Source organism: Micromonospora sp. FIMYZ51, from assembly GCF_038246755.1.
Classification (GTDB): domain Bacteria; phylum Actinomycetota; class Actinomycetes; order Mycobacteriales; family Micromonosporaceae; genus Micromonospora.
On the sequence record NZ_CP134706.1, the window covers coordinates 1,713,962 to 1,771,177 of the forward strand.

The 57,216-nt window shown below is 71.6% G+C and carries 49 protein-coding genes and 5 pseudogenes (2 of these 54 only partly in view); 34 read left to right on the forward strand and 20 right to left on the reverse strand.

Annotation, left to right across the window (positions count from 1 at the left end):
• From QQG74_RS08005 to QQG74_RS08035, 7 genes are all read left to right on the forward strand, one after another.
• A protein-coding gene (locus tag QQG74_RS08005; RefSeq protein ID WP_341719649.1) for a Na+/H+ antiporter subunit E crosses the window boundary here: on the forward strand, positions 1-175 show its end. Its footprint begins 443 nt before the window's first position; 175 of the gene's 618 nt are visible here — the last part of the coding sequence; its start codon lies off the left edge, out of view; the stop codon is at positions 173-175.
• Complete coding sequence (locus QQG74_RS08010; protein ID WP_341719650.1) at positions 172-435, forward strand: monovalent cation/H+ antiporter complex subunit F; 264 nt, start codon at positions 172-174, stop codon at positions 433-435. Before QQG74_RS08005 ends, QQG74_RS08010 begins: the two co-directional genes overlap by 4 nt.
• Before the next feature lie 32 nt (positions 436-467).
• A complete protein-coding gene (gene mnhG, locus QQG74_RS08015) occupies positions 468-806 on the forward strand; it encodes a monovalent cation/H(+) antiporter subunit G (protein WP_341721171.1) in 339 nt (112 codons plus the stop codon).
• A 253-nt stretch (positions 807-1,059) separates the two neighbouring features.
• Positions 1,060-2,643 (forward strand): M20/M25/M40 family metallo-hydrolase, encoded by a 1,584-nt coding sequence (locus QQG74_RS08020; protein ID WP_341719651.1) that lies wholly within the window; start codon positions 1,060-1,062, stop codon positions 2,641-2,643.
• Between the two features lie 282 nt (positions 2,644-2,925).
• A complete protein-coding gene (locus QQG74_RS08025) occupies positions 2,926-4,278 on the forward strand; it encodes a hemolysin family protein (RefSeq protein WP_341719652.1) in 1,353 nt (450 codons plus the stop codon).
• On the forward strand, positions 4,275-5,342 hold the full coding sequence (locus QQG74_RS08030) for a hemolysin family protein (protein WP_341719653.1): 1,068 nt from the start codon (positions 4,275-4,277) through the stop codon (positions 5,340-5,342). Before QQG74_RS08025 ends, QQG74_RS08030 begins: the two co-directional genes overlap by 4 nt.
• Positions 5,343-5,353: 11 nt before the next feature.
• Complete coding sequence (locus QQG74_RS08035; protein ID WP_341719654.1) at positions 5,354-6,274, forward strand: sporulation protein; 921 nt, start codon at positions 5,354-5,356, stop codon at positions 6,272-6,274.
• 54 nt (positions 6,275-6,328) lie between these two features.
• On the opposite strand, the gene leuE is transcribed toward QQG74_RS08035, so the two are convergent.
• Both leuE and QQG74_RS08045 read right to left on the reverse strand, forming a co-directional pair.
• Entirely contained in the window at positions 6,329-6,991 is a 663-nt protein-coding gene (gene leuE / locus QQG74_RS08040; protein ID WP_341719655.1) for a leucine efflux protein LeuE, read from the reverse strand.
• On the reverse strand, positions 6,988-8,232 hold the full coding sequence (locus QQG74_RS08045; protein WP_341719656.1) for a bifunctional pyridoxamine 5'-phosphate oxidase family protein/GNAT family N-acetyltransferase: 1,245 nt from the start codon (positions 8,230-8,232) through the stop codon (positions 6,988-6,990). The genes leuE and QQG74_RS08045 overlap by 4 nt, the downstream gene beginning before the upstream one ends.
• A 34-nt stretch (positions 8,233-8,266) precedes the next feature.
• On the opposite strand from QQG74_RS08045, the gene QQG74_RS08050 reads away from it, so the two are divergent.
• The 10 genes from QQG74_RS08050 (at position 8,267) to rny (ending at position 18,467) form a co-directional block, all read left to right on the forward strand.
• Positions 8,267-9,607, forward strand: a complete 1,341-nt coding sequence (locus QQG74_RS08050; protein ID WP_341719657.1) for an aminotransferase class I/II-fold pyridoxal phosphate-dependent enzyme — start codon at positions 8,267-8,269, stop codon at positions 9,605-9,607.
• Between the two features lie 196 nt (positions 9,608-9,803).
• A complete protein-coding gene (locus QQG74_RS08055; protein ID WP_341719658.1) occupies positions 9,804-10,505 on the forward strand; it encodes a UdgX family uracil-DNA binding protein in 702 nt (233 codons plus the stop codon).
• 81 nt (positions 10,506-10,586) lie between these two features.
• A complete protein-coding gene (locus QQG74_RS08060) occupies positions 10,587-11,726 on the forward strand; it encodes an acyl-CoA dehydrogenase family protein (protein ID WP_341719659.1) in 1,140 nt (379 codons plus the stop codon).
• A 115-nt stretch (positions 11,727-11,841) separates the two neighbouring features.
• Entirely contained in the window at positions 11,842-13,215 is a 1,374-nt protein-coding gene (locus tag QQG74_RS08065) for an MFS transporter (RefSeq protein ID WP_341719660.1), read from the forward strand.
• A 5-nt stretch (positions 13,216-13,220) separates the two neighbouring features.
• Positions 13,221-13,421 carry a DUF3046 domain-containing protein gene (locus tag QQG74_RS08070; protein ID WP_341719661.1) on the forward strand — a complete coding sequence of 67 codons (201 nt, stop codon included), beginning with the start codon at positions 13,221-13,223 and terminating at the stop codon, positions 13,419-13,421.
• Between the two features lie 185 nt (positions 13,422-13,606).
• Positions 13,607-14,653, forward strand: coding sequence for a recombinase RecA (gene recA / locus QQG74_RS08075; protein WP_341719662.1), 1,047 nt, complete (start codon positions 13,607-13,609; stop codon positions 14,651-14,653).
• 10 nt (positions 14,654-14,663) lie between these two features.
• Positions 14,664-15,380 (forward strand): regulatory protein RecX, encoded by a 717-nt coding sequence (locus QQG74_RS08080; protein WP_341719663.1) that lies wholly within the window; start codon positions 14,664-14,666, stop codon positions 15,378-15,380.
• 25 nt (positions 15,381-15,405) lie between these two features.
• Positions 15,406-16,110, forward strand: a complete 705-nt coding sequence (locus QQG74_RS08085) for a 3-keto-5-aminohexanoate cleavage protein (RefSeq protein WP_341719664.1) — start codon at positions 15,406-15,408, stop codon at positions 16,108-16,110.
• Between the two features lie 468 nt (positions 16,111-16,578).
• A complete protein-coding gene (locus tag QQG74_RS08090) occupies positions 16,579-16,704 on the forward strand; it encodes a hypothetical protein (RefSeq protein ID WP_341719665.1) in 126 nt (41 codons plus the stop codon).
• Positions 16,701-18,467: a ribonuclease Y gene (rny, locus tag QQG74_RS08095; protein ID WP_341719666.1), complete on the forward strand. Its 1,767-nt coding sequence runs from the start codon at positions 16,701-16,703 to the stop codon at positions 18,465-18,467. The genes QQG74_RS08090 and rny overlap by 4 nt, the downstream gene beginning before the upstream one ends.
• Positions 18,468-18,768: 301 nt before the next feature.
• Here rny and QQG74_RS08100 read toward each other — a convergent pair whose 3' ends face one another.
• The 4 genes from QQG74_RS08100 to QQG74_RS08115 all read right to left on the reverse strand — a co-directional run bounded on the left by QQG74_RS08100 (position 18,769) and on the right by QQG74_RS08115 (position 22,103).
• Entirely contained in the window at positions 18,769-19,665 is an 897-nt protein-coding gene (locus QQG74_RS08100; protein WP_341719667.1) for an amino acid ABC transporter permease, read from the reverse strand.
• A complete protein-coding gene (locus QQG74_RS08105) occupies positions 19,665-20,339 on the reverse strand; it encodes an amino acid ABC transporter permease (RefSeq protein ID WP_341719668.1) in 675 nt (224 codons plus the stop codon). The genes QQG74_RS08100 and QQG74_RS08105 overlap by 1 nt, the downstream gene beginning before the upstream one ends.
• Positions 20,340-20,420: 81 nt before the next feature.
• Entirely contained in the window at positions 20,421-21,287 is an 867-nt protein-coding gene (locus QQG74_RS08110; RefSeq protein WP_341719669.1) for a glutamate ABC transporter substrate-binding protein, read from the reverse strand.
• A gap of 60 nt (positions 21,288-21,347) precedes the next feature.
• Complete coding sequence (locus QQG74_RS08115; protein WP_341719670.1) at positions 21,348-22,103, reverse strand: amino acid ABC transporter ATP-binding protein; 756 nt, start codon at positions 22,101-22,103, stop codon at positions 21,348-21,350.
• Positions 22,104-22,286: 183 nt separating this feature from the next.
• Here QQG74_RS08115 and selD point away from each other — a divergent pair, with 183 nt between their 5' ends.
• Entirely contained in the window at positions 22,287-23,276 is a 990-nt protein-coding gene (gene selD / locus QQG74_RS08120) for a selenide, water dikinase SelD (RefSeq protein WP_341719671.1), read from the forward strand.
• 282 nt (positions 23,277-23,558) lie between these two features.
• Positions 23,559-24,038, forward strand: a complete 480-nt coding sequence (locus QQG74_RS08125) for a hypothetical protein (RefSeq protein WP_341719672.1) — start codon at positions 23,559-23,561, stop codon at positions 24,036-24,038.
• Between the two features lie 140 nt (positions 24,039-24,178).
• Here the strand turns inward: QQG74_RS08125 and QQG74_RS08130 are convergent, their stop codons facing one another.
• Positions 24,179-24,388 (reverse strand): DUF2277 family protein, encoded by a 210-nt coding sequence (locus QQG74_RS08130; protein WP_341719673.1) that lies wholly within the window; start codon positions 24,386-24,388, stop codon positions 24,179-24,181.
• A gap of 52 nt (positions 24,389-24,440) precedes the next feature.
• Between QQG74_RS08130 and miaB the strand changes: the two genes are divergently transcribed.
• Positions 24,441-25,979, forward strand: coding sequence for a tRNA (N6-isopentenyl adenosine(37)-C2)-methylthiotransferase MiaB (gene miaB, locus QQG74_RS08135; protein WP_341719674.1), 1,539 nt, complete (start codon positions 24,441-24,443; stop codon positions 25,977-25,979).
• Between the two features lie 45 nt (positions 25,980-26,024).
• Here the strand turns inward: miaB and QQG74_RS08140 are convergent, their stop codons facing one another.
• Both QQG74_RS08140 and QQG74_RS08145 read right to left on the reverse strand, forming a co-directional pair.
• Entirely contained in the window at positions 26,025-27,464 is a 1,440-nt protein-coding gene (locus QQG74_RS08140) for an RICIN domain-containing protein (protein ID WP_341719675.1), read from the reverse strand.
• Between the two features lie 423 nt (positions 27,465-27,887).
• Complete coding sequence (locus QQG74_RS08145) at positions 27,888-29,096, reverse strand: DUF349 domain-containing protein (protein ID WP_341719676.1); 1,209 nt, start codon at positions 29,094-29,096, stop codon at positions 27,888-27,890.
• Between the two features lie 299 nt (positions 29,097-29,395).
• On the opposite strand from QQG74_RS08145, the gene QQG74_RS08150 reads away from it, so the two are divergent.
• From QQG74_RS08150 to dapF, 3 genes are read left to right on the forward strand one after another with little or no spacing between them, the layout of a single operon-like run.
• Positions 29,396-30,226 carry a class III extradiol dioxygenase subunit B-like domain-containing protein gene (locus tag QQG74_RS08150; protein WP_341719677.1) on the forward strand — a complete coding sequence of 277 codons (831 nt, stop codon included), beginning with the start codon at positions 29,396-29,398 and terminating at the stop codon, positions 30,224-30,226.
• Positions 30,223-31,140 (forward strand): tRNA (adenosine(37)-N6)-dimethylallyltransferase MiaA, encoded by a 918-nt coding sequence (gene miaA / locus QQG74_RS08155; RefSeq protein ID WP_341719678.1) that lies wholly within the window; start codon positions 30,223-30,225, stop codon positions 31,138-31,140. Before QQG74_RS08150 ends, miaA begins: the two co-directional genes overlap by 4 nt.
• A 7-nt stretch (positions 31,141-31,147) precedes the next feature.
• A complete protein-coding gene (gene dapF, locus QQG74_RS08160) occupies positions 31,148-31,981 on the forward strand; it encodes a diaminopimelate epimerase (RefSeq protein ID WP_341719679.1) in 834 nt (277 codons plus the stop codon).
• Between the two features lie 177 nt (positions 31,982-32,158).
• Here the strand turns inward: dapF and QQG74_RS08165 are convergent.
• Together QQG74_RS08165 and QQG74_RS08170 are read right to left on the reverse strand one after the other, a co-directional pair.
• Positions 32,159-33,357: pseudogene (locus QQG74_RS08165) on the reverse strand (IS110 family transposase).
• A 249-nt stretch (positions 33,358-33,606) separates the two neighbouring features.
• The gene (locus QQG74_RS08170) at positions 33,607-35,079 is read right to left on the reverse strand and encodes an NAD-dependent malic enzyme (RefSeq protein WP_341719680.1); all 1,473 of its coding nucleotides are present in this window, start codon (positions 35,077-35,079) and stop codon (positions 33,607-33,609) included.
• A gap of 175 nt (positions 35,080-35,254) precedes the next feature.
• Between QQG74_RS08170 and hflX the strand changes: the two genes are divergently transcribed.
• The gene (hflX, locus tag QQG74_RS08175) at positions 35,255-36,703 is read left to right on the forward strand and encodes a GTPase HflX (protein WP_341719681.1); all 1,449 of its coding nucleotides are present in this window, start codon (positions 35,255-35,257) and stop codon (positions 36,701-36,703) included.
• 52 nt (positions 36,704-36,755) lie between these two features.
• Positions 36,756-38,527, forward strand: a pseudogene (locus QQG74_RS08180) (hypothetical protein).
• Positions 38,528-38,718: 191 nt separating this feature from the next.
• Here QQG74_RS08180 and lexA read toward each other — a convergent pair.
• A complete protein-coding gene (lexA, locus tag QQG74_RS08185) occupies positions 38,719-39,501 on the reverse strand; it encodes a transcriptional repressor LexA (protein WP_341719682.1) in 783 nt (260 codons plus the stop codon).
• A gap of 564 nt (positions 39,502-40,065) precedes the next feature.
• Here lexA and nrdR point away from each other — a divergent pair.
• From nrdR to QQG74_RS08205, 4 genes and pseudogenes are all read left to right on the forward strand, one after another.
• Positions 40,066-40,554 carry a transcriptional regulator NrdR gene (gene nrdR / locus QQG74_RS08190; RefSeq protein ID WP_341719683.1) on the forward strand — a complete coding sequence of 163 codons (489 nt, stop codon included), beginning with the start codon at positions 40,066-40,068 and terminating at the stop codon, positions 40,552-40,554.
• Positions 40,555-40,618: 64 nt separating this feature from the next.
• Positions 40,619-42,262: pseudogene (locus tag QQG74_RS08195) on the forward strand (vitamin B12-dependent ribonucleotide reductase); the annotation flags it as partial.
• 435 nt (positions 42,263-42,697) lie between these two features.
• A pseudogene (locus QQG74_RS08200) lies at positions 42,698-43,546 on the forward strand (LAGLIDADG family homing endonuclease); the annotation flags it as partial.
• A gap of 3 nt (positions 43,547-43,549) precedes the next feature.
• Positions 43,550-44,794, forward strand: a pseudogene (locus tag QQG74_RS08205) (vitamin B12-dependent ribonucleotide reductase); the annotation flags it as partial.
• A 68-nt stretch (positions 44,795-44,862) separates the two neighbouring features.
• Here QQG74_RS08205 and QQG74_RS08210 read toward each other — a convergent pair.
• The 3 genes from QQG74_RS08210 to QQG74_RS08220 form a co-directional block, all read right to left on the reverse strand.
• Positions 44,863-45,309, reverse strand: coding sequence for a DUF6010 family protein (locus QQG74_RS08210; RefSeq protein ID WP_341721172.1), 447 nt, complete (start codon positions 45,307-45,309; stop codon positions 44,863-44,865).
• A gap of 478 nt (positions 45,310-45,787) precedes the next feature.
• Positions 45,788-47,002, reverse strand: a complete 1,215-nt coding sequence (locus tag QQG74_RS08215; RefSeq protein WP_341721173.1) for a DUF6596 domain-containing protein — start codon at positions 47,000-47,002, stop codon at positions 45,788-45,790.
• A gap of 107 nt (positions 47,003-47,109) precedes the next feature.
• On the reverse strand, positions 47,110-47,451 hold the full coding sequence (locus tag QQG74_RS08220; protein ID WP_341719684.1) for a YciI family protein: 342 nt from the start codon (positions 47,449-47,451) through the stop codon (positions 47,110-47,112).
• A gap of 351 nt (positions 47,452-47,802) precedes the next feature.
• On the opposite strand from QQG74_RS08220, the gene QQG74_RS08225 reads away from it, so the two are divergent.
• Positions 47,803-48,042, forward strand: a complete 240-nt coding sequence (locus tag QQG74_RS08225) for a DUF5522 domain-containing protein (protein ID WP_341719685.1) — start codon at positions 47,803-47,805, stop codon at positions 48,040-48,042.
• A gap of 60 nt (positions 48,043-48,102) precedes the next feature.
• Here QQG74_RS08225 and QQG74_RS08230 read toward each other — a convergent pair whose 3' ends face one another.
• A complete protein-coding gene (locus QQG74_RS08230; protein ID WP_341719686.1) occupies positions 48,103-48,792 on the reverse strand; it encodes a metal-dependent transcriptional regulator in 690 nt (229 codons plus the stop codon).
• Between the two features lie 171 nt (positions 48,793-48,963).
• On the opposite strand from QQG74_RS08230, the gene QQG74_RS08235 reads away from it, so the two are divergent.
• The 3 genes from QQG74_RS08235 (at position 48,964) to QQG74_RS08245 (ending at position 53,652) form a co-directional block, all read left to right on the forward strand.
• Entirely contained in the window at positions 48,964-49,806 is an 843-nt protein-coding gene (locus tag QQG74_RS08235) for a sulfurtransferase (RefSeq protein WP_341719687.1), read from the forward strand.
• Between the two features lie 83 nt (positions 49,807-49,889).
• Complete coding sequence (locus QQG74_RS08240; protein ID WP_341719688.1) at positions 49,890-51,071, forward strand: acetoin utilization protein AcuC; 1,182 nt, start codon at positions 49,890-49,892, stop codon at positions 51,069-51,071.
• Between the two features lie 25 nt (positions 51,072-51,096).
• Positions 51,097-53,652 carry a GNAT family N-acetyltransferase gene (locus tag QQG74_RS08245; protein ID WP_341719689.1) on the forward strand — a complete coding sequence of 852 codons (2,556 nt, stop codon included), beginning with the start codon at positions 51,097-51,099 and terminating at the stop codon, positions 53,650-53,652.
• A 146-nt stretch (positions 53,653-53,798) separates the two neighbouring features.
• On the opposite strand, the gene QQG74_RS08250 is transcribed toward QQG74_RS08245, so the two are convergent.
• From QQG74_RS08250 to sigB, 4 genes are all read right to left on the reverse strand, one after another.
• Positions 53,799-54,206 carry a VOC family protein gene (locus QQG74_RS08250; RefSeq protein ID WP_341719690.1) on the reverse strand — a complete coding sequence of 136 codons (408 nt, stop codon included), beginning with the start codon at positions 54,204-54,206 and terminating at the stop codon, positions 53,799-53,801.
• Positions 54,203-54,634: an SRPBCC family protein gene (locus QQG74_RS08255; protein WP_341721174.1), complete on the reverse strand. Its 432-nt coding sequence runs from the start codon at positions 54,632-54,634 to the stop codon at positions 54,203-54,205. The genes QQG74_RS08250 and QQG74_RS08255 overlap by 4 nt, the downstream gene beginning before the upstream one ends.
• 56 nt (positions 54,635-54,690) lie before the next feature.
• Positions 54,691-55,044, reverse strand: coding sequence for a metalloregulator ArsR/SmtB family transcription factor (locus QQG74_RS08260; RefSeq protein WP_341719691.1), 354 nt, complete (start codon positions 55,042-55,044; stop codon positions 54,691-54,693).
• Positions 55,045-55,168: 124 nt separating this feature from the next.
• On the reverse strand, positions 55,169-56,179 hold the full coding sequence (gene sigB / locus QQG74_RS08265; protein WP_341719692.1) for an RNA polymerase sigma factor SigB: 1,011 nt from the start codon (positions 56,177-56,179) through the stop codon (positions 55,169-55,171).
• A gap of 255 nt (positions 56,180-56,434) precedes the next feature.
• Between sigB and QQG74_RS08270 the strand changes: the two genes are divergently transcribed.
• Positions 56,435-57,216, forward strand: the 5' portion of a protein-coding gene (locus QQG74_RS08270; protein ID WP_341719693.1) for a sporulation protein. 7 nt of this gene lie beyond the right edge of the window; 782 of the gene's 789 nt are visible here — the first part of the coding sequence; the start codon lies at positions 56,435-56,437; its stop codon lies off the right edge, out of view.

The window sequence follows — 57,216 nt, forward strand, 5'->3', positions numbered from 1 at the left end:
GGACCGGGACGCGGCCGTGCTCTACGTGCACGTGCTCGACATCCGCACCCCGGCGGACCTGGCCGCCGCGCGGGAGCAGATCCGCACCGTGGAGCGACGGATCGTCGCGGCGGTCGGCTCGGCGGCCGAGCTACGCCAGGTCCGCTCCGTACCCGTCGACAAGGAGTTGCCGTGAACACACTGCTCACCGTGATCATCGCCGGTCTGCTGTCGGTGACGGCCCTGCTCGCCCTCGTCCGGCTCTACCGGGGACCGTCACTGATGGACCGGGTGGTCGCCGCGGACATGCTGCTGGCCACGATGGTGGGCGCGGTCGGTGCCGAGGCGGCGATCAACCGGCACGCCACCACCCTGCCGGTGCTGCTGGTGCTCGCCCTGCTCGGCTTCGTCGGCTCGGTGTCGTTGGTCCGCTTCGCCGCGGCGGAGAAGAAGTGACGCCGACGCTCTCCTCGGCCGCTGCCGAGGGGATGCTGTCCCTGACCGTGGTCGCCGACTGGCTGGGTGCCGTCAGCCTGGTGGCCGGTGCGTCGCTGAGCCTGGCAGCCGCGGTCGGCGTACTGCGCTTCCCGGACACGCTGAGCCGGATGCACGCGGCCACCAAACCGCAGGTGCTGGGCGTACTGCTCCTGCTGCTGGGGGTGTCCCTGCGGCTGCGTACGGTCGCCGACCTCGGCATGGTGGTCCTGGTCGGGGCGTTCCAACTGGTCACCGCCCCGGTCGCCGCGCAGATGATCGGCCGGGCCGCGTACCGCGGCGACCGGGTGGACCGGCGACTACTCGACGTCGACGAGTTGGCCGAGCGCTGAACCCGCGCTGCGCACGTGCCGGCGGCCGGTGTCCCGCTCGTCGCGCCGGGGTCGGCGGCCGGCGTCCCGCTCGTCGCGGAGCCGGCCGGGGCCGCCGGATTTCGGGCAGGCCGACTATTCCGGCGTCTTGCGTCTTGCCCGACGCAACGTCCGCCGGAACCCTCTCGCAGTGACGGTCATCGATCAAGATCCCGTCCTCCGGCCCGCGCGTACCCCGCGTGGGCCGGTGTTCGCCCCCGAACCGGGAGGACCCATGACACCCCGCACCCTGCTCGCCGGGCCGGTGACCATCGCGATGGTCGCGGCATCGGCCCTGCTCGCCACACCGGCAACCGGCGCCGCGGTCGACACCGCCACCGCACCCGCCGCCACGGTCGCCGTCGCCGCGTCGTCCGCCGCCGTCGCCGCGCCCAACATCGCCCTGGCGAACGTCAAGACGCAGCTGAGCCAGTTGCAGTCGATCGCGAGCGCGAACGGGGGCAACCGGGCTCATGGCCGGCCCGGCTATCTCGCCTCGGTCAACCACCTGAAGGCGCAGCTCGACGCGGTCGGCTACACCACCACCGTGCAGTCCTTCACCTACAACGGGGCCACCGGGTACAACCTGATCGCCGACTGGCCGGGCGGCGACCCGAACGCGGTGGTGATGACCGGAGCGCACCTGGACAGCGTCACCGCGGGGCCCGGCATCAACGACAACGGTTCGGGCTCGGCGGCCATCCTGGAGGTGGCGCTCGCGGTCGCCCGTACCGGCTTCGCGCCCGACCGCCACCTGCGGTTCGGCTGGTGGGGCGCGGAGGAACTGGGACTGCGTGGTTCGCGCTACTACGTCGACAACCTCTCCACCACCGAGCGGAGCCGGATCAAGCAGTACCTCAACTTCGACATGGTCGGCTCGCCCAACGCCGGCTACTTCGTCTACGACGGGGACAACTCCGACGGCGTGGGTGCCGGTCCGGGCCCGGCCGGGTCGGCGCAGATCGAGCAGACGATCCAGGCCTACTTCACCTCGATCGGCGTGCCGACCCGCGGCACCGACTTCGACGGGCGCAGCGACTACGGCCCGTTCATCAGCGTGGGCATTCCGGCGGGCGGCACCTTCACCGGTGCCGAGGGCGTCAAGACCAGCGCCCAGGCCACGCTCTGGGGCGGCACCGCCGGGCAGGCCTTCGACCCCTGCTACCACCGGTCCTGCGACACCACCACCAACATCAACGACACCGCCCTGGACCGTAACGCCGACGCGATCGCGTACACGGTCTGGACGCTGGCGCAGGTGGCGACCCCACAGCCCGGCACGACGGTCTACAGCGACACCTTCGAGACCGCCACCGGCTGGACCACCAACCCGGCCGGTACGGACACCGCCACCGCCGGCCGGTGGGAGCGCGGAGACCCCGCCGCCACCAGCAGCTCCGGCGTCACCACCCAGCTCGGCACCACGGTCAGCGGGAGCTTCGACCTGGTCACCGGGCCGCTCGCCGGCAGCAGCGCCGGAGACCACGACCTGGACGGCGGGGTGAGCACCATCCAGTCCCCGACCATCACCCTGCCGTCGACCGGCACGCTCACCCTCTCCTTCTCCTGGTACCTGGCCCACCTGAACAACTCCAGCAGCGCCGACTACCTGCGGGTCCGCGTGATCGGCAGCGGTACGGTGACCGCGCTCAACGTCACCGGCGCGGCCACCAACCGGGCGGCGGTCTGGCAGAGCGCCAGTACGGACATCTCGGCCCTGCGCGGTCAAACCGTACGGATCGTGATCGACGCCGCCGACGCGAGCACGGCCAGCCTGGTCGAGGCCGCCCTCGACGACATCCGGATCACCGCGGCGTAGCCGCAGGGAAGGGCCCCTTCTTGCCGCCGGCACGGGAGGGGCCCCTTCCTGACGCCGCGCTGGCGAGGCCGCGCACCGCAACGCGCACGCCGCCGGCGGCACGCCTCGCCTCGCGTCCGGCGGTGCCGCCGGCGTTCTCGCCGCACACCATCCCACTTCCAGCTGGCCCCGCCGGTAGAATGACGGGATGATCGACTCTTCTGCCCAGGAGGGCAGCAGTAGCCAGCCGGGTAGGCCCCGGCATTCATCTGACCCGACGGCCCCGGGAGCCCTGAGCCTCCCGTGTTGATCCTCGTCGGTCTTCTTCTGATCATCGTTCTGACCGTCGCGACGGGGTACTTCGTCGCGCAAGAGTTCGGCTACGTCGCCGTGGACCGGGGCAAGCTGCGCCAGCGCGCCGCCGAGGGCGACCAGGCGTCCGCCCGCGCGCTGGAGGTCAGCGCGCGACTGTCGTTCATGCTCTCCGGCGCCCAACTCGGCATCACCGTCACCGCCCTGCTGGTCGGTTACGTCGCCGAGCCGTATCTCGGTGCCGGCCTGGCCGAGTTGCTCGGCGTGGCTGGCGTTTCGACCACCGTGAGTCTGCCGCTGTCGGTGGTGCTGGCCCTGGTCATCGCCACCGTGGTGCAGATGGTGGTGGGTGAACTGGCGCCCAAGAACCTGGCCATCGCCCGGCCCGAGCCGGTCGCCCGGGCACTGGCCCGCTCCACCCTCTTCTACATGGCGGTGGCCGGCCCGCTGATCAAGCTGTTCGACCGGGCCGCGGTGCGGCTGCTCCGTCGCGTCGGCATCGAGCCGATCGAGGAGCTACCCAGCGGAGCCACCCCGGAGGACCTGGAGCAGATCATCGCCGAGTCCCGGCTGGAAGGGCACCTCGACGCCGAGATGTCGGAGCTGCTGGACCGCGGGCTGGACTTCCGTCAGCTGACCGCCGGCGAGGCCATGGTGCCGCGGGTCGACGTGCACACCGTACGGGCGGACGAGCCGATCAGCCGGGTGGTCGAGTTGCTCGACACCGGCCGCTCCCGCTTTCCGGTCCGGGGCGCCGAGGGCGTCGACGACCTGGTCGGCGTGATCGGCATCGCCGACGTACTCCGCGTTGCCCCGGCCGAGCGGGCGACCACCCCGGTCGGCGCGGTGGCCGTACCGCCGCTGCTGGTGCCCGAGACGTTGCCGCTGCCCACGGTGCTGGACCGGCTCCGTTCCGGGCATCGGCAGCTCGCCTGCGTGGTCGACGAGTACGGCGGCTTCGCCGGCGTGATCACGCTGGAGGACATCGCCGAGGAGCTGGTCGGCCCGATCCTCGACGAGGACGACCCACCGGAGCGGGCCCCCGCGCGGCAGGAGGACGGCTCCTGGGTGGTGCCGGCCCGCTGGCGGATCGACGAGGTCGCCGACAGCACCGGCATCGCGCTGCCCGAACATCCCGAGTACGACACCCTCTCCGGCCTGGTCATGCGTGAGCTGGGCCGGGTTCCTGAGGTCGGCGACCGGCTGGAGATCGGCCTACCGGCCGACGCGGACAACGGCGAGACCACGCCGCGGGCACTTGTCGAGGTGCTGGCGGTCGACCGGCACGTCGCCGACTCGGTGCGCCTTCAGCTCGTCGGCGGACGCGAGGGGGTGACCGCATGAGTACCGGTTTCGCGCTGATCACCTCCGTGGTCCTGCTGGCGCTCAACGGGTTCTTCGTCGCCGCCGAGTTCGCGCTGGTGGCGAGCAAGCGGTACCGCCTGGAGCAGGCCGCGGCCGGCGGCGGGCGGGCGGCCAAGGCCGCGCTCGACGGCGTACGCGAGCTGTCGCTGATGCTGGCCGGGGCGCAGCTCGGCATCACGCTCTGCACGCTGGGCCTCGGTGCGCTGGCCGAGCCGGCGATCGAGCGCCTGCTCAGCCCGTTGCTGCACGCCGTCGGGCTGCCGTACGGCGCCAGCCACGTGATCGCGCTGATCTTCGCGCTGAGCCTGGTCACCTTCCTGCACCTGGTGGTCGGCGAGATGGCGCCGAAGTCCTGGGCGATCACCCACCCGGAGCGCTCCGCGCTGCTGCTGGCCCTGCCGTTCCGGGCGTTCGCCTGGGTGGCCCGGCCGGTGCTGTCGGTGCTCAACGCGGTGGCCAACGCGATGCTGCGGCTGGCGAAGGTGAATCCGCAGGACCAACTGGCCCAGGTGCACGGCCCGGACGAGCTGCGGATGCTGCTGGAGCAGTCCCGCGAGCACGGGCTGCTCGGTGCCGCCCAGCACGAGATGCTTACCAGCATGCTCGCGTTGCAGGGGACCACGGTCGCCCAGGTGATGGAGCCGTTCGACCGGATGGTGACGGTACGCCGGGACGAGCCGGTCGAGCGGATCGAGCAGGTCAGCCGGGACAGTGGCCGGTCGCGGCTGGCGGTGCTGGACGCCACCGGTGACGTCTGCGGCCTGGTGCACGTACGGGAGGCGGTGCGGGCCACCGCCATCCGTCCCGACGCCACGGCGGCGGACCTGATGAACGACGCCATCACCCTGCCCGACACCGCCACGGTGACCGAGGCGGTGGCCGCGATGCGGGCCCGCCAGTCCCAGCTCGCGCTGGTACGCAACGGCGGCGGCCCGACCCGCCCGGTCGGCTTCGTCGCGCTGGAGGACCTGCTGGAAGAGGTCATCGGGGAGTTCGACGACGAGACCGATCCCATTCCGCGCGCGGTGCGCCGCCTGAGGTAGGAGCGACGCGGGTGCGGCTGACGGGGGTGTCACCGGAGTCGGGCGGTACGGGCCTGACGGTGCAGACCGTCCTGGCCAATCCCAGCACCCGCCCCGGCCTGCTGCTGCCGGGGCGGGTGAACCTCGTCGCCGGCTCCGTCGACGTGCCGGTCTACCACGTCCGGCTCGGCCTGGTCAGCCAGGTCGAGCCGGACGATCCGGAGGCACCCCGCCGGCTGGTGCAGTTCCACCAGGCGCAGGTGGCCGATGCCCTGGTGCTGCGGGCGGGCCGGGCCCGGTCGATCCCGTTCGAGTTCCCGCTGCCCTGGGAGACGCCGCTGACCACATTCGGCGGCGTACCGCTGCTCAGCCTGCGGATGGGGCTGCGGACGGAGGTGGCCATCGAACCCGCCGTGGACCAGGGCGCGATGGTGCCGATCTTCGTGCACCCGCTGCCCACCCAGCAGCACGTGCTGGCCGCCCTCGACACCCTCGGCTTCAGCGTGCGCCAGGCCGGGCTGGTCGACGGTCGGCTGCCCGGGGTGGAGCAGGCCCTGCCCCTGCACCAACGCTGGGGCTTCTGGGTCGGGCCACTCTACGCCGGGCCGATCACCGAACTGGAGGTGATCTTCGTGACCAACGCCGCGGGCCTCGAGGTGATCCTCTGGTGCGATCGCCGGTTGGCGCTGGCCGGGATCACCCACACCAGCATCAGCCGGTTCCGGGTCTGGCACGCCGGCGCCGAGCAGCGGGACTGGGTGTCGACCGTGGACGGTTGGCTGCGCGAGACGATCAACCGGCATGCCGCGGCGGCGGCCCATGGCGACTGGTCGGCCGCCATCACCGAGTCGGCCCATGTCAGCCGCCCGCCCGACGAGCCGGTCCAGCCGGGCTTCGGCCTGGGCGGCACGGGGGGCGGCGCCGGCATCGGCGGTGGCGGCGACGGCAGTTGAGCGGGTCAGGCAGGGGCCCTTCACCTACCCAGGCGTCGGTAAGGGCCCTTCCCGCTACCCCTGGGCGAGCTTGAGACCGAAGCCGAGGAAGAGCGCGCCGATGGCGGTGGTGGCACCGGCGGCGAGCCGGCGGCGCCGGCCGAACTGCGTGGCCAGGTAGGTGCCCGCGAAGATCAGCGCGGTCAGGTAGAGCACGCTGGTGACCTGGGCGATCAGACCGAGCAGCAGGAACGAGAGCGCCGGCCAGGGGTAGGTCGGGTCGACGAACTGGATGAAGAACGAGACGAAGAAGAGGATCGCCTTCGGGTTGAGCAGGCTGATCACGAGGGCCTTGCGGAACGGGCTGCGCATCGCCGCCGGCTCCGCGGCGTCGATCAGTCGCGGCGTGGTCGGGTCGTTGCGGTCGCGCCAGCGGCGCCAGGCCCCGCGCAACATGGTCAACCCCACATAGCCCAGGTACGCGGCACCCGCGTACTTGATCACGAGGAAGACCGGTGGGTACGCCCGGAGCAGCGAGGCAACCCCGGCGGCGGAGAGGAACATGAGCACCCCGTCGCCGACGAAGACGCCTGCTGCGGCCCGGTAACCGGTGCGGATGCCCCGGCGGGCGGCGGTGGAGAGGACGAAGAGCGAGTTGGGGCCGGGCAGCAGCACGATGGCCACGGTGCCCAGCAGGTACGTCCAGATGTCGGTGACTCCCAGCACGCTGGACATCATGGGGTCGCCGGGGTCGGTACGCGAAGCTTTTTCCGCAGCCTGACCTGTGCGTTTGGCCACTCGTCGACGGTCATCGAATACTGCACGGTGTCCCGCCACGAGCCGTCCGGACGCAGCCGGTGCATCCGCAGCACCCCTTCCCGGGTGGCGCCGAGCCGCTCGATGGCCCGCTGCGAGCGTTCGTTGCGGATGTCGGTGTGCCAGACCACCCGTACCGCCCCGAGTTCGTCGAAGGCGCGGCCGAGCAGCAGCAGCTTGGCCTCGGTGTTGATCCCGGTACGCCACCACGGCCGGCCGAGGAAGGTGTGCCCGATCGCCACCGACCGCCGCTCGGGGTCCAACTCGTAGTACGAGGTGGAGCCGACCACCGCGCCGGTGACCGCGCAGCGCTGTACCCAGGCCACCCGCTCGCCCCGGTGCTGCTCGGCCAGCGCGGCGGTGAGGATGTTCCGCAACTCGGCGGCGTCGGCCGGCGGCGGCGCGGACAGGTGCCGCCAGACCTCCGGGTCGGCGGTGGCGGCGAAGAGGTCCTCGGCGTGCGCCGGATCCAGCGGCTCCAGCAGTACCCGCGTGCCGCGCAGCGGCACCGGCTCGTGCCACGGCGTGCGGGCCGGCCGCAGGTACGCCGGCACCGGCGTGGTGACCCCGGCGTCCGGCTCGGCCGGGCCGGCGGTCAGCCGCAGCGGCACCACCCCGGCCCAGTGCGGCAGCGCGTAGTCGGCCGGTTCGTCGGCGACCCCACCGGTGCGGGCGCGGACCGACACCTCGCGCAGTGGTAGTGCCAGCACGGCGGTCTCGGCCAGTTCCCGCCGGCTCGGCGGGCGGCTCTCCGCCGCGCGGCCGGTGCCGACCTTCTCCACCAGGGCGGTGAGCACCTCGGCCTGCTCGACCGGGTCGGTGACCAGGTGGGCGGTGCCGTGCGCGATCACCGAGCGGTAGTTGGCGCTGTGGTGGAACTGCGAGCGGCCGTAGACCAGGCCGTCGAGCAGGGTGACCGCCACGCAGACCGGCAACCCGCCAGCCCGGGCGGCCAGCAGCGGCCGGCTGCCGGTGGAGCCGTGCAGGTAGAGCGTGTCGCCGACACGTACGTGCAGGGTGGGCAGCAGGCGTGGTTCGCCGTCCACGGTGAACCCGAGCACGCAGTGGTACGCCTCGTCGAGCACGGCATGTGCGGTGTCCCGGTCGTAGCTCATCCGGTCCCGGGAACGGCTGGCGGTGGTGCGGGCGGTCTGCGCGTACATGCTGCCACCTTTGTTCTAGTACAATCTCTTGTTTGTGTCAGGACGCTATCAGATCACCGGTACGACGGCCGCCGAGATTTCGGCAAGCATCGAATCGGGAATTCGCCGGGCCGGCCTCGCCCCGGGTGACCCGCTGCCCCCGGTGCGGACGCTCGCCGCCGACCTGTCCGTCAGCCCGGCCACCGTTTCCCGCGCGTACGCCGAACTGCGCCAGCGCGGGCTGGTGGTGACCGCCGGCCGGCACGGCACCCGGGTCCGGCCCCGCCCGCCGGTCGCGGCCCGCCGCGCGGCGCTGCGCCCGCCACCCGCCGCCGGGTTGCGCGACCTGTCCCAGGGCGAACCCGACCCTCGGCTGCTGCCGAGGCTCGGCCCGCACCTGGCCGCGCTCGCCGACACCGTCGGCGAGGCGATCAGCTACTCCGACGCCGGAGTGCTGCCCGAGTTCGCCGAGGCGGCCCGCGACCGGCTCGCCGCCGACGGGGTGCCGGCCGCCGAACTGACGCTCACCGGTGGCGCGCTGGACGGCATCGAGCGGCTGCTCGGTGCCCACCTGCGGCCCGGGGACGCGGTCGCGGTCGAGGACCCGGGCTGGGCCAACCAACTCGACCTCATCGCCGCGCTCGGCCTGCGCCCGATCGGCGTACCTGTCGACGACGAGGGCCCACTTGTCGCTGGCGTGGCCGCCGCGCTCGCCGCCGGGGCCCGAGCGCTCATCGTGACCAGCCGCGCCCAGAACCCCACCGGCGCGGCACTCTCGGCCGACCGGGCCGCCGCCCTGCGGGATCTGCTCGCCGATCGGGCGGACCTGCTGCTGATCGAGGATGACCACGCCGCCGAACTGGCCCGCGTACCCCTGCATTCGCTTGCCGGCGCGACCACCCACTGGGCCCTGCTCCGCTCGGTGAGCAAGCCGTACGGTCCCGACCTGCGCCTGGCGGTGCTGGCCGGGGACGAGACCACGGTGGCCCGGGTGGCCGGACGGTCCCGGGTCGGTGCCGGCTGGGTCTCCACAGTGCTGCAACGCCTGGTGCTCTCCCTCTGGCGCGACCCGGCGGTGACCGCCCTGATCGACCGGGCGGCGCAGAGCTACGAACGCCGCCGCGACGGGCTCGTCGCCGCCCTCGCCGAACGCGGCCTGCCCGCACAGGGGCGCAGCGGGATCAACGTCTGGCTGCCGGTCATCGACGAGACCGTCGCCTCGACCGTGCTGCGCGACGCCGGCTGGCTGGTCGCGCCCGGCGCCCTCTTCCGGATCGCCGGCCCACCCGGCCTACGGATCACCGTCAGCACACTTGACGAGGCCGACCTCCCCACCCTGGCCACCGCCCTGACCCGCGCCGCCACCCCACCCACCCCCACCACCCTCACCGCCTAACCCCCACCCCACCCCCACCCCACCCCCACCCCACCCCCACCCCACCCCCACCCCACCCCCACCACCCCCACCACCGGCGTCGATCTTGCACTTTCCGTCGGGAAAAAGCGGGACATAGCTTGCATATCGGCGACCGTAAGTGCAAGATCGGCGAGGCTGCGGGGCGGGATGAGGTGGAGCGGGTAGAACAGAGGCCATGGCCGAGAACGACATTGCGCCCGGTGCTCAACAGTTCATCCCGCCGCAGGCCGACACCCTCGACGAGCTGCGTGCCGCCGCCACCGGCTGCCAGGGCTGCGAGCTGTACCGGGACGCCTCGCAGACCGTCTTCGGTCGGGGCGACGCGACCGCCCGGGTGGTCTTCGTCGGCGAGCAACCCGGCGACATGGAGGACCAGAAGGGACTGCCCTTCGTCGGTCCCGCCGGCCGGCTGTTGCGCAGGGCGGTCGACGACGCCGGACTCGACCCGGGACACATCTACCTGACAAATGCCGTAAAACATTTTCGCTTCGAGCTGCGCGGCAAGCGGCGCATCCACCAGACCCCGGACCGGGTACACATCACCGCCTGCCGACCCTGGTTGGTCGCCGAGTTCGCCCAACTGCACCCGGAGGTGGTCGTGGTGCTCGGCGCGACCGCCGCGAAGGCACTGCTCGGCCCGGCGTTCCGGGTCACCCGCCAGCGCGGCGAACTGCTGCCCTGGCCGGCCGCCGCGCAGCACCCCGAGGACTTCCAACGGGTGCCGGTGGACAGCGCCGGCCGCACCGCCGACGCGCCGCCGGCCCAACTGCTGGCCACCATCCACCCGTCCGCCGTGCTCCGCGCCGACAACCAGGATGTCGCGTACGACGGGCTGGTCGCCGACCTCACCGTCGTCGCCCGCACCCTGGCCGGCTGAGCATCCGCACGACCCGGGCTGTCCACCGCGAGCGGAGAACGCCGCTGGGCAGCCCGGGTGAGCGGTGCCACACTTGCCGCCATGCAGCAGCACCTGTACGAACCCGACCACGACGAGTTCCGTGACCTGTGCCGTCGGTTCCTCGCCCGCGAGGCGGTACCGCACCACGAACGCTGGGAGACCGACGGCATCGTCGACCGCGACGTGTGGCGGCGCGCCGGGGCCGCCGGGCTGCTCGGCATCGACGTCGACGAGGCGTACGGCGGGGGTGGTCAGCGGGACTTCCGGTACCACGCCGTCCTGGCCGAGGAGATCATCTCGGCCGGCTGCACCGGGCTCGGCTTCGGGCTGCACAACGACGTGGTCGCCCCGTACCTCATCGAACTCACCACCGCGGAGCAGCGCCAGCGTTGGCTGCCCGGATTCTGCTCCGGCGAGTTGGTCACCGCGATCGCGATGAGCGAACCGGGCGCCGGCTCCGACCTGGCCGGCATCCGCACCAGCGCGGTACGCGACGGCGACACCATCGTGCTCAACGGCCAGAAGACGTTCATCACCAACGGCGAGATGGCCGACCTGGTGGTCGTGGTCGCCCGCACCGCCGACCGGGGCGCGCACGGGGTGAGCCTGATCGTGGTGGAGACCGGGACGCCGGGCTTCACCCGTGGCCGGCGGTTGGCCAAGGTCGGGCTGAAGGCCAACGACACCGCCGAACTCTTCTTCGACGACTGCCGGGTGCCGGCGGAGAACCTCCTCGGCACTGAGAACCACGGCTTCTACCACCTGATGGCCAACCTGCCCCGGGAACGGCTCAGCATCGCCGTCGCCGCGGTCGCCGCCGCGGAGCGGCTGCTCGCGATCACCCTCGACTACGCCCGCACCCGCGAGGCGTTCGGCCGGCCGATCGGGAAGTTCCAGCACAACCGGTTCCTGCTGGCCGAGCTGGACACCGAGGTCACCATCGCGCGGACCTTCCTCAACCACTGCATCACCGAGTTCAACGCCGGTCGGCTGTCGGTCACCGACGCCGCCAAGGCCAAGTGGTGGACCACCGAGTTGCAGAACCGGGTCGCCGACCGCTGCGTACAGCTGCACGGCGGCTACGGCTTCATGCTGGAGTACCCGGTGGCGAAGGCCTGGCTCGACGGCCGGGTGCAGACCATCTACGGCGGCACCACCGAGATCATGAAGGAGATCATCGGTCGCGGCCTGGGGTTGTGACGGCGCGCAGCGCCCCGGGTCGGCGACGGCGCGGACCGGGGCTGCGCGGAAAACGGGGCTGCTGGCATCGGCCGGAGGCGAGAGGATGGGCACCCCGGCACCAAGGAGCATGCTGTTGGCCACCGACCTGACCACCGCCGCACCGCCGCACCCCGACGCCGCACCGATCCAGCGGCGTACCCTGCGGCTGCTCTTCAGCACCCAGATCATCGGCGGGATCGGGGTGACCATCGGCATCTCCGTCGGGGCGCTGCTCGCCGCCGAGATCGCCGGCACCGCGGTCGCCGGGCTGGCGCAGAGCGCCGCCGTGGTCGGCGGCGCGCTGCTCGCCGTACCGGTCACCCGGATCATCACCGGCCACGGCCGTCGTCCGGGCCTGGCCTTCGCGTACGGCGTGGGTGCGCTCGGTGGCGCGCTGATCGTGCTGGCCGCGGCGACCCGCTGGATCCCGCTGCTCTTCCTCGGCATGCTGCTCTTCGGCGGCGGTTCCGCCGCCAACCTCCAGGCCCGCTACGCGGCCGTCGACCTCGCCGCACCGGACCGCCGGGCCCGACAACTGTCCCTGATCGTCTGGGCCACCACCATCGGCGCGGTGGCCGCCCCGAACTTCGCCGCGCTCGCCGACCGCACCACCACCGCGTGGGGCCTGCCGGCGCTCTCCGGCCCGTTCGCGTTCAGCGTCGTCGCGTTCGTGCTCGCCGCCGGCGTACTCCTGCTGTGGTTGCGGCCCGACCCGCTGCTCACCGCCCGCCGACTCGCGGCGGCCCGGGTCGACCAGAGCGCGGCCTCCGCCGCTGGCACGGCGGCCGGGCCGGTCGCGGCGGCCGGTGGTGCGGGGGCCACGGCCGGGCCGGTCGCGGTGCCGGCCCCGTCGGCCCGGCGCGGCGCGAGCATGCGTGCCGCCTGGTCGGTGGTACGCACCCGACCGGCCGCCCGGCTCGGCATCGCCGCCGTGGCCGTGGGACACCTGGTGATGGTGGCGGTGATGGCGATGACCCCGGTGCACCTGCGGGAGTTCCATCCCGTCGAGGAGGTGCTGCCGGTCGTCGGGCTGGTGCTGAGCCTGCACATCGCCGGCATGTACGCGCTGGCCCCGGTGGTCGGTTGGCTCACCGACCGGCTCGGCCGGCGCCCGGTCATCCTCGGTGGGGTCGGCACCCTGCTCGCCGCCTGTGCGGTCGCCGGCACCGCCGGGCACCACACCCCCCGCCTCACCATCGGGCTGGTGCTGCTCGGGCTCGGCTGGTCGGCGACCATGGTGGCCGGCTCCACCCTGCTGTCGGAGTCCGTACCGGACGCGGTACGGCCCAGCGCGCAGGGCCTGTCCGACCTGGTCATGGGCTTCGCCGGGGCACTGGCCGGCGCGGTCAGCGGGTTTGTCATGCAGTTGTCGGGCTATCCGGTGCTGACTCTGCTCGCCGCGGTCGCGGTGGCGCCCCTGCTGGCGCTAGCGTTGCGTCCGGTACGGGCGGCGGACAAGGAGGGCTGATACACGTGCGGCTGACCGACTTCTGGACGCGACTGGAGGAGGCGTTCGGGCCGGGGTACGCGGCCAGCATCGCCAGCGACCAGGTGCTGTCGCAGCTCGGCGGGCGGACCATCGAGCAGGCACTGGCGGCCGGAGTGGAGACGCACGTGGTGTGGCGGGCGGTGGTCGCCGCCTACCCGGACCGGGTCCCCTCCCGGCTACGCTGAGCAGTCAATTCGTTACTTCCGCGTGTCTCTTGCCGAGTCGTACACCTGTTCGGCTATTGTCCACAGCGGGGTGCTCGTCCACAGGCCACGGCCAGTCGGCTGGTTTTCTGTCGGACCCAGCGCCTAGCGTGTCTCGCGTGACGCGAAGCTCAGGAAAGACGCCGGCGAAGGCAGGGGTGGCAACGATGGCGGCAGGACCTGACCGGGAGAAGGCGCTCGACCTTGCTCTCGCTCAGATCGACAAACAGTTCGGCAAGGGTTCGGTGATGCGCCTGGGGGAGCGGCCGGTCGTGCAGACCGCGGTGATCCCCACCGGCTCCATCGCGCTCGACGTCGCGCTCGGTGTGGGCGGCCTGCCCCGCGGCCGGGTCGTCGAGATCTACGGCCCGGAGAGCAGCGGTAAGACCACGGTCGCCCTGCACTCGGTGGCCAGTGCCCAGCGGGCCGGCGGCATCGCCGCCTTCATCGACGCCGAGCACGCGCTCGACCCGGAGTACGCCAAGGCCCTCGGTGTCGACACCGACGCCCTGCTGGTCTCCCAGCCGGACACCGGCGAGCAGGCGCTGGAGATCGCGGACATGCTGGTCCGCTCCGGCGCCATCGACATCATCGTGATCGACTCGGTCGCCGCCCTGGTGCCGCGCGCCGAGATCGAGGGTGAGATGGGCGACAGCCACGTGGGTCTCCAGGCCCGGCTGATGAGCCAGGCCCTGCGGAAGATCACCGGTGTGCTCAACAACACCGGCACCACCGCGATCTTCATCAACCAGCTCCGCGAGAAGATCGGCGTCATGTTCGGGAGTCCCGAGACGACCACGGGTGGGCGGGCGCTGAAGTTCTACGCCTCGGTCCGGCTCGACGTGCGGCGCATCGAGAGCCTGAAGGACGGCACCGACGTGGTCGGTAACCGCACCCGGGTCAAGGTCGTGAAGAACAAGGTGGCCTCGCCGTTCAAGCAGGCCGAGTTCGACATCATGTACGGCAAGGGCATCTCCCGCGAGGGCTCGCTTATCGATGTCGGCGTGGAGCAGTCCATCATCCGCAAGTCCGGTGCCTGGTACACCTACGACGGTGACCAGCTCGGTCAGGGCAAGGAGAAGGCCCGCGAGTTCCTCCGGGAGAACCCGGACGTGGCCGCCGAGATCGAGAAGAAGATCCTGGAGAAGCTCGGCGTCGGGGTCGGCGCGGGCGATGCCGCCGGTGGGCCGGAGCTGCCGCCGGTCGACTTCTGATCGAAGTTCAGTGGCTGGACGACGCGCCCGCACGGGGCGGGGCTGGGATGCCAGTCCGCCCCGGGCGGGTGACACCACTCCGCGTCCCCGCCGAGGCCGCCGTGCTCCCGGGAACGAGACCGATCCGGGCGCGGCCGACGCAGGCTGGCCCGGCACGGGTCCTCCTGACGAGGCGGCCGGAGCGGCCCCGCGTGACGAGGCTGAGGTGGCCCGGGAGATCTGCCTGCGGCAGCTGTCGGTGCGCCCGCGCACCCGGGCCGAGTTGGCCGCCGCGCTCGCCCGACGGGGCATCTCCGAGGAGACCTCCACCGAGGTCCTCGACCGCTACGACGAGGTCGGGATCATCGACGACGCCGCGTTCGCCCGAGCCTGGGTGACCAGCCGACACGCCGGCCGGGGGCTGGCCCGCCGGGCGCTGGCCAACGAGTTGCGCCAGCGCGGGGTCGACGGCGACACCGCCAGCGAAGCCCTCGGCGAGTTGGACGAGACCACCGAGGCGCAGACCGCACAGGCCCTGGTGCGGCGGAAACTGCGGACCGCCCGGGGGGAACCGGACGCGGTGTTCCGGCGGCTGGTCGGCATGCTGGCCCGCAAGGGCTACCCGCCGGGGGTGGCCATCCGGGCGGTGAAGGAGGCGCTTGCGGCGCAGAGCGCCGAGGCGGCCGAGTTCGCCGAGCAGATCGACGCCGACGCGCTTGCCGACGCCGAGGAGGAAGGTCTCCGCTGAGACCCGCACCGCCCGAGGAGGCGAGATGCTGAAGGGATGCCTCAACGGCGACCGCGGACGCGACACACACCCTGCCGTGCCGCTGACCCCGGCCGAGCTGGCCGCCGACGCGGCCCGCTGCGCCGGGCTCGGGGTGGGCGCGGTGCACGTTCATCCGCGTACCGGCGAGGGGGTCGAGTCGTTGCGGCCAGCGGTGATCGCCGACGCGGTCGAGGCGATCCGTGCCGCCCGACCGGGGCTGCCGGTGGGGGTGAGCACCGGCGCGTGGATCGAGCCGGAGCCGCTCGCCCGGGTGGCTGCGGTGCGTGCCTGGACGGTGCTGCCGGACTTCGCGTCGGTCAACGCACACGAGCCGGGGGCGGAGGCGGTCGCGGCGGCACTGCACGAGCGGGGCGTCATGGTGGAGGCCGGGCTCTGGACGGTGGCGGCGGTCGAGGCCTACCGGGAATGGCGGGCACCGGTCGGGCGGGTGCTGGTCGAGTGCATGGCGGAGTCGCCCGAGGCAGCGCTGGCGGACGCGGCGGCGATGCTCGACGCGCTCCCGACCGGCGGGCCGCCGGTGCTGCTGCACGCCGAGGGCGCCGGAGTGTGGGCGGTGCTGGGTGAGGCGGTCCGGCGGGGTCTGGACACCCGGATCGGGTTGGAGGACACCCTGTGTCTGCCCGACGGCTCGCCGGCACCCGACAACGCCGCCCTGGTGGCAGCCGCCGTGGCCGTCGGTGCCCGCTGATCCGGCGCTTCGGCCCGCGCACCGTCTTTTTTGTCCCCAGGCGTCCGACTCATGATGGGCGTTCGGTGACGGTTCAACTTCTCTCCGTCCGGGTGGTTTGATCATGACTTCTTGACCGGAGGGCCGCGGAGACCTAGCCTCGCCATAAAGGCTCACATTGCCCGACCAGCGCAGGCTAAGCGCACAACATAGAACGCGTAACAGAACTGCATCACTTTGGCCAGCTCTACGGCCTGACGCCAGCTCCGGACAGGCCAGTCCGGGGCCGGCAGGACAACTGCACCCGGCCCGTCGGCGCTCCCGAGGGAGACCGCCGGCGGAGAAAGCCATCCCATGGCCAGGCGCTCCGGTCGGGCGTCCAGAGCCGTAGCGGTTTGCCTACCGGCAGGCTGCTACGGCGAGACGTTCAGGGGAGGCGCGCCATGGCTTGGCGGCACAGGACAAACCGGGTGGCGGGCACGAGCGAGTGTGGGCGAGCGGATCATTCGCGTGGTGCGGTGGCGCGTCATGAGCGGTGAGTCGACTGCCGGCCCGGCGGAGGCCGGTAACCCCGACGACGACGAGCAGGATCTGCCGCGCGAGGTCGCGTCATGAGCGGCTTCGAGGTCGTACTGCTTGTCGCTGTGCTGCTGCTCACCCTGGTGGTGCTCGGTGCGGTGGTGTTCGGCATGCGGCTGGTGCGCGGGTTGCAGTCGCGTCCGGCGCCGGAAGACCCCGCCTACATCGCCGAGAAGGACCGCCAGGAGCAGTCCCTGGCCGCGCTGCGTACCGCCGCAGACGAGGCGAACAGCACAATCGACGTGGCGAAATCCGCCGCCGCGGCGGCCCGCGCGGAGGCGGCGGCGGCCAAGGCCGAGGCGAAGGCGGCCCGGGCAGAGGCGCGCCGGGTGCTCGACGACGCCCGTGCCGAGGCGGACACCGTCCTGGAACGTGCCCACAAGCAGGCCGAGGCGGACGCCGAGCAACTGCGGACCGCGGCCCGGCGCAGCGGTGAACGGGAGGTGGCGGTGCTCGCCGCGACCACCCGCGAGCAGGCCGCCGAGGTGGAGCGGCGGGCGGCCCGGATGGACGAGCGGGAGCGGCTGCACACCGAGGAGGTGGAGCGGCTCGCCGAGCGGGAGCGCCAGCTGACCGCGGCCAGCGCCGCCCTCGCCGCCCGGGAGGCCGCGCTGGCAGTCCGCGAGGAGGAGCTGACCGAGGCGGAGAACCAGCGACGGCGCGAGTTGGAGCGGGTGGCCGGCCTGACCGCCGACACCGCGCGGGCCGAACTGGTGGAGGCGATCGAGACCCAGGCGAAGCGGGAAGCCGCGCTGCTGGTGCGGGACATCGAGGCCGATGCGCGCTCCACCGCCGAGCAGCGGGCCCGGCACATCGTGGTCGACGCGATCCAGCGGGTGGCCAGCGAGCAGACCGCCGAGAGCGTGGTCAGCGTGCTGCACCTGCCGGGCGACGAGATGAAGGGGCGGATCATCGGCCGGGAAGGTCGCAACATCCGGGCCTTCGAGTCGGTCACCGGAGTCAACCTGATCATCGATGACACTCCCGAGGCGGTGCTGCTCTCCTGCTTCGACCCGGTACGCCGGGAGGTGGGCCGGTTGACGCTGGAGAAACTGGTGCTGGACGGCCGGATCCATCCGCACCGGATCGAGGAGGTGCACGACCTGGCCCGCCAAGAGGTCGATCAACTCTGCCGGCGGGCCGCCGAGGACGCCCTGGTGGAGGTTGGCATCACCGAGATCCACGACGAGTTGGTCACGCTGCTGGGCCGGCTGCGCTACCGCACGTCGTACGGGCAGAACGTGCTCAAGCACCTGGTGGAAACCGCGCACATCGCCGGCGTGATGGCCGCCGAACTGCGCCTGGACGTGCCGCTGATCAAACGGTCGGCGTTCCTGCACGACATCGGCAAGGCGCTCACCCACGAGGTGGAGGGGAGTCACGCCATCGTCGGTGCCGACGTGGCCCGCAAGTACGGCGAGAGCGAGGACGTGGTGCACGCCATCGAGGCACACCACAACGAGGTGCCGCCGCAGACCGTGGAGGCCGTGCTCACCCAGGCTTCCGACGCCTGTTCCGGCGGGCGGCCGGGGGCGAGGCGGGAGAGCCTGGAGGCGTACGTCAAGCGACTGGAACGGATCGAGGAGATCGCGGCCGGCAAGCTCGGTGTGGAGAAGGTCTTCGCCATGCAGGCCGGCCGGGAGATCCGGGTGATGGTCAAACCCGACGACGTCGACGACATCGGTGCGGCGGTGCTGGCCCGGGACGTGGCCAAGCAGATCGAGGAGGAGCTGACCTACCCCGGCCAGATCCGGGTCACCGTGGTCCGCGAGTCCCGCGTCACCGAAATCGCCCGCTGAGGTGTAAGGAAGGGCCCCTTTTTAACGCCTCGTGCATAGCAAGGGCCCCTTCTTAACACCGCACCGCACCGCGTGCCGCGCACCCGCGCACCGCGCACCCGCGCACCGCGCACCCGCGCACCGCGCACCCGCGCACCCGCGCACCCGCGCACCCGCGCACCCGCGCACCCGCGCACCCGCGTGCCGCGCACCCGCGTGCCGCGTGCCGCGGCTTGTGCGGGCCGGCACCTTGTGGGGCGCGATCGACGAACGCACTGCGGCGCCGGCCAGTTTGGCCGGCGCCGCACTTGCGTGGCTCAGTTCAGCCCTGTGGCTCGGCGACGGTGGCGCCGCCCTCCGGGGTGGAGTCGGCCGAGCCGCTTGGCGCGGTCTGCCTCGGTACCCGGAAGGCCCGTACCCGGGAGCGCTGGTCGAGCCAACCGGCGAACCAGGTGAGCAGGGAGTTGATGATGATGTAGATGACCGCCATCACCATCGCGGCAGGGATGATGTTGCCGTAGTTGGCGGCGAGGTCGTTGACACCGCGCTGGAGCAGTTCGGGGTAGGCCACGATGTAGCCGAGGGCGGTGTCCTTGAGCAGCACGACCAGTTGGCTGACGATGATCGGCAGCATGGCCCGGGCCGCCTGCGGGAGCAGGATGATGCGCATCACCTGGTTCTTGCGCATGCCGATGGCGTACGCCGCCTCGGACTGCCCGCCGGGTACGGCCCGGATGCCGGCGCGGAACGCTTCGGCGAGTACCGACCCGTTGTAGAGGGTCAGACCGATCACCACGGCCCAGAAGGCGGTCACCGGCTGCTTGATGATCCACGGCAGGCCGTAGAAGATGAAGAAGATCATCAACAGCAGCGGTACGGCTCGGAAGAACTCCACCACCGCACCGGCCGGCACCCTGATCCACCAGTGGTCGGAGAGCCGGCCGAAGGCGAAGACTATGCCGAAGGCGAGCGAGAGCAGCATGCCGACCGAGGCCGCTTTGAGGGTGGCCCAGAGGCCCGGCAGGATGAACTGCGTCCACGTGGTCGACTGGGTGAACGGTTTCCACAGCCAGGCTTCCCACTGGTTGGCCTCGTCGAACTTGCTGTAGATCCAGTACAGCAGCGCGAGCAGGCCGATGCCGAAGATGACGCTCAGCACCGTGTTGCGAGCCCGGGCGCGCGGTCCCGGGTGGTCGTAGAGGACGCTGCTGGTGCTCATCAGCGCTTCACCGCCAGTTTGTTGGCCAGCCAGCCGAAGAAGTAGCCGGTGGGGATGAGGATCGCGGCGAACGTACCGGCGAAGACCAGGAAGATCGGGATGACGGCGTTGCCGTAGCTGTTGATCAGATCCTTCATGATGTTGGAGGACTCCAGCAGCCCGATGGTGCCGACGATTGTGGCGTTCTTGCAGAGCGCGATCAGGATGCTGCCGAAAGGCGCGATCACCGAGCGGGCGGCCTGCGGCAGCACCACGATGCGCAGGGTCTGCGCGAAGGAGAGCCCGATCGCCCGGGCCGCCTCGGCCTGACCGGTCGGCACCGTGTTGATGCCCGAACGCACCGCCTCGCAGACGAACGCGGAGGTGTAGGTCGACAGGCCGATCACGCCGAGCCAGTAGATGTTCAGGTCGAGGTCCTGCGACAGGCTCAGCCCGAGCGTGACGAACAGGCCGAAGTAGCAGAAGAAGATGACAAGCGTGAGCGGGGTGTTACGGAAGATGTTGACCCAGGCTGCGCCGAAGCCGCGCAGCACGGGTACGGGGGAGACCCGCATCGCGGCCAGCAGCACGCCGATTACCAGCGCGCAGACTGCGGACGCGCCGGTCAGCTTAAGGATCCAGAAGAAACCCGACAGGTACGCGTCGATGTTCTTCGGATCGGTGAATACGTCCATGCTTCGGCTCCCGGGGCACGTCGTGGCGGCCGGTGACAGGCCAGAGCCGGCACCCGCTCGGGGTGCCGGCTCCGGTACCGGTCAGGCAGCGCCGCAGTGGGTCAGCTTGGTGGTGTCCAGCTCGGGCGCGGGGGTGCCGCTCTTGCCCAGGGTGGCGTCCCAGGCGGCCTTGTAGCTGCCGTCCTCGGCAGCGGCCTTGAGGATTTCGTTGATCTTCTCGCAACCGCTGGTGTCGTCCTTCTTCAGGCCGATGCCGTACGGCTCGTCCGAGAAGGTGCTGCCGACGACCTTGAACTTGCCGGCGTACTGGTCCTGTGCGGCGTAGCCGGCGAGGATGATGTCGTCGGTGGTCACCGCGTCGACCTGGCCGCCGTCGAGCAACGGCAGGCACTTGGAGTACGAGTCGAACTGCTGGAGCCGGGCGTCCGGGTAGTTCTCCTGGATCCGCTTGGCCGGGGTGGAGCCGCTGACCGAGCAGACCGTCTTGCCGGCCAGCTGGTCCGGGCCGGTGAGGGTGGAGTCGGTCTTGACCAGCAGGTCCTGACCGGCGACGTAGTACGGGCCAGCAAAGTTGATCTTCTGCTTGCGCTCGTCGTTGATGGTGTAGGTCGCCACCACCAGGTCGACGGTGCCCTGCTCGATGAAGGGCTCACGGTTGGCGGAGACGGTGGTCTTCCACTCGATGCCGCTCTCCTCGACGCCGAGACCCTTGGCAATGATCTTGCCGATCTCGATGTCGAAGCCCTCGTACTGGCTGCCGGTCTGCAGACCGAGGCCCGGCTGGTCGGCCTTGACGCCGATGACCAGCTTCTTCTGGTTCTCGGCCTTGCCCACGATGCCGCTGGCGCCCGTGCCGGAGCCACCCTCGTCGCTGTCACCGCCGCAGGCGGCCATCGAGACCGCGAGGCCGGCAGCGGCGGCGATCGCCGCCATGCGCTTCATTCGCATACCTGTTCTCCTTCGGAAACTGGAGCCGGCCGGGTCACGGCCTGCTCCGCTACGGAACGCCTAGTGCGTGAGAATCTTGGAAAGGAAGTCCTTGGCGCGTGCGCTGCGCGGGTTGGCGAAGAACTCCGCCGGGGCCGCATCCTCGACGAGCTTGCCGTCGGCCATGAAGATGACCCGGTTGGCGGCGTGCCGGGCGAAGCCCATCTCGTGGGTGACCACGACCATGGTCATGCCATCGCGGGCCAGGGAGGTCATCACCTCCAGCACCTCGCCGACCATCTCCGGGTCCAGCGCGCTGGTGGGCTCGTCGAAGAGCATGGCCTTGGGCTGCATGGCGAGCGCCCGGGCGATCGCGGCGCGCTGCTGCTGGCCGCCGGAGAGCTGGGCCGGAAACTTCTCGGCCTGGTTGGCGATGCCGACCCGGTCGAGCAGGGCGAGACCCCGCTCGCGGGCGGCGGCCGGCTTCTCCCCGCGTACCTTGATGGGGCCCAGCGTGACGTTCTCCAGGATCGTCTTGTGCGCGAAGAGGTTGAACGACTGGAAGACCATGCCGACCTCGCTGCGCAACTTCGCCAGGGCCTTGCCCTCGGCCGGCAGCGCCCGGCCGTCGAAGGTGATGGTGCCGGAGTCGATCGGCTCCAGCCGGTTGATCGTGCGGCACAGGGTCGACTTGCCGGAGCCGGACGGGCCGATGACCACGACCACCTCGCCCCGGCCGACCGACAGCGAGACATCGTCCAGCACGTGCAGCGGCCCGAACCACTTGTTGACCGAGTCCAACACGATGAGCGGTTCGCCCGTCGCCACGTCGTCCACCGTCCCCCTCGTTGCCTGACGGGGGCCGGTCGGCCCCCGGTAGCGGCCACTGTAGGCGGGGTGACGTGGCGGTACGCAACTCAGATGGTCACGGAGCGGTAACACCCTTTCGGATCGCGCCCTGGAGTCCGAAATTGCCCGCTCCGGGTGGCGTCCGGGAAGCGTGATCGAGATCATGTTGGTATGACGGAGCCGGTGCGGTTGACCAGGTACGCGCGGGGTGGCGGGTGTGCCTGCAAGATTCCGCCCGGCGAGCTGGAGGCGATGGTGGCCGGGCTGGGTCCGGCCGTCGACACCGCTGACCTGCTGGTCGGGCTCGACCATGGCGACGACGCCGCGGTGGTGCGGCTGGACGAGCGGACCGGCCTGGTCAGCACCGCGGACTTCTTCACCCCGGTGGTGGACGACGCGTACGACTGGGGCCGGATCGCCGCGACCAACGCACTGTCGGACGTGTACGCGATGGGCGGCAGTCCGCTGGTGGCGCTCAACCTGCTCTGCTGGCCGCGTACGGTGCTGCCGCTGGAACTGGCCGGCGAGGTGCTGCGTGGCGGCCGGGATGTCGCCCGCGCCGCCGGCTGCCACCTGGCCGGCGGACACAGCGTGGACGACGACGGCCCGAAGTACGGCCTGGCGGTGACGGGTCTGGTCCGGCCGACGGAGTTGATCACACTGGACGCCGGGCAGGCCGGCTTGCCGCTGTCGCTGACCAAGCCGCTCGGGATCGGCGTGCTCAACACCCGGCACAAGAACACCGGGGAGAGTTTTCCGGAGGCGGTCGCGGCGATGACCACGCTGAACCGGGAGGCGGCGCGGGCGGCGGTGGCGGCCGGGGTCCGTTGCGGCACCGACGTGACCGGGTTCGGGCTGCTCGGTCACGCCTCGAAGCTGGCCCGAGCCAGCCGGCTCACCGTGGCGATCGAGGTCGCCCGGGTGCCGTACCTGGCCGGTGCCCGGGAGGCGGCCCGGGACGGGTACGTCAGCGGCGGTTCCCGGCGCAACCTGGAGTGGGTGACCCCGTGGACCGACTTCGGCGCGGCCGGGGAGACGGAGCGGCTGTTGCTTGCCGACGCGCAGACCTCCGGCGGCCTGCTGGTCGCGGGTGAGGTGCCCGGCGCGCCGATCGTCGGCGAGTTGCAGCCCCGGGGCGAGCACCTGGTCGTGCTGCGCTGATCAGTGCTGCCCCGGGGTTGAGCACCTGGGTCGGCGTCGCCGACCAGCTCACGCCGTCGTGCTGCGCTGATCGCTGCTGACCGGCGAGCCGCCACGCGGAAACGCGCACCATACCCGATAAACTGTCACCTTCCTGCTACCTGGAGCGACGAGGCTCAGGGAAATTTTGCCCAGAATGGTCACAGACCGGTAACTTGCCCCCGGCTAGGGGCAAATGCCCCCCACCATCGTCGGTAAGGCCCGATCTGGAGGCCGGTGGGACGAGCACAGCGAGGAGGCGGCATGACCGAGCTGTGGAACTGGAGAATCGACGGGGTACGGCCGGTGGAGGTCTACCCGGCGCTTGCCGACGCGCTCGGCCGGGTGGTGATGCCCCTGGCCGTGGCCGACCCGGCCCGGCTGCCAACGTACGCGGTGGTGTGCGACGTGTGGCAGGCTCCGGGCGAGTTCGCCACGATCGTGGACTGTTACGGGGTGCCGGACAGCCTGCCCGAGCTGCCCAGCGTCGCGGCGCTGGCCCGGCTGCTCGGGCGCAACTGCGTGCTGCGCGACGACACCCTCGACGCCACCCGGCACCTGCTGGTCGCGCCGGACGGCAGCATCCGGCCGGTGCACTTCGACGTGCGGGAGACCGACGACGGCGAGGTGCTGAGCAACAGGCGTCTGTGCACCGAGGCCGACCCGCGCTGTCGCGGCTGGTCGCGCTGCCACCGCTCCCGCTGGGCGCCCGACTCGGTGAACCCCGCCCTCGCCGCCGCCTGACTGCTCCGGCCGGGCCGAGTGCTCCGGCCGCTCGCTGAGCTCCGGCCGCTCGCTGAGCGTTAAGGCCGGGCTGAGTGTTAAGAAGGGGCCCTTCCTCTACCGCAGGCGTTAATAGGGGGCCCTTCCTTACCTCCGGGCCGCTAGCTGCCGCGGACGACGAGGTCGTCCAGGAGGGTGCGGGTGGCGGCGGCGACGGCGGTCACCGCGGCGTCGAACGCGGCGGCGTTGTGCGCCGCCGGTGCGCGGAAGCCGGAGATCTTCCGGACGTACTGCAACGCGGCGGCCTGGACGTCCGCGTCGGTGACCGTCGGGGTGTACGGCTCTCGTAGGGTCTTGATGCTCCGGCACATGGCTCCTCCTCGTTCCGTCGGTTCCCGCCGGGGCGGATACGCTGTGCACGTCATGACTACCGCAGCGGCGGGTGGCCCGCGTACCTATCAGGTGCGCACCTATGGCTGCCAGATGAACGTGCACGACTCCGAGCGCATCTCCGGCCTGCTGGAGCGGGCTGGCTATGTTCGCGCGGGCGAGGCCGACGACACCCCGGACGTGATGGTGTTCAACACCTGTGCGGTCCGGGAGAACGCCGACAACCGACTGTACGGCAACCTCGGTCATCTGCGTCCGGTCAAGGATCGGCATCCGGGGATGCAGATCGCGGTCGGTGGCTGCCTCGCCCAGAAGGACCGGGGCGACATCGTCCGCCGGGCGCCCTGGGTCGACGTGGTCTTCGGCACGCACAACATCGGGTCGCTGCCGGTGCTGCTGGAGCGGGCCCGGCACAACGCCGCCGCCGAGGTGGAGATCCTCGAATCCCTCGACGTCTTTCCCTCCACGCTGCCGACCCGCCGCGAGTCGACCTACGCCGGCTGGGTGTCGATCTCCGTCGGCTGCAACAACACCTGCACCTTCTGCATCGTGCCGTCGTTGCGCGGCAAGGAGAAGGACCGTCGCCCCGGCGACATCCTCAGCGAGGTACGGGCCCTTGTCGACGAGGGTGTGCTGGAGGTGACCCTGCTCGGGCAGAACGTCAACTCCTACGGTGTGGAGTTCGGCGACCGGTACGCGTTCGGCAAGCTGCTGCGCGCCTGCGGCGAGATCGACGGGTTGGAGCGGGTACGGTTCACCAGCCCGCACCCGAAGGACTTCACCGACGACGTGATCGCGGCGATGGCCGAGACGCCGAACGTCTGCCACTCGCTGCACATGCCGTTGCAGTCCGGCTCGGACGACGTGCTGCGGGCGATGCGCCGGTCCTACCGGGCCGAGCGGTACCTGGGCATCATCGACAAGGTCCGGGCGGCCATGCCGGACGCGGCGATCACCACCGACATCATCGTCGGCTTCCCGGGCGAGACCGAGGCGGATTTCGAGCGCACCCTGGACGTGGTCCGGGCGGCCCGGTTCTCCTCGGCCTTCACCTTCCAGTATTCGAAGCGTCCCGGCACTCCGGCCGCGACGATGGACGGCCAGTTGCCCAAGCAGGTCGTGCAGGAGCGCTACGAGCGGCTGATCGCCTGTGTCGAGGAGATCACCTGGGCGGAGAACAAGAAGCTTGTCGGCGAGACCGTCGAGGTGCTGGTCGCCGTCGGCGAGGGCCGCAAGGACGAGCGCACCGGCCGGATGTCCGGTCGGGCCCGCGACGGCCGCCTGGTCCACTTCGCGACGGGCGCAGCCGGAGCGAACGGCCAGTTCGGCGACGCCGGTTCGTACGCCGGGTCGATCCGCCCCGGCGACATCGTGCACACCACGGTCACCTACGCCGCGCCGCACCACCTCAACGCCGACGGCGCGCCGCTGTCACACCGGCGGACCCGGGCGGGCGACGCGGCCGAGGCGGGGCGCTCTCCGCGTACCCCGGGGGTGCTGCTCGGACTGCCCACGATCGGTGCGCCGGCCGCGGCGCCCGCGCCGACGACCGGCTGCGCCGTCTCGCCCTGAGTGCCGGTCGGGGCCCGCGCGGCAGGCCCCGACCGACCCGTGCGGTCAGACCGAGATCCGGCCCGCGCCGGCACCGCCCGTCACGATCGACTTGACGTTGCTCGGGGTGTCCAGGGTGTACGAGTACGGGATGCCGGCCACGCTGCCGCCCGACTGCCCGCTGCCCGAGTTGACGAAGTGGTTGTTGCGGGCCACCAGGGCACCCGGGCCGGAGTCGCCCTCACCCCGGTGGAACGGGTCGGGGGTGTTCTCGAAGTAGTTGCCCTCGACCAGCACGCCGGCGTTCATCGTGGACGCCACGCCGTAGCCGCGCACGTTGCTGTAGAAGTTGTTGTAGACGTGCACCGGGTTGCCGAAGCGGACCCGCGGGTTGCGCTGGTTGCTGCCGTCGAACCAGTTGTGGTGGTAGGAGACCCGCAGTCGGCCGACGTCCTGGCTGGCGTTGTCGTCGCTGTGCCCGAGCAGCATCGTCTTGTCGTGGCTGAACACCCGGTTCCAGGAGACCGTGATGAAGTCGGAGCCGCGCTTGATGTCGACCGCGCCGTCGTAGCCGCTGCTGAAGGTGTTGTGGTCGATCCAGATGTTTGTCGCCGACTGCTCCACGTTGATCGCGTCGTCGCCCCAGTTCCGGAACGTCAGGTTACGGATGATCACGTTGCGGTCGCCGTTGATGGTGAAGCCGCAGCCGACGATTGTCGCGCCCGCGTTGCCGAGGATCGTCTTGTTGGAGCGTACGCGCAGCATCCCCGAGCAGTTGATGGTGCCGGAGACCCGGATCACCGCCGCGCTTGTGGAGTTGAGCGCGCTGGTGAGCGCCGAGGCGCTGGTGACCGTGGTGGTGCCGGCGTTGCCGCCGCCGCTGGTGCCGCCGTTCTGGGTGGCCCAGCCGACCAGCCCGGTCTGCGGCGTCGGGTTGGGCGGGGGAGTGGTGCCGCCGCCCATCTTGATCATCTGCCACCGCTGGTTGGCACCGTCGAGGTCGGCGTACTGCGAGACCACGCCGCCGTCGGCGGTGGACCACTGCCACACCTCAAGGGCCTTGTTGCTGTGCCGGTTGACGAACCGGACGTCGCCGTTTGCGGAATCCACGAGCCGCCAGTGCTGCTTGGTGTCGCCGCTCGCGGTGACCTGGGTGACCTGCACGCCGTCGTTCGAGTTGGGAATGGTGACGACCTTGCCGGAGTGCCGGTTGCGCAACTGGTAGTAGCCGTTGCCCACGTCGACGAACTGGAACTGCTGGTTGTTGCCGTCGGCCCGGGTGAACTGCCGGATCTCGCCGCCGTCGGCGGTGGACCAGTTCCACAGGTCCATCGCCTTGCCGCTGTTGCGGTTCACGAACACGTAGTGGGCGCTGGTGTCGACGGTGGCCGCCGCCGCCGGGGCGACGGCCACCGCCACGGCCGCCGCGGGCAGTGCGACGGCCGCTGCGGCCAGTGCCGCGAGCCGCCGCGCCAGGGGCCGCTTGACGAGTGCAAGCACGGTCATTCTCCTCATCCTTCAGGTACGCGGAACGGGTCGGACGACGCCTCGGCCGTCGCGGACCGGCGGCCGACGCCGGCCCGGATGAGTCCGCGACGCGGGCTGCCCCGGCGACCGGAATGGTGGTGGTTCGCCGTGGCTACGCCTGGCTGCGCCATCTCGTGCGGTTGGCAGGAGTACGCCTCGGCACCGGTGGCTGCCGTGCCCAGCGGCAGCGATGCCCAGGCGGTCGCAGAGATGCGCCCTGCCCTCGGATGAACTGGTCGGAACGGCTCCCGTGCCCGCCCCAGAAGGGCAAGCGCTTTCCTCAGGTAATCACAGATCGACGTCGATGTAAATGTCATACGCTAACATCGCCGTGACCAGCGGCGACAAGCCACGGAAACGCCCCCGGTCCCACCGGGGAGACCGAGGGCGTCCGGTGTCAGCTCAGCCGGCCTGCTCGGCCAACTGGAGGAACTGCCGCTTCGAGGCGAGGGCCTGCTCGGCTTCCTTGATCCGCCGCGCGTCGCCGGCAGCCTGGGCCCGGGTCAACCGCTCCTCGGCCTCCGCGACCTGCGCCCGCATCTGGGCCAGCAGCGGGTTGTCCTCGCGGGTGGTGCGACGCCAGGCCGAATCCATCACCTCGCGGACCTTGTCGTCGACGGCGCGCAGCCGCCGGTCCAGCCCGGCCGCGGCCTCGCGCGGCACCCGGCCGGCCTCGTGCCACTGCGCCTGGATCTCCCGCAGTTTGGCCTGGGCGCCCTTCGGGTCGCCGTCAACGTCGAGGGCCTCGGCCTCGGCGAGCAACGCCTGCTTGCGCTCCAGGTTGGCGCGCTGCTCGTTGTCGCGCGCGGAGAAGACCTCGCTGCGGCGGGTGAAGAAGGCGTCCTGCGCGGCGCGGAACCGTTCCCAGAGCCGCTGCTCGGCCTCCTTCGAGGCGCGCGGTGCAGCCTTCCACTGGGTCATCAGGTTCTTCAGCTGGTTGGCCGTGCTGGCCCACTCCGTCGAGTCCTTGATTTTCTCGGCCTCGGCGACCAGTTCCTCCTTGACCGTCTGCGCTTGCTTGCGCTGCGCGTCCAGCGAGGCGAAGTGAGCGCCCCGGCGGCGGGTGAACCCGTCGCGGGCAGCGGCGAACCGCTTCCACAGCTCACCGTCGGTCTTCTTGTCGACCCCCCGGATGGTCTTCCACTCGTCGAGGATCTCCTTCAGCCGGTCACCGGCGGTCTTCCAGCCGGTCGACTCGGCGGCCAGCTTCTCCGCCTCCTCCACCAGGGCCGTCTTGCGGGCGAGCGCCTCGATGCGGGCGGCCTCCTTGGCGGCCTTGGCCTCACCGGCCTTCTCCTCGGCGACCGCGGCGAGCTTGTCGAGCCGGGTGGCCAGCGCGTCGATGTCGCCGACCACATGCGCCTCGGCGAGCGAGGCGCGTAGCCGACGGATGCTGCTCAGCGAGTGGTTGGGTTCCGCCGCGCCCGAGTTGAGCCGCGCCTCGGTCAGATCCACCTCGGTCACCAGGTCGGCAAAGCGGCGGGCAAAATGGGCCAGCCCCTCCTCAGGTGCTCCCGCCTGCCAGGATCCGACCACCCGCTCGCCCTCGGCGGTCTTGACGTAAACGGTGCCGTCCGCGTCCACCCGTCCGAAGGCAGTCCAGTCGCTCATGTGCCCATCCTCGTTCTCCCGGTGCCCAGAAGGTAGCCTCCCGAGCCCGCCACGGCGCAGCCAACTTTCTCCGGGCATTGTCACAGGTCCGCCCCGGTCCGCGTCGAGCGCCTATCGCCGACCGTGACCATACGGTGTCCTAGGGGCCGGTGTCGAAGTCCTCGGTCGGCCAGCGGCGGGAATTGTCGCGCCTGTCGGGCCGGGATGCACCAGTCGATAACCGGACGAATTCCAACTTGCCGGACCGCGCCGGCAATCCGCCCCGCCGGGCGGTGCCGGTGGACCGATAACGTTGCCTGGTGCCACTGGTCGCCGCCGCCGTCTGCCCCCATCCGCCGCTGCTCGTGCCCGAGGTGGCCGGTGCCGCCGCACCTGAACTGGACGAGTTGCGTGCCGCCTGTGCCAGCGCCGTGGCCCGGCTGGCGGTCGCTGGTGCCCGGAGCATCCTGGTGATCGGTGCCGGCCCCGGCACCGTCGATCTCGACCCCCCGTACCGGGGTAGCTTCGCCCCCTGGGGAGCGCCGCTGGAGGTGCGCCTCACCAGCCACGCCGACGAAGGCCGGGTCGACGGCGAAGGCCGGGTCGACGGCGAAGGCCGGGTCGACGGCACGGGTCGGGCCGTGGCCGGCAGCGCCGCCGGGTGGCGGGCCGACGAGCGCAACGGCAGCGCCCGGCTCCCGCTCAGCCTGCTGGCCGGTGCCTGGCTGCTGGACCGGATGCCGCTGGCCGGGGCGGACGGGACGGTCCGTCGGATGATGACCGTGGGCGCCGACGAGTCGGCCGAGAACTGCGCCGCCCTCGGCGCCCGGCTCGGCTCGGGGCAGCCGTGGGCGCTGCTGGTGATGGGCGACGGGTCGGCGTGCCGGGGAGAAAAGGCACCCGGCTACGCCGATCCGCGCGCCGAGGCGTACGACGAAGGGGTGGCCCGGGCCCTGGCCCAGGTGGACGTCGACGCCCTGCTCGGCCTGGACCCGGCGGTCTCGGCGCAGCTGCGGGTCGCCGGCCGGGCGCCCTGGCAGGTGCTCGCCGGTGCCGCCCGGGCGGCGGGCGGCGACTGGCGCGGTGAACTGCTCTACCACGCGGCGCCCTACGGCGTGGCCTACCTCGTGGCGAGCTGGGAGCGGTCGTGACCGCCCCCGGTCCGGTGGTCGCCGTGGTCGGGCCGACCGCGGCCGGCAAGTCGGCCCTGAGCATCGCCCTGGCCCAGGCGCTCGGCGGCGAGGTGGTCAACGCCGACTCGATGCAGCTCTACCGGGGGATGGACATCGGTACCGCCAAGCTCACCCCCGCCGAGCGGGCCGGGGTGCCGCACCACCTGCTCGACATCTGGCCGGTCACCGAGCCGGCCAGCGTGGCGGAGTATCAGCGGCTGGCCCGGGCGGCGGTGGACGACATCCGGGCCCGGGGGCGGGTGCCGCTGCTGGTCGGCGGGTCCGGCCTGTACGTGCGGGCGGTGCTGGAGCAGTTCGAGTTCCCGGGCACCGACCCGGCGGTGCGGGCGCGACTGGAGGGCGAACTCGCCGCGCTCGGCCCGGCACCGCTGCACGCGCGGCTGCGTGCGGCCGACCCGGTGGCGGCCGAGAGCATCCTGCCCGGCAACGGCCGGCGGATCGTCCGCGCACTGGAGGTGATCGAGCTGACCGGCGGACCGTTCACCGCCGCGCTGCCGCAGCCCACCCCGCACTATCCGGCGGTGCAGATCGGGGTCGACCTGGACACTGCGCTGCTCGACGAGCGGATCGCGACGCGGGTCGACCGGATGTGGGCCGACGGGCTGGTCGCCGAGACCCGCGAGCTGGTCGGCCACGGCCTGCCCGAGGGGCGTACGGCCAGCCGGGCGCTCGGCTACCAGCAGGTGCTGCGCTTCCTGGCCGGCGAGCTGACCGAGGAGCAGGCGTACGACGAGACCATCCGGGCCACCCGCCGCTTCGTCCGCCGCCAACGCTCCTGGTTTCGGCGCGATCCGCGGGTGCACTGGCTGGACTCGGCCGACCCGGGACTGGTCGAGGCCGCCCTGCGGATACTCGGTGACGCTGCGCGATGATGGAGGCGTGGAGTTCACCAAGGGACACGGCACCGGCAACGACTTCGTGATCCTGCCCGACCCGGACGGCGCGCTCGACCTGACGCCCGACCTGGTGGCAGCGATCTGCGACCGGCGGCGGGGGCTTGGCGGCGACGGCGTGTTGCGGGTGGTCCGGGCGGCCAAACACCCCGACGGCGCCGCGCTGGCCGACTCGGCGGAGTGGTTCATGGACTACTGGAACTCCGACGGATCCTTCGCCGAGATGTGCGGCAACGGTGCCCGGGTCTTCGTCCGGTACCTGCTGGACACCGGGCTGGCCGCGCCGGCCGGCGGGGCGTTGCCGGTGGCGACCCGGGCCGGACTGGTCCGCGCCCGGGTCGACGGCGAGGCCATCGCCGTCGAGATGCGCCGTCCCCGGCGGTACGCGACCTCGACCGCCGCCCTGGGCGGGCTGACCCTGCCGGGCACCGCGGTCGACGTCGGCAACCCCCACCTTGTCTGTCCGCTGCCGGCCGGGCTGGACCTGGCCGGGCTGGACCTGACCCGGGCACCCAACTTCGACCCGGCGCTCTTCCCGTCCGGGGTGAACGTCGAGTTCACCGTGCCCGGCGGCCCGGTCGACGGCGTCGACGCGCATGTGCTGATGCGGGTCTACGAGCGCGGTTCCGCCGAAACCCTGTCCTGCGGCACCGGTGCCTGTGCGGTCGCTGCCGTGGCGCTGCACGACGCCGACCAGGAGACCGGCACGGTAGCCGTCGACGTCCCCGGCGGACGCCTCACCGTCACCCTCAACGACGACTCCTGCTGGCTCTCCGGCCCCGCCACCCTGGTCGCCACCGGCACCCTAACCCTCCCCTAACCCCACCCACCCCACCCACCCCACCCACCCCACCCACCCCACCCCTGCGCCGATCTTGCAGTTTTGGTCGCCGAATTGTGAGGCTTGCAGCGGGTCTGTCCCGACAAAAAGTGCAAGATCGGCGGCGGGCGGCGGGCGGCGGGGGTGTGGGGGTGGGGGGTGTCCCTATGGGTTTCGTCAAGCGGGGACGGGGCTGGTCGGGCGGGGTTGGTAGGGGATCTTGTCGCGGAGCATGGCGTATAGGACGTCGCAGCGGCGTCGGGCGAGGCAGATGAGGGCGGCGTTGTGGCGTTTACCTTCGGCGCGTTTGCGGTCGTAGTAGGCGCGGCTGACGGGGTCTGCGAGGGATGCGAACGCGGCGAGGAAGAACGCGCGTTTGAGGTTCTTGTTGCCGCCTCGGGGTGGGTGCTCGCCGCGGATGCTGGTGCCGGAGCGTCGGGTGACGGGGGCGAGGCCGGCGTAGGCGGCGAGGTGGCCGGGGTGGCGAAGGCGGTGCCGTCGCCGACTTCGAGCAGGATCTGGGCGGCGGTCCTGACGCCGATGCCGGGCATCGATGTCAGGACCGGGGCAAGAGGGTGTGCATCAAGCATCCTCTCGACCTGGTCGGCGACTTGGTCGCGTTGGTGTAGGACGTCGCGGAGGCTGTCGGCGAGACGGGGCAGGATCGTCTCGGCTGCTTGGGTGCCGGGGACGGTGACGGTCTGTTCGTCGAGGGCTGCCATGAGCTGTTCGATGAGCCGTTCACCCATGCGGGGTGCGTGGACGGCGGCGATCGAGAGTAGTTTGCGGCGACCGGCTTTGCGGAGTCCGGCCGGTCCGCCGCAGCGCGACAGCAACTCCAGCACGGCCTTGTGGTGCACCTTCGGGCCGAGAACCCGTTCCAGGGCGGGATGAATCTGGGTGAGTAGTCCCCGGATACGGTTCGACACGCGCGTGGCCTCGCCAGCGAGGTCGTCGTCGAAGCCGACGAGGACCTCCAACTCGGCCAGAGCCTCATCTCCGACGTCGACCCGCCGCAGCGTGTGCGGCAGGGTGCGGGCGGCATCAGCGATGACATAGGCGTCGCGGGCGTCGGTCTTCGCGCTTCCGGGGTGCAGATCGGCGATCCGGCGCATCGCCAGGCCGGGCAGGTAGGCCACCTGATGACCGCATGCCCGAGCCACCGCGACCGGCAGGGCGCCGATCGAGGCGGGCTGGTCGACCACCACCAGCACCCGACCGTGGCCGGCGAGTTTGTCGAACAACTGCCTCAGCCGAGCCTCGGTGTTCGGCAACGGTGCGTCGTGCAGCCGCTTGCCGTCCGGCGCCAACCCGACCGCGTGATGATCACCCTTACCGACATCCAACCCGAGGTAGACGCCGTATCCGCCGTGCACCACACCCGCCTCCACGCATCGTCCGTGGCCTCGGCCACAGGTCCAGGCGTCGGACTGCCGGCACCCACGTTACGAAGAGACCAACCCCAAACAGGGCGGCCGTGTCCCTATCAGCGGTCCGCCGACGCCACCCGACCCGGCGACAACACCCCCCGGATCATGCCTACGACAGGGGCAGGAAGTCATACCGGGCCGGGCGACCGAGGAGTCCCCGGCTGGGGACGATCAAAAAGGTAACGGGTGGCGGGGTTATGGGGTGGCGGAGGCGTTGGCGGCGATTTCGGGGAGGTCGGCGGGGCCGGGGTCGGCGGCGGGCGGCGGGGTGAGGGTGGGGTTCTGCGCGGCGGCCCGGACGGCGGCGGCGACCGCCGGGGCCACCCGGGCGTCGAAGACGCTGGGCACGATGACCGTCGGGTTGATCTTTTCCTCGCCCACCACGTCGGCGATGGCCCGGGCGGCGGCGATCGCCATCTCCTCGGTGAACTCCTCGGCGTGCGCGTCGAGCATGCCGCGGAAGACGCCCGGGAAGGCGAGCACGTTGTTGATCTGGTTCGGCTGGTCGGAGCGGCCGGTGGCGACCACGGCGGCATGCTTGCGCGCCTCCCGAGGGTCGACCTCCGGGTCCGGGTTGGCCAACGCGAAGACGATCGAATTCTTGGCCATCGTCGCGATGTCGTCGCCGGTCAGCAGGTTCGGCGCGCTCACTCCGATGAAGACGTCCGCGCCGTTAAGCGCCCCGGCGAGATCACCCGAGTAGTCGTCGCGGTTGGTGTTCTCGGCCAGCCACCGCCAGGCCGGGTTGAGGTCGGTCTGGCCGCGGTGCAGGGCGCCCTGCCGGTCGTACGCGATGATGTCGCCCACGCCCTGACGCAGCAGCAGCTTCATGATCGCGGTGCCCGCCGCGCCGGCACCGGAGACCACCACCCGGACGTCCGCGAGCTGCTTGCCCACCACCCGCAGCGCGTTGGTCAGCGCAGCCAGCACGCAGATCGCGGTGCCGTGCTGGTCGTCGTGGAAGACGGGGATGTCCAGCGCCTCGCGCAGCCGTGCCTCGATCTCGAAGCAGCGCGGCGCGGCGATGTCCTCCAGGTTGATCCCGCCGTACGCCGGCGCGATCGCCTTCACGATGGCCACGATCTCGTCGGTGTCCTGGGTGTCCAGCACCACCGGCCAGGCGTCCACCCCGCCGAAGCGCTTGAAGAGCGCCGCCTTGCCCTCCATCACCGGCAGCGACGCCGCAGGACCCAGGTTGCCCAGCCCCAGCACCGCGGAGCCATCGGAGACCACCGCGACGGTGTTGCGCTTTATGGTCAACCGGCGGGCGTCGGCCGGGTTGTCCGCGATCGCCTGGCACACCCGGGCCACCCCCGGGGTGTACGCCCGGGACAGCTCGTCCCGGTTGCGCAGCGCGACCTTGGGGCTGACCTCGATCTTGCCGCCCAGGTGCAGCAGGAAGGTGCGGTCGGACACCTTGCGCACGTCCACGCCGTCCAGCTCCCGCAGCGCGTCGACGACCTGGTCGGCGTGCCCGGCGTCGGCGGTGTCGCAGGTCAGGTCGACGATCACGTGGGTCGGGTCGGAGTCGACCACGTCCAGCGCGGTGACGATGGCTCCGGCATCGCCGACCGAGGTGGTGAGCCGCCCGATCGAGGAGGCATCGGCGGGCACGGCGATCCGGATCGTGATCGAAAATCCGGCACTGGGTAGTCGGGTGGTAGCCACGCAGGTCCCTCCGTCGGCGCTGAACGGCTCGCCCGCATTTCTACTCGCCCTGCTGGCAGGCCCGACAGCCGCCCCCGCTTTTGCCGCTTCGCGCAGTGGGCATATACCAGGTGCACCAGGCGTTGACACATGTCAGGATTGCTCGGTACATGCACAGAACGGACAGGAGAGACGCTTGCCAGACCAGGAGACCTACGTTTCTTTCCCCGACGACGAGCTCGAAACCACCACCGGCGAGTACGAGCTCTCCGAGCGGCAGGCACTGCGACGGGTCCCCGGCCTCTCCACCGAGCTGACCGACGTCACCGAGGTCGAATACCGACAGCTGCGGCTGGAGCGGGTGGTCCTGGTCGGCGTCTGGACCGAGGGCAGCCAGGCCGACGCGGAGAACTCCCTCACCGAGCTGGCCGCGCTGGCCGAGACCGCCGGCTCGCAGGTGCTCGAAGGGCTCATCCAGCGGCGCAACCGGCCGGACCCGGCCACCTACATCGGTCGCGGCAAGGTCGACGACCTCGGTTCGGTGGTGGTCTCCGCCGGCGCGGACACGGTGATCTGCGACGGGGAACTCTCCCCGTCCCAACTGCGCAACCTGGAGCAGCGCACCAAGGTCAAGGTGGTCGACCGGACCGCGCTGATCCTCGACATCTTCGCCCAGCACGCCAAGAGCAAGGAAGGGCGGGCCCAGGTCGAGCTGGCCCAGCTCGAATACCTCCTGCCCCGGCTGCGGGGTTGGGGCGAGACGCTCTCCCGGCAGACCGGTGGGTCGGGCCGTGGCGGTGGCGCCGGTGGCGGCGTCGGCGTGCGTGGTCCCGGTGAGACCAAGCTGGAAACCGACAGGCGGCGCATCCGCCACCGGATCGCCCGGCTACGCCGGGAGATCAAGGCCATGCGGACGGTACGCGAGACCAAGCGCGCCCGGCGCACCCGCAACGCCATCCCGGCGGTGGCCATCGCCGGCTACACGAACGCCGGCAAGTCGAGCCTGCTGAACCGGCTCACCGGGGCGGGCGTGTTGGTGGAGGACGCGCTCTTCGCCACGCTCGACCCGACCACGCGCCGGGCCAGCACCCCCGACGGGCGGGTCTACACGCTCTCCGACACCGTCGGATTCGTCCGGCACCTGCCGCACCAGATCGTCGAGGCGTTCCGCTCGACGCTTGAGGAGGTCGCCGAGGCGGATCTGGTCGTGCACGTGGTCGACGGTGCCCACCCGGATCCGCAGGAGCAGGTCCGGGCCGTACGGGAGGTGCTCTCCGAGGTCGGTGCGGACCGGCTGCCAGAACTGCTGGTGGTCAACAAGACTGACGCGGCCGACGAGGAGACGCTGCTCCAGCTGAAGCGGCTCTGGCCGGACGCGGTCTTCGTCTCCGCGCACAGCGGGCGCGGCATCGACGAGCTACGCGAGGCGATCGAGCGGCGGTTGCCCCGCCCGGCCGTCGAGGTGCGGGTGGTGCTGCCGTACGACCGGGGTGACCTGGTGGCCCGCCTGCACCGGCAGGGCGAGGTGCTCAGCACGGCCCACCTGCCGGAGGGCACCATGCTGCACGTCCGGGTCAACGAGGCACTGGCGGCCGAGTTGGTTCCGTTCGGCGACCCGGCGGAAGCGGTCCATACCGTGCGGTAACCGCGTATCCCGCGTCACGCAACGGAAACCGGCGGCATGCGACACTTCTTTCATGCACCGCACTGTTTCCTTCGTCACGGTCGCCTTCGGCCTGCTCGGGGGCACCGTGGCACTGACGGGCACCGCTGTCGCGGCGCCGCCGCCCGCGTCGACCGTGGCCGGTGCGGCAGCGGCGCTGCCGACGGTTGCCGAGGCGTCGCTGGCGGGTCCACGAGCGCCGCTGGCCGCTGCCGGCGCGCCGCTGGTGGCCGCCCCCAAGAAACAGTGCACCGTCACCGACTCCCGGCTGCGTGAGCTCTCCGGCCTGGTGGTGACCAAGAACGGCTACATCGTCATCAACGACAGCACCGACCAGGACGACCGCAAGCGGGTCTTCTACCTCGACAAGGACTGCCAGGTCACCCGCGCGGTCCCCTATTCCGGGGCGGGGCCGTTCGACACCGAGGATCTCGCCCTCTCGCCCGACCGCAAGACGCTGTGGATCGCCGACACCGGCGACAACCCGCTCAGCCGGGAGCGCCGCGAGCGGGTGGCGGTCTGGACCATGCCGGTCAACGGCAACAAGCAGCCGACCCTGCACCGGCTCGCCTACGCCGACGGCAAGCCGCGCGACGCCGAGGCCCTGCTGGTCGGCGACGACAACCAGCCGCTGATCATCACGAAGGTCACCGCCGGCAAGGCCGAGATCTTCACCCCGGACGGCCAGCTGAAGAGCGGCGACACCGAACCGGTGCCGATGAAGCGGGTTGGCGAGATCGAGCTGCCGAAGACGGACACCGAAACCGGTTCGGTCCCTTCGGCCGCATCACGATCACCGGCGCGGCCCGTTCGCCGGACGGTTCGCGGGTGGTGCTGCGCACGTACGCCGACGCTTTCGAGTACGACATCGCAAACGGCGACATCGTGGCGGCGCTGACCACCGGCACGCCTCGGGTCACCGCGCTTGACGATCCGTTCGGCGAGGCGATCGCCTACTCGACCGACGGCAAGACCTTCCTTACCGTCTCCGACGCGGGCAGCCTGGAGGACGATGAACCGGTCGACGTCCTCAGCTACACCCCGTCCACGGAGGGGCCGAAGAACCTGGCCGAGGATTCGGACGCGGCGAAGAAGTCCGCTGGCCAGTCGTTCGTCGACGGGTTGAGCCTGGACGACATCATGTACCTGATCGCCGCCGTGGGTGTGCTCGGCGCACTCCTGGTCGGCGCGGGCATCGTCGGCATCTTCCGGGCCCGCAAGCGGCCGGCCCCGCCGGGCAACGACCGCGGCCGTGGCGACCGGGACGGCGACGGCCCGGGGCCGACCGGCAAGGACGACGGGTCCGGCCCACCGCCGGAGCGACCGCGAGGCGGGGTCTACGGCGGCGGGGCGCCGGGCGGCAACGTCTACGGCGGCTCGCCGAACGGCGAGCGGTCCGGAGCCCGACCGGGGCCGGTCTACGGCGGCCGAGGCGGCGCTGGCGCTGCCCGACCGGCCCAGGGCGGCGGCGTGTACGGCGGCGGCCCTCGGCCGGCGGAGGGCGTTCCCGGTGCCGGTGGGCGACCCAACGGTGGCCGGCCGGCCGGCGGTGGGCGGGGCGGTGGCGGTGGCGGTGTCTACGGCGGCGGCGGAGCTGGCGGCGGCGGGCGGGTCGAGTCGCCTCGCGGTGGGCGGGTCGAGCCGCCCCGGGGCGGGCGGGTCGAGCCGCCTCGCGGTGGTCGGGCCGAGCCACCCCGGCGCGGTGGCCCGGCCGAGCCGGACCAGCGCGGCCGACGTCCGGGGCGCTATCGCGAGGACGGCTCGGAGCCGCACGGTAACTACGGCTACCGAGGCGACCGGTACTGAGTCTCCGGCCTGCGTCGTCTCCGGCCTGCGTCGTCTCCGGCCTGCGTCGTCTCCGGCCTGCGTCGTCTCCGGCCTGCGTCGTCTCCGGCCTGCGCCGTCTCCGGCCTGCACCGGTCGTGATCCTGGCCAACACCGGTCGGGCCGGCTGACCCGGTGCTGGGCTCGACGGCCGACCGGCCGCGCGGAACGGGTCAGATGCGGCGCAGCACGGCGACCACCCGGCCCATGATCGTGGCGTCGTCGCCCGGGATCGGGTCGAAGGCCGGATTCTGCGGCATCAGCCAGACGTGGCCGTCGCGGCGGCGGTAGGTCTTCACCGTCGCCTCGCCGTCGAGCATGGCGGCGACGATCTCGCCGGAGTCCGCGGTCGGCTGCTGCCGGACCACCACCCAGTCCCCGTCGCAGATCGCCGCGTCGAGCATCGAGTCGCCCTTGACCTGGAGCATGAAGACCTCGCCCTCGCCGACGAGTTCCCGGGGCAGCGGGAAGACATCCTCCATCGACTGTTCGGCGAGGATCGGCCCACCGGCGGCGATTCGGCCGAGCATCGGCACGTACGCGGGCGCCGGGCGCTGCGAGCGGCTCAGCTCGTCGTCCACGTCGTTTGGCGAGCGGACATCCACCGCTCGGGGCCGGTTCGGGTCGCGGCGCAGGAAGCCCTTCTTCTCCAGCTCCTTGAGCTGGTAGGCGACGCTGGACGGGGAGACCAGCCCCACCGCCTCACCGATCTCACGCACGCTTGGCGGGTAACCGTGCCGCTCCACCCAGGTGCGGATGAAGTCGAGGATGCGTCGCTGCCGGGCGGTCAGGTCGACCGTGGCCGGGTCGGGAAAGGCACTGGCCACCGGCGTGACCGAACGCAGGGCCGGCGGCCCGCTGCGGGTGCGGGAGACGCTGCGGCGGCGGCCGGCCGGCGGGCCCGCCTCGGTGCTCTGTTGCGGGCTCTGTGGCCGGGTGGCCCGGTCCTCGGTCACGTCCGTCCTCCCTGGTCGGCGCTGGGTGCCTCGGCGGCTCGTGGTGCGTGTGGTTGCTGCGGCCGGTGGCAGTCGACCATGGTCACCTCCGGCTGTTGATGACCGTATAGGTGAGATCGGTCATTTTCAAACATCTGTACGACGTGGCTCCGCGTGTCGGGCCGGAAAAGCGCGACAGTCGTACGCCCGTTCTGATAAATGGTACGTCTGGTCGAACGGGTGTTCGACCCCGTCCGGATTGGTGGGCGATCCTGCCCGGCCGGGTGGTAACCGGTGTCACCGCGGTGCGTTGGGCCCTCGGGTTGCGCCGGAAGGGGGGAGCGGGTGGGCTGTCAGGTGACGCGCCGGACACGCCGGTCAACTTGACCTCGGATCGCCGGCCACATACGGTCGACCCCTAGATGTAGTAGTCACAAGGGCGTAAGTCGCCTATAGGTTGGGTTCGACTACCGACCGCACTCCTGGACCGTCGATCCGGCGGCCATCCTGCGGGATGGCTTCGCCGTGCTGACGCGTGCCCGGGGGCGGGCGGGGCGTACCCGTGTCGATCGAGGAGGTCGGGCGATGCGGTGTCCGTACTGCCGGCACGCCGACTCCCGGGTGGTCGACTCGCGGGAGGCCGACGACGGCCAGCTGATCCGTCGGCGGCGTTCCTGCCCGGAGTGTGGCAAACGGTTCACCACCGTCGAGGAGGCGGTGCTTGCGGTGGTCAAGCGCAGCGGGGTGACCGAGCCGTTCAGCCGTACGAAGATCATCGGCGGGGTACGCAAGGCGTGCCAGGGCCGGCCGGTCGACGAGGACTCGATCGCGATCCTGGCGCAGCGGGTCGAGGAGACCATCCGGGCCAAGGGGGCCGCCGAGATCCCCAGCCACGAGGTGGGGCTGGCCATCCTGGGGCCGCTCCGCGACCTGGACGAGGTCGCCTACCTGCGGTTCGCAAGCGTCTACCGGTCGTTCGACTCGCTCGCCGACTTCGAGCGGGAGATCGAGACGCTACGGGCCGCCGCGCACGCCCGGGAAGGCACCGGGGCTGCCACGACCGGCGCGCAGTGAGTTTTTTCAGCAGCAGTGACAGTCGGAACGCGCGGGGGCCCGCGCGGACGAGGGGGCGGATGAGATGCCGGGGGATGGTGTGACAACAAGCAGGTCACGAAGCAAGGCGGGCGCCGGGCTCAAGGTCGAGCGGGTCTGGACGACCGAAGGCGTGCACCCGTACGACGAGGTCGCCTGGGAGCGACGCGACGTCGTGATGACCAACTGGCGGGATGGCTCGATCAACTTCGAGCAGCGCGGGGTGGAGTTCCCGCAGAGTTGGAGCGTCAACGCGGCCAACATCGTGACCACCAAGTACTTCCGGGGCGCGGTGGGGACCCCGGAGCGGGAGTGGTCGCTGCGGCAGCTGATCGACCGGGTGGTCGACACCTACCGCACCGCCGGTGAGGAGTACGGCTACTTCGCCTCCCCGGCCGACGCCGAGGTCTTCGCCCACGAGCTGACCTGGATGCTGCTGCACCAGGTGTTCAGCTTCAACTCGCCGGTCTGGTTCAACGTCGGCACGCCCTCACCCCAGCAGGTCAGTGCGTGTTTCATCCTCTCGGTCGACGACTCGATGGACTCGATCCTCGACTGGTACAAGGAGGAGGGGCTGATCTTCAAGGGCGGCTCCGGCTCCGGGGTCAACCTGTCCCGGATCCGCTCCTCCCGGGAACTGCTCTCCTCCGGCGGCACCGCCTCCGGCCCGGTCAGCTTCATGCGAGGCGCGGACGCCAGCGCCGGCACCATCAAATCCGGCGGGGCCACCCGGCGCGCGGCCAAGATGGTCATCCTCGACGTCGACCACCCCGACATCGAGGAGTTCGTGGTCACCAAGGCGCGCGAGGAGGACAAGATCCGCGCGCTGCGCGACGCCGGGTTCGACATGGACCTGGGCGGCGCCGACATCGTCAGCGTGCAGTACCAGAACGCCAACAACTCGGTCCGGGTCTCCGACGAGTTCATGACCGCGGTGGAGAACGGCGGCGGCTTCGACCTGCGCGGTCGGCTCGACGGGCAGACCATCGAGACGATCGACGCGAAGAAGCTGTTCCGCACCATCGCCCAGGCCGCCTGGGAGTGCGCCGACCCGGGTCTCCAGTACGACGACACCATCAACGACTGGCACACCTGCCCGGAGACCGGCCGGATCACCGCGTCGAACCCGTGCTCGGAGTACCTGCACCTGGACAACTCCTCGTGCAACCTGGCCTCGCTGAACCTGATGAAGTTCCTCCGCGCCGACGGTGGCTTCGAGGTGGAGAAGTTCGTCAGGTCGGTCGAGTTCGTGATCACCGCGATGGACATCTCGATCTGCTTCGCCGACTTCCCGACCGAGAAGATCGGCGAGACCACCCGGGCCTACCGGCAGCTCGGCATCGGGTACGCCAACCTCGGCGCCCTGCTGATGGCCTCCGGCCTGCCGTACGACTCGGAGCAGGGGCGCTCCCTCGCGGCGGCGATCACCTCGCTGATGACCGGCACCGCGTACCGCCGCTCGGCCGAGCTGGCCGGCATCGTCGGCGCGTACGACGGCTACGCCCGCAACGCCGAGCCGCACAAGCGGGTCATGCGCAAGCACGCCGCCGCAAACGACCAGATCAAGCCGACCGGCCCGGTGGCCACCGCAGTGGTCCGCGAGGCCACCAAGCAGTGGACCCAGGGCAACAAGATCGGCGACAAGAACGGCTGGCGCAACTCGCAGGCCGCGGTGCTCGCACCCACCGGCTGCCTGACCGCGGACACGATTGTCACCACCGACCGGGGTCTGACTCGTCTGGGTGAGATCGGCGACGTGTACGGCGACCGCTGGCAGGACCTGGACATGCAGGTCTCCACGGATGAGGGTGCCCGCCGGGCGACGAAGTTCTTCGTCAACGGTGAGGAGCCGACCCGGCGTGTGGTCACCGACGGCGGCTACGCGATCCAGGGCACCCTGGCCCACCGGATCAAGGTCGTGGACCCGCAGTCCGGCGAGTGGGTCTGGAAGCGGATGGCCGACGTCGCCCCGAACGACCTGGTGCCGATTCAGCTCGGCACGCTGGTCGGCGAGCCGCGTCGAGTGCCGCTGCCCGTGCTCGACCAGGCGTACCACGCAGGTGACCGCCGGCTGTACGTGCCCGACCACGTCGATGCGGAGCTTGCCGAACTGGTCGGCTACTTCATGGGCGACGGCAGCCTGCATGCCAAGGGCGTCCGGTTCTGCGTCGCCGACGCCGACCTGGATGTCGTCGAGCGGCTCCGGGTGCTCGGCAAGGGCCTCTTCGGTCTGGAGCCGGTGGTCACGGCGCAGACCGGCTACCAGGAGGTGACCTTCCAGTCGGTGCGGCTGGCCCGGTGGTGGCAGGCGGCGGGCTTCGCCAAGACCCTGCCGCACGTCGAGCACACCGGCAAGGGCTGGTCGCCCCGGGTGCCGTCGGCGATCCTGGAGACCAACGACCCCGCCGTCTACGCGGCGTTCCTGCGCGGTCTCTTCGAGGCCGACGGCACGGTCATCGAAGGTGTGCCATCGGTCTCGACCGCGACCGAATCCTTCGCCGCCGAGGTTCGTACCCTGCTGCTCACGCTCGGCATGGCCACCACCACCCGGCAGACGACCAGCGGCATTGGCTCGACCGTGTGGCAGGTCCGGCTGCGCAACATGGAGCACGCCCTGGCGTTCGACGAGGTGATCGGCTTCGTCGGTGAGCGCAAGGCCCACCTGCTGGTCGTCGAGCCGACCCAGACCGGCAACCGGGACCGCATCCACCTGCCCAAGGCGCTGTGGGACCTGCTCGTGCCGGCCGGGCACGAACTGCGCGACACGCTGACCCAGTCGCTGCGCAGGACCGGGGGAGTGCCCCGGGCGGTGGCGATGCGGATCTTCGCCGAGACCGGTGACGACCGGCTCGGGCACGCGCTCGGCTACCTCTTCGAGACGGTCGCCGCGAACGAGGACGGCGGCATCCAGCCGACCTACGACCTGTCGGTGCCGGAGAACGTCACCTACGTCGCGGGCGGTTTCGTCAGCCACAACACCATCGGCCTGATGATGGATTGCGACACCACCGGTGTCGAGCCGGACCTGGCGCTTGTCAAGTTCAAGAAGCTGGTCGGCGGCGGCTCGATGCAGATCGTCAACCAGACCGTGCCGCGCGCCCTGCGCAGCCTCGGCTACCCCGAGGAGCAGGTCGAGGCGATCGTCGAGCACATCGCCGACCACGGCCACGTGGTGGACGCCCCGGGTCTCAAGCCGGAGCACTACCCGGTCTTCGACTGCGCGATGGGCGAGCGCTCCATCGCGCCGATGGGCCACGTGCGGATGATGGCGGCGGTCCAGCCGTTCATCTCCGGCGCCATCTCCAAGACGGTGAACATGCCCGAGCAGGCCACCGTCGAGGACGTCGAGAAGATCTACTTCGAGGGCTGGAAGCTCGGCCTGAAGGCGCTGGCGATCTACCGGGACAACTGCAAGGTCGGCCAGCCGCTGTCGGCGGCGAAGTCCAACAAGGCCGTCGAGCCGACTGCGGCCACGGCTTCGGCCGAGGTCGAGAAGGTCGTGGAGAAGGTCGTCGAGTACCGCCCGGTGCGCAAGCGGCTGCCGAAGAAGCGCCCGTCGGAGACCATCTCCTTCTCGGTCGGTGGCGCCGAGGGCTACCTCACCGCGTCGTCGTACCCGGACGACGGCCTCGGCGAGGTCTTCCTCAAGATGTCCAAGCAGGGCTCCACCCTGGCCGGCGTGATGGACGCCTTCTCGGTGGCCATCTCCATCGGTCTCCAGTACGGCGTGCCGCTGGAGACGTACGTCAGCAAGTTCACGAACATGCGCTTCGAGCCGGCCGGCATGACCGACGACCCGGACGTGCGGATGGCCGCCTCGGTGATGGACTACATCTTCCGTCGCCTGGCGCTGGACTTCCTGCCCTACGAGCGCCGTGCCGAGCTGGGCATCTTCACCGCCAAGGAGCGGGCCGCCCAGTTGGCGGCCGAGGCCGAGGCCGAGGCGAACGGCACGGACCTCACCGCCATGGCCGCCTCCGCCCCGGTGGAGAACAAGCCGGAGGAGGTCAAGAGCGGTCCGGTCGCCCAGCCGGCCCAGGAACTCGCCGAGGTCGCCGCCGTCAAGCCGGCACCGGCGGTCGGTTCCAGCACCGAACTGCTTGAGGCCGTGATCGGCAAGGCCGCCGACGCACCGCTCTGCTTCACCTGCGGTACGAAGATGCGCCCGGCCGGTAGCTGCTACGTCTGCGAGGGCTGCGGCTCCACAAGCGGTTGCAGCTGACGTACGCCCGAACCGGCGTCCGCCCGAGCTCCCAGGAGGTCGGGCGGACGCCGGTTCTGTTGTTGCGATCAGCGGCGGCCGGCCGGGGCGGAGATCACCTGGTTCGGGTCGGCGCTTCGGGCCGAACTCCGGGTCGAGCTGGACAGCAGGCGAGGCAGGTCTCGGATCGACCAGCCGCCGGTCAGGCACCAGAGCGCGATGACCGGGTCGCAGACCGCGCAGCCGAACGACGAGTCGGGCACGAACGGGATGATCGGGCTGCCCTTGAGATGGTGCACCACGTCCCAGCCGGTGTGCAGCAACCAGCCGACGCCGATCCACCGCCACGACTCCAGCCCTCGGTAGGCCACGCAGACCAGCACCGCCACGAACGGGAACTCCCATCCGCCGAGCCCACCGCCGCTGAGGTACGCCGCACCCGCCCCGGCGATCATGATCGCGTTGAACCGGCGACGGTGTGGTTCCCGGATCAGCGAGTTGAGGCAGACGTAGCAGACGACGATGAGCAGCCGCAGCCGAGCTGGCCCGCCGCCATCCGACGGTGACCGTCGACCCGGACGTGCTCTTCATCGATGACGGTGCGGTGCTGACCTCGGCCGGTGCCGCTGCCGGTCTCGACCTCTGCCTGCACGTGGTACGCCGTGACCACGGTGCGGCGGTCGCCGCCGACACCGCCCGCAGTTGCGTGATGCCGCTGGAGCGGACCGGGGGACAGGCGCAGTTCATCGCGTACGAGCCGCCGGTACCGGCCGGGCACAGCCTCCAGCCGCTGCTGGCGTGGCTGACCGACAACCTGCACCGGCCACTCACGCTTACCGAGATCGCCGCGTACGCGATGATGAGCCCGAGGTCGTTGAGCCGGCACTTCCGCGAGCAGACCACCCCCACCCCCACCCTCGCGCGCCGATCTTGCACTTTCCGTCCGGACAAAAGTCGCGAACCCCGCATATCAGCGACCGAAAGTGCAAGATCGGCGAGGGGTGGGGGAGGGGGTCACGGGGTGGGCAGGGTGGCGAGGCGGGCGGTGAGGAAGTCCCGCTCGGCATCGTTGTCGACCAGGGCCAGGGCCGCGCGGTACGCCTCGGCGGCCTCCGCGTGGCGGTCCAGCCGGCGCAGCAGGTCGGCGCGGATCGCCGACAGGTAGTGGTAACCGGCCAGCTGCCCGTCCTCGGCGAGCGTGTCGACCTCGGCGAGCGCCCCGGCCGGCCCGTGCACCATCGACACCGCCACCGCGCGGTTCAACGCCACGACCGGGGACGGCCAGGCGCGGGCCAGCGCGTCGTAGAGCGCGACGATCTGCGGCCAGTCGGTCGCCTGGTAGCTGGGCGCCAGGGCGTGCAGCGAGGCGATGGCGGCCTGGAGCGCGTACCGGCCGACCCGCCCGGTGCGGAACGCCTCGACCACCAGACGGCGGCCCTCGTCGATGGCGGTCCGGTCCCAGGCGGAGCGGTCCTGATCCTCGATCCGGAGCAGCCGGCCCCGCTCGTCGGTGCGGGTGGCCCGGCGGGCGTCGGTGAGCAGCAGCAGGGCGAGCAGCCCGCGCACCTCCGGCTCGTCGGGCATCAGGGTGAGCAGCATCCGGGCCAGGTGCAGCGCCCGGTCCACCAGGTCGGCGCGGACCAGGTCGGCCCCGGAGGGCGCGGTGTGCCCGGTGGTGTAGAGCAGGTGTACGACGGTGAGCACCGCGTCCAGCCGCTCGGGCAGCTCGGCGGCTTCCGGCACCCGGTAGGGGATCCGGGCTGCGGCAATCTTCTTCTTGGCCCGGGTGACCCGGGCCGCCATGGTCGGCTCGGTGACCAGGAAGGCGCGGGCGATGTCCCCGGTGCCCACCCCGCAGACCAGGCGCAGGGTGAGCGCCACCTGGGCCTGGCGGGCGAGTGCCGGATGGCAGCAGGTGAAGACCAGGCGCAGCCGGTCGTCGGGTACGGCGACCTCGTCGGGCAGGTCCAGCTCGGCCGCCTCCGGCTCCACCAGCAGCGGCAGCTTGGCGCGGAGCACCTGCCGCCGGCGCAGCGCGTCGAGGGCCTTGCGTCGGGCGGTCGCGGTGAGCCACGCCCCAGGTCGGTCCGGTACGCCGTCCCGGGCCCACGCCCCCAGCGCGGCGACGTACGCCTCCTGGACGCACTCCTCGGCGAGGTCGAGGTCACCGGCGACGCGCGCCGTGGCGGCGAGTACGAAGGCCCACTCGCGCCGGTGCGCCTCGGCCACGGCGTGTTCCGCCTGTTCGGCCAGGGCCTGTTCGGCCGTGTTGGTCAGGGCGTGCTCCGCCGGGTCGGCCAGGGCCTGTTCGGCCGGGTCGGAATGAGGCCGATCGCTCACTCGGCGGGCGGCACGAACAGCGGCCGGACCTCCACCCCGCCGTGAATGGTGGCCGGGTTGAGCTTGGCGATCTTCAGGGCGACGTCCAGGTCGGGCGCCTCCAGGACGAAGAACCCGGCGACGACCTCCTTGGCCTCGATGAACGGGCCGTCGGTGACGATGTCGCCGCGTACCGCCGTGGCCGTGGTGCTCGGCGCCAACGCGAAACCGGCGACGATCTGCCCACCCAGCTCCGCCACCTGAGCCGGGTAACGTTCGAGCAGCGCCACGTAGTCGGGGGTGAGTTCCATCGGGTCGGCCGGTGCCGGCGAGTAGATCAGGACTGCGTACTGGGCCATGGTGCCTCCTCGAATCGCTGCTTATCCTCTGCTCAACCGACGCATGAGGCCAGCGCGAATCGACCGCTACCGGAAGAAATTTCCGATCGCCCTGAAGCCGCCGCCCCGAAGCCGCCGCACGGGAGGCCGCCAGGCGCGACGCCGACCGCACCGAGGCCGCCCGCCGCGAGGCCGCCGCACGGAGGCCGCCAGGCGCGACGCCGACCGCACCGAGATCGCCGCCGCGAGGCCGCCGCACGGGAGGCCGCCAGGCGCGACGCCGACCGCACCGAGGCCGCGAGCCCCGACGCCGGCTGCCCGGACACCGCCGCCTCGCCGACGACGGGTCGTCGGCTGCCTAGACTGCCGCGAATGAGCGGTGAGCGACGGCGCCTGGCGGCACGGCCCCTGACCGAGCCACATCCGTCTCGGCTGTCACCCGAGCACCCGGAGCGGGAGCGGATCCTGGCGGCCCACGCCGACGCGCTGGCCGCCGGGGAGGCCGGCTACCTCGACCCGGCCACCGGCCTCTTCGTGCTCACCGCAGGCTTTCTCGCCCAGCGTGGGACCTGCTGCGGTCGGGGCTGCCGGCACTGCCCGTACCTGCGATGATCCGGCCCGTACCTGCGATGATCCGGCCCGTACCTGCGACGATCCGCTCCCGGGTGGTGATCAGGCGGCGGCGACGAAGACCCGGGACGCGACCTCGCGGGGCAGCCGGACGCTCTCCCCGGAGCGGTCGATGGAGACCCCGTCGCGTTCCTGGGCGACCGTGACCATGGCGCCCGGGTCGACCCCGGCGGCGTGCAGCTGCCGGAGCACCGTCGCGTCCGTCTGCACGCTCTCGCAGATCCGCCGGACGATCACCTTGCCGGTCAGGCCGGGGAAGGCCAGGTTGCGCTCCGCGTCGGTCGGCTCCGGCTCGGCCTCACCCGGCGAGCCGAGCGCCTCCAGGCCGGGGATGGGGTTGCCGTACGGCGACCGGGTCGGCCGATTGAGCAGGTCGTAGACCCGCTTCTCGACCGCGTCGCTCATCACGTGCTCCCAGCGGCAGGCCTCCTCGTGGGCCTCCTCGTAGGGCATCCCGATCACGTTCACCAGCAGCAGCTCGGCGAGCCGGTGCTTGCGCATCACCGACACGGCGGTGCTGCGGCCCAGCTCGGTGAGGCTCAGGTGCCGGTCACCCTCGACGGTGAGCAGGCCGTCGCGCTCCATCCGGGCGACGGTCTGGCTGACGGTGGGGCCACTCTGGCGCAACCGTTCGGCGATCCGGGCGCGCAACGGCGGCACGCCCTCCTCCTCGAGTTCGAGGATCGTACGCAAATACATCTCGGTCGTGTCCACTAGGTCATGACTTTTCACTTTCGCCCCTTTTGTCCGAAGGTGGCGAAGGTAGCTTCGCGCGCAGTGGTATCGACCAGGTCGTGAGACTTCATAGTGTCAGCGGCCCTCCGGTGATCTATGGTACCGCGCCGCACGTCGGAGGGGCTTCGACGAATCGCGCCCGGTTACAGATGGTGTTGACTGGACGCCATGTCCGACACCGAGGAGCTTCTGGTCGAGGCCGGGCGGCTCGCCGCCGAACTCGACGCGGCCGATCCGCCCACCCTGCTCGATGTCCGTTGGCGGCTGATCGGGCCGCCGGGTCGGGACGACTACGCGGCGGGGCACCTGCCCGGCGCGGTCTTCGTCGATCTGGATACCGCGTTGTGTGGCCCGCCGGGCCCGGCGGGGCGGCACCCGCTGCCCGACCCGGCCGCGTTGCAGGCGGCGTTGCGGGCCGCCGGGGTACGCGCCGGTCATCCGGTGGTGGTGTACGACGGTGGCGACGGAATGGCCGCGGCCCGTGCCTGGTGGACGCTGCGTTGGGCGGGGCACCGGCCGGTCCGGCTGCTCTCCGGCGGCTACCCGGCCTGGCTCGCCGCCGGGTTGCCCACAAGCACCGACGCGCCGATCCCGGTCGCGGGCGATGTGGTCGTCGCGCCGGGTGCCCTGCCGGTGCTCGACGCCACGGCCGCCGCCCGGCTGGCCGCTGGCGGCGATGGTGTGCTGCTCGACGTGCGTGCCGCCCCGCGCTATCGGGGCGAACACGAGCCGATCGATCCGGTCGCCGGTCACGTGCCGGGTGCGGTGAACCTGCCGGCGCCGGAGTACGTCACCGAGGGCCGGTTTCCGGCCGCCGAGGTGCTGCGTGACCGGTTCGCGGCCGTCGGGGTGGCCGACGGTGCGGCGGTCGGCGCGTACTGCGGCTCCGGGGTGACCGCCGCGCAGGCCGTGCTGGCGCTGCACCTCGCCGGCCGGCCGGACGCCGCGCTCTATGTCGGCTCCTGGAGCAACTGGGTCGCCGACCCGGATCGGCCGGTGGCCAGGTCGTGACCGGTCCCGGCGCCCGGCTGCGGACGGACGCACCCTCGGCCGCCGGACCGGCCGCCCGGCCGGCCTCGTGCGACCATGGGCAGATGTCCGACGACACGGTGGTGGTGTGGGACGAGTCGCTGCTCGCCTACGACCTCGGTGACCATCCGCTCGATCCGGTGCGGGTCGAGTTGACCATCGCGCTCGCCCGGGAACTCGGCGTCCTGCAACGCCCCGGTGTGCGGCTGGTCCGGCCGGCACCGGCCGACGACGCGCTGCTGACCCGGGTGCACGATCCGCGTTATCTGGACGCGGTGCGGATCGCACCGGGCGACCCGCTCTTCGCCGGCTTCGGGCTGGGCACTTCGGACAACCCGGTCTTCGAGCGGATGCACGAGTCCAGCGCGCTGATTGCCGGGGCGACCGTGGCCGCCGCCGAGGCGGTGTGGCGTGGCGAGGCCCGCCGGGCGGTGAACGTGGCCGGCGGCCTGCATCACGCCATGCCGGCGCGGGCCGCCGGGTTCTGCGTCTACAACGACCCGGCGGTGGCCATCGCCCGGCTGCTCGACCTCGGCGCGGAGCGGATCGCGTACGTCGACGTCGACGTGCACCACGGCGACGGGGTGCAGCAGATCTTCTGGGACGACCCGCGGGTGCTCACGGTGAGCCTGCACGAGACCCCGCTGGCGCTCTTTCCCGGCACCGGCTTTCCCGACGAGACCGGCGGCCCGAACGCGGCGGGCACCGCGGTCAATGTCCCATTGCCGCCCGGGGTGACGGATGCCGGCTGGCAGCGCGCCTTCCACGCGATCGTCCCGTCGGTTTTGCGGGCGTTCCGTCCGCAGTTGCTGTTCACCCAGTGCGGCGCGGACGCCCACCACAAGGACCCGCTCGCCGACCTGCATCTCTCCGTCGACGGTCAGCGGGCCACCTATCTGGCGTTGCGGGCGCTCGCCGACGAGTTGTGCGACGGGCGTTGGGTGGCCACCGGCGGCGGCGGTTACGCGTTGGTGGAGGTGGTGCCCCGAGCCTGGACGCACCTGCTGGCGGTGGCCACCGGCGCACCGCTGGAGCCGGCCGTGCTGACCCCACCGGCCTGGCGGGAGTTGGCTGCGGCCCGCCGCCCCGGCTTCGACGTGCCGCTGCGGATGACCGATGACGTCGATCCGGGGTACGAGCCGTGGCAACCCACCGGCGAGCCCAACCCGGTGGACCGGGCGATCGCCGCCACCCGCAAGGCGGTCTTCCCGCTGCTCGGCCTCGATCCGCACGATCCACGCGACTGAGCCGGCCGGGGGAGGGCCGCCAAACGTGACCACAGCCGAACAAGCCATTGACGTGCTGCTCAGCGACGGCAGCACGGTCCAGTTGCGACCCATCCGGCCCTCGGACGGGCCGGCGATCGTGGCCATGCACTCCCGCTTCTCCGAGCGCACCCGCTACCTGCGCTACTTCTCGCCGTACCCGCGCATTCCCGAGCGGGACCTGCAACGCTTCGTCAACGTCGACCACCGCGACCGGGAGGCGTTCGTGGTGCTGGCCGGCGAGCGGATCGTCGCTGTCGGCCGGTACGAGCGGCTCGGCCCGGCCGCACCGGACGCCGAGGTGGCCTTCGTGGTCGAGGACGCCTACCAGGGGCGGGGCATCGGGTCGGTGCTGCTGGAGCACCTCGCCGACGCCGCCCGGCGGGTCGGGATCGTCAACTTCGTCGCCGAGGTGTTGCCGGCCAACGGTGCGATGCTGCGGGTCTTCGCCGACTTCGGATACCAGATCCAGCGACAGTTCGCCGACGGCGTGGTGCACCTGACCTTCCCGATCGCGCCCACCGAGGCCACCCTGGAGGTGCAGCGCGGGCGGGAGCACCGCACCGAGGCCCGCTCCATCGCCCGGCTGCTCGCGCCGCGTGGCGTCGCGGTCTACGGTGCCAGCGCCACCGGCCAGGGCGTCGGCGCGGCGGTGCTCGGGCATCTGCGCGACGGCGGGTTCACCGGTGGGGTGGTGCCGGTGCATCCCACCGCCACCCGGGTGGCCGGGCTGCCCGCGTACCCGTCGGCGGCCGACGCGGGGCTGCCGGTCGACCTGGCGGTGGTCGCGGTGCCACCGGAGTCCGCGCTCGCGGTGGTCACGGACGCCGCCGCGGCCGGGGTACACGGCCTGGTCGTCATCTCCGCCGGCTTCGCCGAGGCCGGCGTCGAGGGTGCCGCCGCGCAGCGGGCGCTGGTCCGGGCGGCCCACGCGGCGGGCATGCGGGTGATCGGCCCGAACTGCCTGGGGGTGGCCAACACCGACCCGACGGTACGCCTCAACGCCACGCTCGCCCCGCGCCTGCCGGTACCCGGACGGGTCGGCATCTTCAGCCAGTCTGGCGCGTTCGGCGTGGCGCTGCTGGCCGAGGCCGATCGGCGCGGGCTCGGCCTGTCCAGCTTCGTCTCGGCCGGCAACCGGGCCGACGTCTCCGGCAACGACCTGTTGCAGTACTGGCAGGACGATCCCGCGACAGACGTGATCATGTTGTACCTGGAGACGTTCGGCAACCCGCGTAAGTTCGCCCGGCTGGCCCGGCGCATCGGCCGGGACAAGCCGGTGGTGGCCCTGGCCTCGCCGGCCCGCCCACCCGGGGTCGGCGACTCCGTCGGCCCGGACGCGACTGCGGTGAGTGCGCTGTTCGCCCAGTCCGGCGTGATCCGGGTGGACACCGTCGCCGAACTGCTCGATGTCGGGGTGCTGCTGGCCAACCAGCCGTTGCCGGCCGGAAACCGGGTGGGCATCGTCGGTAACTCCTCGGCGCTGACCGGCCTGGCGGCGACCGCCTGCGCGGCCCAGGGACTGACCGTTGCCGTGGGCTACCCCCGGGACGTCGGGCCGCGCGCCAGTGCGGCCGAGTTCGCCGAGGCGCTGGCCGAGGCCGCCGCCGCCGAGACCGTCGACGCGCTGGTGGCCCTCTTCGCGCCGCCGCTACCCGGCCAGTTCACCGGCACCGAGGCGGATTTCACCGCCGCCCTGCCCACCGCGCTCGCCGAGGCCAAGCCGGCGGTGGCGACCTTCCTGGTCGGTCGGGCACCGGCCGGGATGCCCTCCTATCCGAGCGTGGAGGAGGCGGTGCGGGCGCTCGCCCGGGTCACCGCGTACGCCGACTGGCTGCGCCGACCGCCCGGGGTGCCGCCCGAACTGCCCGATATCGACCGGGCGGCGGCCCAGGCGGCGCTGCGGGTCGACGGGGCCGATCCGCTGGCACTGCTCGGTGCGTACGGTATCGAGGTGGTCGCCTCGACTCCGGTCGGCTCGGCCGAGGAGGCCGTCGAGGCGGCGACCCGGTTCGGGTTCCCGGTGGCGTTGAAGGCGGCTGCGGCCGGCCTGCGGCACCGGCTCGACCTCGGCGCGGTTCGCCTCGACCTGCCCGACGCCGCCGCCGTGCGCCGGACGTACGCGGAACTGGCGGCGGCGTTCGGCACGGAGGTCCTGGTGCAGCCGATGGTGCCGCCCGGCGTGGCCTGCGTGGTGGAGTTGGTGGAGGATCCGGCGTTCGGCCCGGTGGTCGGATTCGGACTCGGCGGGGTCGCCACCGAACTGCTCGCCGACCGGGCCTGGCGGGCGGTGCCGTTGACCGACCGCGACGCCGCCGAGCTGGTGGACGCCCCCCGTGCGGCGCCACTGCTGCGTGGTCATCGCGGCGCCGCCCCGGTCGACCGGCAGGCCCTGGCCGACCTGCTGCTGCGGGTCGGTCGACTCGCCGACGAACAGCCCCGGGTCCGCGCCCTGACGTTGAACCCGGTGCTCGCCCGGCCGGACGGCCTGTCGGTGCTGCACGCGACCGTCCTGACCGGCTCCGCCGCCCCCCGCCCCGACACCGGCCCCCGCCGCCTGTGAGCAAGGAAGGGCCCCCTTTTAACGCCTCGTGCATAGCAAGGGCCCCCTTTTAACACCAGCTCGCCCGGTGCCAGCTCGCCCGGTGCCAGTCCGCTCGGCGCCAGCTCGCCCGGCGCCAGTCCGCTCGGCGCCAGCCGCTCGGGGTGTCAGGGGCGGCTGGAGATCTGCTGCACCGCCCAGCCGTTGCCGTCCGGGTCCTGGAAGAAGACGAAGCCGACGTTGTCCAGCGGGTCCGGCACCGGGCGGGGATTCTTCCCGACCACCTGGATTTCGCTCACCTCGACGCCTCGTTCGAGCAGCTCGGCGCGGGCCTTGTGCAGGTCCGGCACGACGAGTTGGAGACCCTTCAACGAACCCGGCGGCATGTCTGGCACCGCGTGCTTGCCGATCACGATCGAGCAGCCCGAGCCGGGCGGGGTCAACTGCACGATTCGTACGTCGTCGTTGATTTTCGTGTCATGGTCGACGACGAAGCCGAGCTGGTCGGCGTAGAACGCCTTGGCCCGGTCCAGGTCCGAGACGGGTACGACCACCACTTCCAGGGTCCAGTTCATGATGCTCCCTCTGATGTCGTCGCCAGCAGGTCGGCGAGTCGGGTGTAGCTCTCGGTGACGCCGCGGGTCATCGGGTACCGCAGTGCGGTGGCGCGTCCCTCCGGCGTGGCGAACCGCAGCGTGGTGGTGACGGTGGTCCGCCCGGCCAGCTCGGTGAAGTCGTGGCGGACCAGGGTCTGTCCCGGGTAGGACTGCTGCTCGAAGCGCTCGGTCTGCACAAGCCGGCGTGGCGGGTCGACTTCCCGGTAGACACCACTCTGGACCATCCGCTCCCCGCCGGGCCCCTGCGACACGAACCGCCAGCGCCCGCCCACCCGCAGGTCCACCTCGCATTCGACCAGCCGCCAGCCGCGTGCGCCGTACCACCGCATCAGCAGGTCGGGGCGGGTGAAGGCGGAGAAGACCAGGCGCGCCGGGGCGTCGAACATCCGGCTCAGCACGATCTCCCGGTCGCCGGGCGTGGCGACCACGAGGTGATCGTCGATCACGGCGCCTCGCCGTTGCGGTCGGCGTTCTCCATCGCGTGCAGTTCGTCGAGCAGGGCGTCGAGGCGTTGGTAGCGCTCCGCCCAGTGGTCCCGGTACGCCGCCAGCCAGGCGGTGGCCTCCCGTAGCGGATCCGCCTCCAGCCGGCAGGGGCGGCGCTGCGCCACCCGACTGCGGCTGATGAGACCGGCCCGCTCCAGCACCCGCAGGTGCTTGGAGATCGCCGGTTGGCTCATCGCGAAGGGCGCGGCGAGTTCGGTGACGGTCGCGTCGCCGGTCGCCAGCCGGGCGAGAATCGCCCGCCGGGTCGGGTCGGCCAACGCCGCGAAGGTGGCGTCCAGATCGCTGTGCACTGTATATAACCCCTTGGTTTGATAACCAAGAGGTTTGTATCGGATCTGCCCGGTCCTAGTCAAGCAGCGAACGAACAACGTCGGCCCCGGCGAACCGCCGGGGCCGACGTGGTGCCGCCCAACTTCAGCAGGCGTACGCCTCCAGCCGCTGTGCCCGCTCCGGCGCCCGGAGCTTGAGCAGCGTGACCTTCTCGATCTGCCGGATCCGCTCCCGGGACAGGCCGAACTCGCGACCGACCTCGTCCAGGGTGCGCTGCCGGCCGTCGTCCAGCCCGAACCGCAGCCGGATGACCGCCTGCTCGCGCTGCGACAGGGTGGCCAGCACGATGCTCACCTCGTTGCGCAGCTCGCCCTGGGCGGCGGCGTCACCGGGCAGGGCACTCGGGTCGACGGCGGCGACGAAGTCACCGAGGGCGCTCTCGCCGTCCTCGCCGACGGCCTGGTCCAGGCTGACCGGCTCGCGATCGTACGAGATCAGCTCGATCACCTGGTACTCCGGTACGTCGAGCGCGCGGGCCACCTCGGTGAGGGTGGGCTCGCGGCCCAGCGACACCGCAAGTTCGCGGCGGGCCCGGACCATCCGGTTGACCTGCTCGACCATGTGCACCGGGATGCGGATGGTGCGGGCCTGGTCGGCCATGGCGCGGGTGATGGCCTGGCGGATCCACCAGGTGGCGTAGGTGGAGAACTTGTAGCCCTTGGTGTAGTCGAATTTCTCGACGGCGCGGATGAGGCCGAGGTTGCCTTCCTGGATCAGGTCGAGGAAGGCCATGCCGCGGCCGGTGTACCGCTTAGCGATGCTGACCACCAGGCGGAGATTCGCCTCCAGCAGGTGGTCCTTGGCCGCCCGACCTTCCTGCGCGACCAGTTCCAGGTCGGCGCGGAGCCCGGCGGAGACCGGGGTGCAGGTGGTCAGCTTCTCCTCGGCGAAGAGGCCGGCCTCGATCCGCTTGGCGAGGTCGACCTCCTCGGCTGCGGTCAGCAGCTTCCGCCGACCGATTCCATTCAGGTATGCCCGGACCAGGTCGGTGGAGACGCCGCGTTCGTCGGTGGCGTCCAGGTCGGTCAGGGTGTCGACGCCGGGCTCAACCTCGACGCCGGCGCGCGTGCGGTGCTCGATCATCTGCAGGGCCATCTCTGTCTCCCCGTTCCACGTCCGTGCCGTGTTGCTTCGGCGAAGTTCCGCCGGTGACACACAGCTTGGCGGGTGGGGCGTAAAACGGGAGTGAGGCGATCGGAGACCCGACAGCGGGACACGACCGTCGGTCCGACCGGTTCGGCCGTTCGGCCGGACGAGCTTGTCGATGCCGGTTACCGTGCCAGCGGTCGGCGGATGCCGGCATGGCCAAGCCCCGAGCGGGCGCAACGGTATTCAAGCGACGGAGGCGACGTGGTCTTCAAGCGGCTCATGCAGGCGATGGGGGTCGGTGGCCCGTCCGTGGAGACGGTGTTGGCGAACCCGAACTGCCGCCCGGGCGGGCAGTTGACGGGCACCATCGCGGTGACCGGCGGCGACCACACGGTGGACATCTCGTACGTGGCGCTCGGCCTGCTCACCCGGGTCGAGGTGGAGAGCGGCGACAACGAGTACACGACCAACCAGGATTTCCACCAGCAGCGGGTGACCGGGGCGTTCCAGCTGGCCGCCGGGCAGCGGTACGACATCCCGTTCCGCTTCGACGTGCCCTGGGAAACCCCGCTCACCGAGCTGTACGGGCAGCACCTGCACGGCATGACGATGGGACTGCGTACGGAGTTGGAGGTGGCCCGTTCGGTCGACTCCGGCGACCTGGACCCGATCGCGGTGCATCCGCTGCCGGCCCAGGAACGCCTGTTGGAGGCGCTGCTGCGGCTCGGCTTCCGGTTCGCCCGGGCGGACGTCGAGCGGGGGCACATCTACGGCGTGCACCAGACCCTGCCGTTCTATCAGGAGATCGAGTTCTATCCGGCACCGCAGTACGCCGGCGCGATGAAACAGCTGGAGGTCACCTTCGTCGCCGGCCCGCGGCAGCTGGAGGTGGTGTTGGAGCTGGACAAGCGCGGCGGCCTGTTCACCGAGGGCCGCGACGTCTTCGGCCGCTTCACCGTCGACCACGCGACGGTCGACCAGGTCGACTGGGCCGCCCAGCTCGACGGCTGGCTGCGCCAGTCCCTTAGCCGTCGCGGCCTGTT

Bases quoted from the DNA above. Each gene is read 5' to 3' on its own strand.
- mnhG (WP_341721171.1), top strand. From the start codon at position 468: ATGCTGTCCCTGACCGTGGTCGCCGACTGGCTGGGTGCCGTCAGCCTG.
- QQG74_RS08020 (WP_341719651.1), top strand. From the start codon at position 1,060: ATGACACCCCGCACCCTGCTCGCCGGGCCGGTGACCATCGCGATGGTC.
- QQG74_RS08030 (WP_341719653.1), top strand. From the start codon at position 4,275: ATGAGTACCGGTTTCGCGCTGATCACCTCCGTGGTCCTGCTGGCGCTC.
- leuE (WP_341719655.1), bottom strand. From the start codon at position 6,991: ATGATGTCCAGCGTGCTGGGAGTCACCGACATCTGGACGTACCTGCTG.
- QQG74_RS08045 (WP_341719656.1), bottom strand. From the start codon at position 8,232: ATGTACGCGCAGACCGCCCGCACCACCGCCAGCCGTTCCCGGGACCGG.
- QQG74_RS08055 (WP_341719658.1), top strand. From the start codon at position 9,804: ATGGCCGAGAACGACATTGCGCCCGGTGCTCAACAGTTCATCCCGCCG.
- QQG74_RS08060 (WP_341719659.1), top strand. From the start codon at position 10,587: ATGCAGCAGCACCTGTACGAACCCGACCACGACGAGTTCCGTGACCTG.
- recA (WP_341719662.1), top strand. From the start codon at position 13,607: ATGGCGGCAGGACCTGACCGGGAGAAGGCGCTCGACCTTGCTCTCGCT.
- QQG74_RS08085 (WP_341719664.1), top strand. From the start codon at position 15,406: ATGCTGAAGGGATGCCTCAACGGCGACCGCGGACGCGACACACACCCT.
- rny (WP_341719666.1), top strand. From the start codon at position 16,701: ATGAGCGGCTTCGAGGTCGTACTGCTTGTCGCTGTGCTGCTGCTCACC.
- QQG74_RS08100 (WP_341719667.1), bottom strand. From the start codon at position 19,665: ATGAGCACCAGCAGCGTCCTCTACGACCACCCGGGACCGCGCGCCCGG.
- QQG74_RS08105 (WP_341719668.1), bottom strand. From the start codon at position 20,339: ATGGACGTATTCACCGATCCGAAGAACATCGACGCGTACCTGTCGGGT.
- QQG74_RS08110 (WP_341719669.1), bottom strand. From the start codon at position 21,287: ATGCGAATGAAGCGCATGGCGGCGATCGCCGCCGCTGCCGGCCTCGCG.
- selD (WP_341719671.1), top strand. From the start codon at position 22,287: ATGACGGAGCCGGTGCGGTTGACCAGGTACGCGCGGGGTGGCGGGTGT.
- QQG74_RS08125 (WP_341719672.1), top strand. From the start codon at position 23,559: ATGACCGAGCTGTGGAACTGGAGAATCGACGGGGTACGGCCGGTGGAG.
- QQG74_RS08130 (WP_341719673.1), bottom strand. From the start codon at position 24,388: ATGTGCCGGAGCATCAAGACCCTACGAGAGCCGTACACCCCGACGGTC.
- miaB (WP_341719674.1), top strand. From the start codon at position 24,441: ATGACTACCGCAGCGGCGGGTGGCCCGCGTACCTATCAGGTGCGCACC.
- QQG74_RS08140 (WP_341719675.1), bottom strand. From the start codon at position 27,464: ATGACCGTGCTTGCACTCGTCAAGCGGCCCCTGGCGCGGCGGCTCGCG.
- QQG74_RS08145 (WP_341719676.1), bottom strand. From the start codon at position 29,096: ATGAGCGACTGGACTGCCTTCGGACGGGTGGACGCGGACGGCACCGTT.
- nrdR (WP_341719683.1), top strand. From the start codon at position 40,066: ATGCGGTGTCCGTACTGCCGGCACGCCGACTCCCGGGTGGTCGACTCG.
- QQG74_RS08220 (WP_341719684.1), bottom strand. From the start codon at position 47,451: ATGGCCCAGTACGCAGTCCTGATCTACTCGCCGGCACCGGCCGACCCG.
- QQG74_RS08225 (WP_341719685.1), top strand. From the start codon at position 47,803: ATGAGCGGTGAGCGACGGCGCCTGGCGGCACGGCCCCTGACCGAGCCA.
- QQG74_RS08235 (WP_341719687.1), top strand. From the start codon at position 48,964: ATGTCCGACACCGAGGAGCTTCTGGTCGAGGCCGGGCGGCTCGCCGCC.
- QQG74_RS08240 (WP_341719688.1), top strand. From the start codon at position 49,890: ATGTCCGACGACACGGTGGTGGTGTGGGACGAGTCGCTGCTCGCCTAC.
- QQG74_RS08250 (WP_341719690.1), bottom strand. From the start codon at position 54,206: ATGAACTGGACCCTGGAAGTGGTGGTCGTACCCGTCTCGGACCTGGAC.
- QQG74_RS08255 (WP_341721174.1), bottom strand. From the start codon at position 54,634: ATGTTCGACGCCCCGGCGCGCCTGGTCTTCTCCGCCTTCACCCGCCCC.
- sigB (WP_341719692.1), bottom strand. From the start codon at position 56,179: ATGGCCCTGCAGATGATCGAGCACCGCACGCGCGCCGGCGTCGAGGTT.